This window comes from Dapis purpurea BLCC-M126, assembly GCF_050015975.1.
In the GTDB taxonomy this organism is placed as follows: Bacteria; Cyanobacteriota; Cyanobacteriia; order Cyanobacteriales; family Microcoleaceae; genus Trichodesmium.
Genome location: NZ_JBNHER010000209.1, coordinates 1 through 57,671, shown reverse-complemented (window position 1 = coordinate 57,671; position 57,671 = coordinate 1). Strand labels below are relative to the sequence as shown.

General features: G+C 33.6%; 45 protein-coding genes and 2 pseudogenes (1 of these 47 running past the window's edge). 14 read left to right on the top strand and 33 right to left on the bottom strand.

The genetic code is table 11. The features are described 5' to 3' along the window. From ACP6PL_RS18435 to ACP6PL_RS18385, 11 genes are all read right to left on the bottom strand, one after another. A protein-coding gene (locus ACP6PL_RS18435; protein WP_426546730.1) for a glycosyltransferase family 4 protein crosses the window boundary here: on the bottom strand, positions 1-588 show its 5' portion. It extends 528 nt beyond the left edge of the window; only the first 588 of its 1,116 coding nucleotides appear in the window; it begins with the start codon at positions 586-588; the stop codon falls past the left edge of the window. A gap of 674 nt (positions 589-1,262) precedes the next feature. Then, entirely contained in the window at positions 1,263-2,516 is a 1,254-nt protein-coding gene (locus ACP6PL_RS18430) for a GH39 family glycosyl hydrolase (RefSeq protein ID WP_426546729.1), read from the bottom strand. An 82-nt stretch (positions 2,517-2,598) separates the two neighbouring features. Continuing rightward, on the bottom strand, positions 2,599-3,000 hold the full coding sequence (locus ACP6PL_RS18425; protein WP_426546728.1) for a methyltransferase domain-containing protein: 402 nt from the start codon (positions 2,998-3,000) through the stop codon (positions 2,599-2,601). Between the two features lie 33 nt (positions 3,001-3,033). Then, on the bottom strand, positions 3,034-3,168 hold the full coding sequence (locus ACP6PL_RS18420; RefSeq protein WP_426546727.1) for a hypothetical protein: 135 nt from the start codon (positions 3,166-3,168) through the stop codon (positions 3,034-3,036). 55 nt (positions 3,169-3,223) lie between these two features. After that, positions 3,224-4,351, bottom strand: coding sequence for a glycosyltransferase family 4 protein (locus tag ACP6PL_RS18415; protein WP_426546726.1), 1,128 nt, complete (start codon positions 4,349-4,351; stop codon positions 3,224-3,226). 376 nt (positions 4,352-4,727) lie between these two features. Beyond that, a complete protein-coding gene (locus tag ACP6PL_RS18410) occupies positions 4,728-5,612 on the bottom strand; it encodes a glycosyltransferase family 2 protein (RefSeq protein ID WP_426546725.1) in 885 nt (294 codons plus the stop codon). Between the two features lie 764 nt (positions 5,613-6,376). Next, a complete protein-coding gene (locus ACP6PL_RS18405) occupies positions 6,377-7,102 on the bottom strand; it encodes a sulfotransferase family protein (protein ID WP_426546724.1) in 726 nt (241 codons plus the stop codon). 273 nt (positions 7,103-7,375) lie between these two features. Continuing rightward, positions 7,376-8,623 carry a glycosyltransferase family 4 protein gene (locus ACP6PL_RS18400; RefSeq protein WP_426546723.1) on the bottom strand — a complete coding sequence of 416 codons (1,248 nt, stop codon included), beginning with the start codon at positions 8,621-8,623 and terminating at the stop codon, positions 7,376-7,378. A gap of 124 nt (positions 8,624-8,747) precedes the next feature. Further along, positions 8,748-9,683, bottom strand: a complete 936-nt coding sequence (locus tag ACP6PL_RS18395; RefSeq protein WP_426546722.1) for a glycosyltransferase family 2 protein — start codon at positions 9,681-9,683, stop codon at positions 8,748-8,750. A 114-nt stretch (positions 9,684-9,797) separates the two neighbouring features. Continuing rightward, a complete protein-coding gene (locus tag ACP6PL_RS18390) occupies positions 9,798-11,132 on the bottom strand; it encodes a flippase (RefSeq protein ID WP_426546721.1) in 1,335 nt (444 codons plus the stop codon). A gap of 118 nt (positions 11,133-11,250) precedes the next feature. After that, on the bottom strand, positions 11,251-12,729 hold the full coding sequence (locus ACP6PL_RS18385) for an O-antigen ligase family protein (RefSeq protein ID WP_426546720.1): 1,479 nt from the start codon (positions 12,727-12,729) through the stop codon (positions 11,251-11,253). Positions 12,730-12,963: 234 nt separating this feature from the next. Here ACP6PL_RS18385 and ACP6PL_RS18380 point away from each other — a divergent pair, with 234 nt between their 5' ends. The 4 genes from ACP6PL_RS18380 (at position 12,964) to ACP6PL_RS18365 (ending at position 19,862) form a co-directional block, all read left to right on the top strand. Beyond that, a complete protein-coding gene (locus tag ACP6PL_RS18380; RefSeq protein ID WP_426546719.1) occupies positions 12,964-13,749 on the top strand; it encodes a class I SAM-dependent methyltransferase in 786 nt (261 codons plus the stop codon). A gap of 28 nt (positions 13,750-13,777) precedes the next feature. Further along, the gene (locus tag ACP6PL_RS18375; RefSeq protein ID WP_426546718.1) at positions 13,778-15,229 is read left to right on the top strand and encodes a polysaccharide biosynthesis/export family protein; all 1,452 of its coding nucleotides are present in this window, start codon (positions 13,778-13,780) and stop codon (positions 15,227-15,229) included. A gap of 82 nt (positions 15,230-15,311) precedes the next feature. After that, a complete protein-coding gene (locus ACP6PL_RS18370; protein ID WP_426546717.1) occupies positions 15,312-17,555 on the top strand; it encodes a GumC family protein in 2,244 nt (747 codons plus the stop codon). Positions 17,556-19,034: 1,479 nt separating this feature from the next. Continuing rightward, positions 19,035-19,862, top strand: a complete 828-nt coding sequence (locus tag ACP6PL_RS18365; protein WP_426546716.1) for a PEP-CTERM sorting domain-containing protein — start codon at positions 19,035-19,037, stop codon at positions 19,860-19,862. Positions 19,863-19,935: 73 nt separating this feature from the next. Here the strand turns inward: ACP6PL_RS18365 and thrB are convergent, their stop codons facing one another. The 4 genes from thrB to ACP6PL_RS18345 form a co-directional block, all read right to left on the bottom strand. Continuing rightward, on the bottom strand, positions 19,936-20,853 hold the full coding sequence (gene thrB, locus ACP6PL_RS18360) for a homoserine kinase (RefSeq protein ID WP_426546715.1): 918 nt from the start codon (positions 20,851-20,853) through the stop codon (positions 19,936-19,938). A 339-nt stretch (positions 20,854-21,192) separates the two neighbouring features. Next, on the bottom strand, positions 21,193-25,122 hold the full coding sequence (locus tag ACP6PL_RS18355) for a hydantoinase B/oxoprolinase family protein (RefSeq protein ID WP_426546714.1): 3,930 nt from the start codon (positions 25,120-25,122) through the stop codon (positions 21,193-21,195). 1,010 nt (positions 25,123-26,132) lie between these two features. Further along, positions 26,133-26,807 carry a hypothetical protein gene (locus tag ACP6PL_RS18350; protein ID WP_426546713.1) on the bottom strand — a complete coding sequence of 225 codons (675 nt, stop codon included), beginning with the start codon at positions 26,805-26,807 and terminating at the stop codon, positions 26,133-26,135. A 691-nt stretch (positions 26,808-27,498) separates the two neighbouring features. Continuing rightward, the gene (locus ACP6PL_RS18345) at positions 27,499-28,356 is read right to left on the bottom strand and encodes a sugar kinase (RefSeq protein WP_426546712.1); all 858 of its coding nucleotides are present in this window, start codon (positions 28,354-28,356) and stop codon (positions 27,499-27,501) included. Positions 28,357-28,814: 458 nt separating this feature from the next. Between ACP6PL_RS18345 and ACP6PL_RS18340 the strand changes: the two genes are divergently transcribed. Then, entirely contained in the window at positions 28,815-30,203 is a 1,389-nt protein-coding gene (locus ACP6PL_RS18340; RefSeq protein WP_426546711.1) for a DNA phosphorothioation system restriction enzyme, read from the top strand. Positions 30,204-30,304: 101 nt separating this feature from the next. Here ACP6PL_RS18340 and ACP6PL_RS18335 read toward each other — a convergent pair whose 3' ends face one another. The 4 genes from ACP6PL_RS18335 to ACP6PL_RS18320 form a co-directional block, all read right to left on the bottom strand. Then, positions 30,305-30,811, bottom strand: coding sequence for an NACHT C-terminal alpha/beta 1 domain-containing protein (locus tag ACP6PL_RS18335; RefSeq protein WP_426546710.1), 507 nt, complete (start codon positions 30,809-30,811; stop codon positions 30,305-30,307). Next, positions 30,733-30,975, bottom strand: coding sequence for a hypothetical protein (locus ACP6PL_RS18330; protein WP_426546709.1), 243 nt, complete (start codon positions 30,973-30,975; stop codon positions 30,733-30,735). Before ACP6PL_RS18330 ends, ACP6PL_RS18335 begins: the two co-directional genes overlap by 79 nt. Positions 30,976-31,154: 179 nt before the next feature. Beyond that, a complete protein-coding gene (locus ACP6PL_RS18325) occupies positions 31,155-31,949 on the bottom strand; it encodes a hypothetical protein (RefSeq protein ID WP_426546708.1) in 795 nt (264 codons plus the stop codon). Positions 31,950-32,273: 324 nt separating this feature from the next. Further along, positions 32,274-33,251 (bottom strand): NACHT domain-containing protein, encoded by a 978-nt coding sequence (locus ACP6PL_RS18320; protein WP_426546707.1) that lies wholly within the window; start codon positions 33,249-33,251, stop codon positions 32,274-32,276. 1,165 nt (positions 33,252-34,416) lie between these two features. Here ACP6PL_RS18320 and ACP6PL_RS18315 point away from each other — a divergent pair. From ACP6PL_RS18315 to ACP6PL_RS18305, 3 genes are all read left to right on the top strand, one after another. Beyond that, entirely contained in the window at positions 34,417-34,662 is a 246-nt protein-coding gene (locus tag ACP6PL_RS18315) for a hypothetical protein (RefSeq protein ID WP_426546706.1), read from the top strand. Beyond that, complete coding sequence (locus tag ACP6PL_RS18310) at positions 34,659-36,731, top strand: AAA family ATPase (protein ID WP_426546705.1); 2,073 nt, start codon at positions 34,659-34,661, stop codon at positions 36,729-36,731. The genes ACP6PL_RS18315 and ACP6PL_RS18310 overlap by 4 nt, the downstream gene beginning before the upstream one ends. Positions 36,732-37,445: 714 nt before the next feature. Continuing rightward, positions 37,446-37,910, top strand: coding sequence for a DUF4332 domain-containing protein (locus ACP6PL_RS18305; protein WP_426546704.1), 465 nt, complete (start codon positions 37,446-37,448; stop codon positions 37,908-37,910). Between the two features lie 443 nt (positions 37,911-38,353). Here ACP6PL_RS18305 and ACP6PL_RS18300 read toward each other — a convergent pair whose 3' ends face one another. After that, positions 38,354-39,121 (bottom strand): class I SAM-dependent methyltransferase, encoded by a 768-nt coding sequence (locus ACP6PL_RS18300; RefSeq protein WP_426546733.1) that lies wholly within the window; start codon positions 39,119-39,121, stop codon positions 38,354-38,356. A 793-nt stretch (positions 39,122-39,914) separates the two neighbouring features. Between ACP6PL_RS18300 and ACP6PL_RS18295 the strand changes: the two are divergent. The 3 genes and pseudogenes from ACP6PL_RS18295 to ACP6PL_RS18285 all read left to right on the top strand — a co-directional run. Beyond that, a pseudogene (locus tag ACP6PL_RS18295) lies at positions 39,915-40,370 on the top strand (ISAs1 family transposase); the annotation flags it as partial. Positions 40,371-41,007: 637 nt separating this feature from the next. Further along, positions 41,008-41,343 (top strand): pyrophosphohydrolase domain-containing protein, encoded by a 336-nt coding sequence (locus tag ACP6PL_RS18290; RefSeq protein WP_426546703.1) that lies wholly within the window; start codon positions 41,008-41,010, stop codon positions 41,341-41,343. A gap of 331 nt (positions 41,344-41,674) precedes the next feature. Next, positions 41,675-42,139 carry a DNA phosphorothioation-associated protein 4 gene (locus ACP6PL_RS18285; protein ID WP_426546702.1) on the top strand — a complete coding sequence of 155 codons (465 nt, stop codon included), beginning with the start codon at positions 41,675-41,677 and terminating at the stop codon, positions 42,137-42,139. Positions 42,140-42,525: 386 nt separating this feature from the next. Here ACP6PL_RS18285 and ACP6PL_RS18280 read toward each other — a convergent pair whose 3' ends face one another. After that, on the bottom strand, positions 42,526-42,675 hold the full coding sequence (locus ACP6PL_RS18280) for a hypothetical protein (RefSeq protein WP_426546701.1): 150 nt from the start codon (positions 42,673-42,675) through the stop codon (positions 42,526-42,528). 11 nt (positions 42,676-42,686) lie between these two features. Between ACP6PL_RS18280 and glgA the strand changes: the two genes are divergently transcribed. Further along, the gene (gene glgA / locus ACP6PL_RS18275; RefSeq protein WP_426546700.1) at positions 42,687-44,105 is read left to right on the top strand and encodes a glycogen synthase GlgA; all 1,419 of its coding nucleotides are present in this window, start codon (positions 42,687-42,689) and stop codon (positions 44,103-44,105) included. Between the two features lie 95 nt (positions 44,106-44,200). Here glgA and ACP6PL_RS18270 read toward each other — a convergent pair whose 3' ends face one another. Together ACP6PL_RS18270 and ACP6PL_RS18265 are read right to left on the bottom strand one after the other, a co-directional pair. Beyond that, entirely contained in the window at positions 44,201-44,629 is a 429-nt protein-coding gene (locus ACP6PL_RS18270) for a DUF1824 family protein (RefSeq protein WP_426546699.1), read from the bottom strand. Positions 44,630-45,427: 798 nt separating this feature from the next. Then, on the bottom strand, positions 45,428-45,769 hold the full coding sequence (locus ACP6PL_RS18265) for a hypothetical protein (protein WP_426546698.1): 342 nt from the start codon (positions 45,767-45,769) through the stop codon (positions 45,428-45,430). A gap of 415 nt (positions 45,770-46,184) precedes the next feature. Here ACP6PL_RS18265 and ACP6PL_RS18260 point away from each other — a divergent pair, with 415 nt between their 5' ends. Then, entirely contained in the window at positions 46,185-47,207 is a 1,023-nt protein-coding gene (locus ACP6PL_RS18260) for a polysaccharide deacetylase family protein (protein ID WP_426546697.1), read from the top strand. Positions 47,208-47,453: 246 nt separating this feature from the next. On the opposite strand, the gene ACP6PL_RS18255 is transcribed toward ACP6PL_RS18260, so the two are convergent. The 10 genes and pseudogenes from ACP6PL_RS18255 to ACP6PL_RS18210 form a co-directional block, all read right to left on the bottom strand. After that, positions 47,454-47,852 carry a hypothetical protein gene (locus tag ACP6PL_RS18255; RefSeq protein WP_426546696.1) on the bottom strand — a complete coding sequence of 133 codons (399 nt, stop codon included), beginning with the start codon at positions 47,850-47,852 and terminating at the stop codon, positions 47,454-47,456. 6 nt (positions 47,853-47,858) lie between these two features. Continuing rightward, the gene (locus tag ACP6PL_RS18250; protein WP_426546695.1) at positions 47,859-48,425 is read right to left on the bottom strand and encodes a hypothetical protein; all 567 of its coding nucleotides are present in this window, start codon (positions 48,423-48,425) and stop codon (positions 47,859-47,861) included. A gap of 189 nt (positions 48,426-48,614) precedes the next feature. Further along, positions 48,615-49,193 (bottom strand): annotated as a pseudogene (locus tag ACP6PL_RS18245) (Uma2 family endonuclease). A 210-nt stretch (positions 49,194-49,403) separates the two neighbouring features. After that, positions 49,404-49,964 carry a MerR family transcriptional regulator gene (locus ACP6PL_RS18240; RefSeq protein ID WP_426546694.1) on the bottom strand — a complete coding sequence of 187 codons (561 nt, stop codon included), beginning with the start codon at positions 49,962-49,964 and terminating at the stop codon, positions 49,404-49,406. A gap of 320 nt (positions 49,965-50,284) precedes the next feature. After that, positions 50,285-50,452 (bottom strand): hypothetical protein, encoded by a 168-nt coding sequence (locus ACP6PL_RS18235; RefSeq protein ID WP_426546693.1) that lies wholly within the window; start codon positions 50,450-50,452, stop codon positions 50,285-50,287. Positions 50,453-50,579: 127 nt separating this feature from the next. Further along, positions 50,580-51,998, bottom strand: a complete 1,419-nt coding sequence (locus tag ACP6PL_RS18230) for a reverse transcriptase domain-containing protein (RefSeq protein WP_426546692.1) — start codon at positions 51,996-51,998, stop codon at positions 50,580-50,582. Between the two features lie 437 nt (positions 51,999-52,435). After that, positions 52,436-53,137, bottom strand: coding sequence for a ribonuclease III (gene rnc, locus ACP6PL_RS18225; RefSeq protein ID WP_426546691.1), 702 nt, complete (start codon positions 53,135-53,137; stop codon positions 52,436-52,438). A 29-nt stretch (positions 53,138-53,166) separates the two neighbouring features. Then, positions 53,167-54,381, bottom strand: a complete 1,215-nt coding sequence (locus ACP6PL_RS18220; RefSeq protein ID WP_426546690.1) for a Swt1 family HEPN domain-containing protein — start codon at positions 54,379-54,381, stop codon at positions 53,167-53,169. A gap of 393 nt (positions 54,382-54,774) precedes the next feature. Further along, the gene (locus tag ACP6PL_RS18215; RefSeq protein ID WP_426546689.1) at positions 54,775-55,257 is read right to left on the bottom strand and encodes an NYN domain-containing protein; all 483 of its coding nucleotides are present in this window, start codon (positions 55,255-55,257) and stop codon (positions 54,775-54,777) included. Positions 55,258-55,966: 709 nt separating this feature from the next. Further along, positions 55,967-56,476, bottom strand: a complete 510-nt coding sequence (locus ACP6PL_RS18210; protein WP_426546688.1) for a pyroglutamyl-peptidase I family protein — start codon at positions 56,474-56,476, stop codon at positions 55,967-55,969. 272 nt (positions 56,477-56,748) lie between these two features. On the opposite strand from ACP6PL_RS18210, the gene hisH reads away from it, so the two are divergent. Then, positions 56,749-57,393 (top strand): imidazole glycerol phosphate synthase subunit HisH, encoded by a 645-nt coding sequence (gene hisH / locus ACP6PL_RS18205; RefSeq protein WP_426546687.1) that lies wholly within the window; start codon positions 56,749-56,751, stop codon positions 57,391-57,393. The last annotated feature ends 278 nt before the right edge of the window (positions 57,394-57,671 follow it).

Sequence of the window (57,671 nt, the reverse complement as noted above, 5' to 3'; positions counted from 1 at the left end):
AGTATTTTCTATGATATTTGGTGATTGAGATTGGGTATTTTGAAAATCAATATAGTTATAAATTACTTTAGGTGATTTTTCTTGGTAAATCTTGGGAAAATAATATTTAAACCTAGATAAAGTGACTTGAGATACACAAGTTATACCATCAGCATTTGTGATACAAGTTTTAGTAAATAATTGATTAAATATATAATTAGGAAATCCAAAATTTTCTGGATTATCAAAGGGATAAAAATCGTGGATAGTTGCTACTACAGGGCAGGGAAAGAAAAATTTAAAAAATGGTATGGGAAAAGATAGATGAACCAAGTCAGGTTTGATAATTTTGGTTAATTTAGGTAGTTGAAAAAAAAACCAGATGTTTCTAGAAATGGAGCTATTTTTAATATTTACTGGATAAATTTTGATTTTTGCTGAATCAATTTGAAAATCTTCGAGAAAATATTTTTTTTGCCAACTACCTAACACTAAAGTAATTCTAGAAATTTGCTCAACTTCATCTAAACACTTAGCTAAATTAGCAGCATATCTACAAATACCACTAGGGCGATTAAACCTACTAAGAGCTGAGATTAAAATGTGCATAGAATAATGGATAATGGATAATTGATAATTGATAATGAAAACTATATAGCAATTCTAAATAGTCTGTGACACATCAAAAAGTAGATAAAAAACTTGACATTCTTACCTGTTGCCTATTGCCTTAAAAGCAGTAAGATTTTTGCCACGAATACGCATAGGATTGGTATATCTAATTAGGGTTTGTTCAAAAAGTCTTGTTGTTAAGGTAGGAAGTAGGGAGTAGTTAAGAGTAAGGATAAATAAGAGTTATACCAATTACCAAAAGTAATGCTATACTTGAGCTAGATTTCAATAGTCAAATAGTTACTAAGATTCAAAGTCTTTTTTTGACAATTATTAATTAGTTAGTGATTATTACCACTGCTTTTTTTCTCCCCCCACCTCCCACACTCCCGTAGGGACGTTGCATGCAACGTCCCTACCCAACCCAATCAAATATAGCAATATTTTTGAGAAATGGTATTATAGAAGAGGCGATATAAAAAATAGCAAGAGTGATTTTTCTGTCATAGTTACCCCAAAATACTAACTTTTTGAACCTGAGCTACCTACAAACTTAAAACTTGCACTTTATTTCAAACCGAAAAAGCCTAAAACCTTCATCTGTAAATTATTTTATATTTAATCAGCAAACCCTAATTATAAATTATAAATTATCAGTTATCCATTGAAATTTAACTATCCAATAGCAAAGGTAAAGAACCAATTTCTAATTTTAAACCTGATAATTTATAGCTATCTCCTGCTAAATTACTAACTTGTTTAACACCCCACTCTTGGGGAATTTTAAAATCAAATTTTTCTTCTGGATGCCAAATAATCCAACCTTGATAATTATTATCCCGAGTAAGTTTACAAATCCAGGTTTTCCGCCAATTAGAATTACAACTTTCCATCTGAGCCCCAATTAACCATTTTTGAATTTGCTCGTAAGCAATAGCAGCAGGTTTAAGAGTCTTACTATCTTCACCAATCATTTTTAACTTTAACCCAAAAGGACTATCCCAAGAATACCAATAAAAACGTTCAACTCCCGCTAACCAATTCAGAATATAAGCTCTAGCAACATAAGCCGCTCCTTTCTGTTCATCTTTAAAAGGTTTTTTCCCTAACCAACCTGCCTCCGTATTCCAAAGAGGCATTTTTTCAACTCCATATTTAGCCATTACTTTTTTGACTCGCAGAATTTCCGACAGCATTTTTTCTGGAGGTTCGTTTGGTACATAAAAATGGTAACCAATTACATCAACATAATTTTTCCCACCATCTCCTAAAAATTCTTCTAACCAAACTAAACCCTCATCAACTGTTGTCATAGATGGAGAAACTACTTTAATATTAGGGTCTACTTCCTTGAGAATTTGATAAGCTTCTTTTGATAAATTCAACATTGTCTGGGAAGTTCCAGAAAAGAAACCTTTTAAATTAGGTTCGTTCCAAATTTCGTAATAGAGAATTTTACCTTTGTAGTGGGTGGCAACTGTACGAACATAGTTACGCCAGTCTTCTATATTTTTTGGTTCGGCAGACCAACCAGGTTTATAGGCAGAGCGATCGCTTGGTCTAGCAGAAGCCCAAGGTGGAGACTGACCTAATGTTAGTAGAGGTTCAACATTATGTTTTGCTGCTATATCTATATATTTATCTAAAATTTGAAAGTTCCATTTTCCTGGTTCCGGTTCTAGTGACGGCCATGCAATAGCAGAAACCCACAAACGTAGTTGTGAAAAAGGAACCCTCGGCCAAGGTGTAAGTTGTTTAACATGAGGAGGTTGCCAGACTACATGGTGAACGTGCATCCCAAAAAAACTGGGTGGAATAATAGTAGGGGGTGGTTTGAGGTTTTGGTGATTCAACGCCAAAATACTTCCTACACTAGCAAGTAGAAATAAGGAAACAAGAATTATCCTCTTTAAAATTTTCCTCAATTGACTTATTCCTCCTAACAATTTTAAATTTTGAGTTTTAGCAAATCCTCTATAAAGTTATGGTTTTGAGGTACTAGATAAATTAATTTTTCAGAGCAATTTGAGAATTTAATAGCTTTAACTCTGCTACCATTTTCTGGCAATATTCTTGGTTAGGACGAGTAATCATACCCCAAACTGTAAAATTCCTAACTAGATTTTTTTGTATATTTTTCGGCAGATAATGTATTAATGGTGTAAGGAAATGAGTTTCTACTGGAAATATTTTACTGGGTGTTTGTACAAAATATTTAGGAGCTATTCTTTGAATTTCATTAGCAAATTCTAGTTGAGATTCCCAATTATATAAATGTTCAATTACAGAGTTACTAAAAGCTAGGTCAAAAGCCATATTTTCAAAAGGCAATTTTTTTCCATTCCCTACAACCCAAGTTATATTTTCTGGTAAATATAATTGACTAGAATAAAGATTTACAATAGTCACTTTTGGAGAAGGAAAACCAAGATTTTTGGCTAACTACAAAAAAAATAAATCTCCCCCAACATCTAATAAATTGGTTGATTCATTGATGGAAAATAACTTATAAAGAAATTCCAATCTTTGCCGACGAAAATAGATTAAAAAAGGACGATGTATTTTGTGAATATCCATTTTATTTACTTAAATTGTTGATGAATAATTAATAAAAATCATTTTAACATTTAACCTAAGTAATGTAGCTAATAGCTTCTAAAATATTATCAGCCACAAACTCAGGAGTCAGGTATTGGATGCGATCGCGAGCCATACCCCGCATTTTTGCCAAGTCTTCTTTGGTTGTTCCGAAAGCTTTTTCTAGGGCAGAATAAATTTCTTCTTGATTATCTGGACGAAATACCCAACCTGTCACACTATCTTCAACTAATTCTTCTACAGACTGACTGTAAAGACTGCCCAATACTGGCAACCCTGCTGCCATTGCCTCATTAGTAACTACACCCCACTCATCAGCTAGAGTCGGAAAGATAAAAATGCCAGCTTCAGCATAAACCTCTGGAAGTTTTTGATATTCGATATTGCCAAGAAACTTGACTTTAACATTTTCTGGCAGTGGTTGTGCTGCCAAAGTTTCCTTTAGAGTTCCGCTACCTGCTATCCAAAATTCCAGATATTTTTCGGGATTATTTTTACTCCAGTTACCTAAAGTAGTCATAAATGGTAATAACCCCTTACGTTCTACCAATTGCCCTACAGATAATAAACGATGAACCTGCTCAGATTCTTTAGATAAAGGGACAGCGAGAAAGGGAGAAATATTAGTTGTATAGGGAGCAAAAAATATTTTTTCTTCAGAAATGCCAAAGTTACGAATATAGCGTTTCCCACTATTACCATTAACAAGCACTGCATCTGCTTGGGGTAAAAGTACGCGCCTTAACTGATGTCTTAACCAACCTCTACCTTTTTCACTATATTCGGAAACTGTTGCCCAGATGATAAGTCTAGTTTTGGGATGAAATTTTCGGTAAAGTGCTGCTTGGAGACTTCGCATTCCTAGTTCCCCAGAAATTATGACATCTGGTTGATATTGATGCAGTAACCAAAGGGTATCGTAGGGGATGTGAATATATAGTGGCTCGGAAAACCCTTGGGGATGTCGCCAAGTACGTTGGAGGGTAAGATTTTTTTGAACAGTAACATTTAACCCTTCCCAGTTTGCTTGCCAACTCCGGTTAGCTTCCATTGGGGTAGAAATAAATACTTGAAATTCTGAGACTCGTTGAGCGATCGCCTGATACAAAGGCAACCGATGGGGAGGAATAAAGTTTGTTAATAGGGCAACGCGCCTAACCATAAATATCTTAGAGATTGTTTGTAAAGGAAATATAAAAAAATGAAGATAGAGAACAGGGAACAAGGAATAGGGAATAGGCAAAAAAACAATTATTTGTTATCAAGAAATTAACCGGAATTTCAGGAGTATGAATACTCATCTCTCCTCCCCTATAAATTTGTTTCAATCCCTTGTCTTATTCAAGCTTTAAAATTGAGTTGTGAAACTTTTTTCTTAATACTTATTTGACAAACAGTCTCTTAAATATCTTAACTAAGGAAGAGGGAAGAAGGTTTAAATTTACTATTTTCCATCAATTTTGTCAGCTAGAGGTTTGGGAAGGATGGAAATTTTTTTTAAATAGTTTGAAAAATTTAGTGTTGAGTGTTGAAGGATTTTAATCATTAATCCTATATCCCATTTTACCACCAAAAACACCTGCCAATAGCAACCTTAGATAAGGTAATCCCCAATACAACGGCCATAATAACCCTGCATGACGTTGGGTAAATACTTTCCATTCTTGAACTGGCAAACCTTTTGGCTGTTTAATTTTCTGTAAACGTTGAGAAAAGGTCAAATTTTGATTTTCCCAAATATCTGTTTCTGGAGGATTAACAGTACAAGTTCCTACATAATCAGGAGTTAACCAAACCGAACCGCCTGCTTTTCTCACCCGTAAACCATAGTCAATATCTCCTGTACTATGAACAAAATTAGAATCTAAATTTCCCACAACTTTAGCAGTAGATTTAGGAATAAGTACGCAATTACCATTCATGGTGTGACAAACTTGGGGTACTTCTGTTGGATTAACTAACTTATACTTGAGAGGATGCCACCAAGCACTCCGCACCATACCACCATAAGTTAGATTACCTGTTTCTGGGTCACAAGTGGAACCAACTATTACAGGGTTTGCTGCTCCTGTTTTGAGAACTTGGTCTAAAGTCGATAGCAATTTTTCTATGGCTTCCGGGTAGAGAGTAGTATCATCATTCAGCCACATATAATAGTCTTGGTCATCTTGGAGTGCTGTGGCAAAGGCAAGTCTTGTCCCACCATTCCAGAATAGTCCTCCATCCCCAGGAATAATTTTGACTTGAGGGTATGTTTGACTAATTGCCTCAGAGGTACCGTCGGTACTACCATCATCTACTAAATAAACTTGAAGTTGGATATTTTCTGGGATTTTTTGGTTAAATATTCCTCCCAAACTTGCTAAAGTTTTTTCTTTGCGGTTAAAGCAAGTCATTAATATGGCGATGGTTTTTCGTTCCATTGGTTTGTCAGTAATGGTAATTTTCTCACAGGAAATTTTACTCCTGTAAATTTTGTTGATTTTAGGTATTATACTTTGACCGTTTTTCTCCTCATATTTTATCCAAACATTAGATAATTTTGGTATTTATCTTGTGAGTGTTTTAGCACAGAGAGTTATATCATGTTCAGATAATTAGTTATCATAAATCTTATTCATTCTAAATTTACTCTTTCTCTCCTGACTACTGACTCCTGACTCCTTCCTTCAATCATGATTTATAAGTATTCAACCGAACATGATATTACTACTCAAACTGTCTTATTTTCTAAGCCTTGACTCAAGGGTTTATCAGATTATTTTTTCACCTTAATATAAACGCATTAGTTTGGGTTACTTCCACAAAAAATTATACAAATCTGTTCTGAGTTTAGCTGACAAAGAATATTTTTTATACATATTTAGGAACTAATTCATATTTTAATTTCTTTGTAGCTCCCATATTCTACATTTCGAGGTCTTACTGTATAGCAACTACCAAACTGATATTGGCTTGGTAAATAGTGAACCGTCAGAGATTTTTGAGAATAATTCAAGTCTTGAGTAGGTAAGGCATCATTAATTGTATGGGAGTTCCAAAATAGTACATCTCCTTTTTTCAAAGCAGGAGCATTAATTTTATTGTAATGACTATCTACATAGCTACAGATAAGCTAAACATCTACTCTTAATAAAATTAAGTATCGTTTTTTTACTCACCCACCAGTTAACATTTAATATTTTTCTCAATTGGGTTTAAACTCAAATTTATAACCAAACTTATTGATGTCTTCAGCGTATCTAGCACTTACTATATCGATAGTTTCTGGAGTATAATATTCTGAGTAATGCTTAGAACTTTCTTTGTTTAGATGAGGTAATTCTATAGCTGGTAAATTACTTGCATCACGAACTTTTTTCCAATCTTCTTGTAGAGATTCATAACGACCTATGAAATTGACTACTTCCTCTCCTTTGTTATTAGTAAAAAATATATATTGAGATTTAAAATGAAAATCACTGTCTGGATCGGGTATTTGCGATATAGCTTTGACAAATTCCTCAAAAGACATTCCCGCTCGGAATAAGTTGTATCGAACAAATCGCTTTGATATCCCGTCTTGATAATCAGGATGATTATAATTGGGATCGACTTTAATTTTTGATTTGTAACATGAAAATAAACGTTCCCATGGATTTCTCACAAAACCAAATTTATAGTAATCCTGATATTTATGTAGGTTTTTTCTTTCCACTGAAGGAAAGATAAATTCATGTATGTCTTCTAACTCTAAACTATCTATATTTTCTAATTCTAGTAACTTTGCACTTATATATTTTAATGTTGAAGTAGCAACTTTAGGAATAGGAAAATAAATTACTTTATACTTATCAATCCGAATTATTGGATGTAAGGAATAAACTGCCTGATCTCGTTCTTCTAACTGCTTTTTTTTGATCCAATATATCAATTGACTTATTATTTTATTTTTTTTTAAATTTTGGATCATTAAGCTACTCCTTACTTAGTATTTTTCTTTCCATCTATGTTACTAATTTATCCTAGTTAGTTGCCTTCGTCAAGATCATAGTATTCCCAGAATGAGGGTTGTTGAGTTGGCAGGGATCGCCGGAACTGGAATCATAATTTAATAAATTTAGTTACTGTATAATTTTAATACAAAGCATTATCAAATCTTTCTGTTCGGGTGACATTCGGTAGTAAAACCCACTATAGAATGACACTATTTTTGTAAAATTTCTTGAAAAAGAGAGGAATAGCGTTGTGCTTGTAGTTCTTGGGAAAATTCTTTTCGAGCTTTTTCGCGAGCTTGATGAGATAATTTTTTATGTCTTTCTGGGTTTTCCAATACCCAAGCTATTCCTTGAGCTAGGTCTTCTGTCTCAAAAGGTTTGGCTAAATACCCATTTAATTGAGAATCTATCATATCGGGAATACCGCCAATATTAAATCCTACACAAGGAGTCCCACAGGCGATCGCTTCCATAATTGTATTTGGCAAGTTATCTTGAACCGAAGGAGCTACAAAGACATCTGCAGCAGTATAAACTAAAGCCAGAGAAATATCATCATCAAATCGTCCTAGATAACGACATTTAAAACCTAACTCTGGTGTTTCTTGTGGTTGAGAAGAACCAAATATTACTAACTGAATTTTATCTTGCCACCCTGCTTGACTTAAACTTTGTAAAGCTGGTTGTAACAGATGAAATCCTTTGCGACGATCGCTGGTTGGACTTAAAGACCCAAATAATATCAGTTGCTTGTCTTGGGGTAAGTTGAGAATTTGCCTAGCTATTTTCCGATCTATGGGTTTAAATCTTTCAAGATCCAAACCATTAGGAATCACCCTAACTGCTAAGTCTTTAAATAGGGAACTAGAACTTACACATTTAGCTAACCAGGAACTGGGTGTAACTATTGTTAAGTTTAGATTTTTCCAGGCTTTTGCTTTACGTTTCCAAACCCAATTAGATAAATCCCTTTTTTGATGGCTATGGAGAATAGGACAAGTCCCACAAGATTCTTGGTAGCGATCGCATTTGCGGGAGTAATGACACCCCCCGGTAAAAGGCCACATATCGTGGCAAGTCCAGACTAAAGGTTTTTTGAATTTAGGTAACGTTTCTATTTTAACAAATCCTTGACATATCCAATGTAAATTAATAATACTTGGATTAATCTGTTTGACTTGATTTACCAGTCGGTCTGGAAACCATTGGGGAGAGAATAATAACTTTTCTCGTTGCCGATATATTGGTAGAGGCCAAGTTGTCAGATTAGGAATAGACTGAGCTATTTTACGATTTAATTTTGCCTGTTGTAAAGTTACTGTTGAGTTATCAGTGCGTTTAGTTTGCACTAACATCTGGGAATCCAAGCCAATTTTTTGAAATCCCTGATGTAATTGATAAGCAGCACGAGCAGCACCTCCACTACTATCATTGCTATTAATAAGTAAAACAGTCATAAATCAGATATAAATGTTAATTTTCCATATTACTTGTTTCTCATCCTTCAGCTACACCAATTAACATCAGAATTTCAAATAAGACATAATTTGATTAAATTCACTTTCATTTTCATTGAATTTTTTATATAGATTTTTTTGCCAATATTTCTTTCAATTTCTTTTGAATTTTTTGGGGTAAACTTCTGGGCATAAATTTTTGATTATGTTTTTCTGAAAACTCTCGGTCTACTCCCACCCCATAAGGTTCTTTTAGAGGAAAAGACATAGGTTTAAAATTCAGATTAGATATTCCTGCTACTGGAGTTTGAGTATGAGTTGCTTCTGCATCAAAACCAATATTAGAGATTAAATTAACTGCAGGAGTAATTGTTAAACCTGATTGAGAAAAACGGCTAAAAGCAAATTGATAATCCCAAGTATCATAACCATCATAAATCCTATCTAATCCTTTTTTGATTCGGTTATATTGTTTGTCATTTCCTAAAACATCCCTGACTAGAGTTTTCATTTCTGGCATTGCCCATAACTTCATTTCCACATCATAATACTGCCATGCTCTCCGCCAAGAAGCCCATCCCCAAATCATGCCAAAATAGGAGAAATGATAACTTTGAATGTTTGATTTCCATTCTCCTAAAGTGTTTGTTCCACTAATCATCATTACTCGTTTATCTTCACGATATTTAGCAAGCAATTCGTCACAAAAACGGAAAAATGTTGGATGTGGTAAACAGTCATCTTCTAAAATTATTGCCGTTTCTACTGTCTCAAAAACCCAATTTAAACCACTAGAAACTCGTAACTTGCACCCTAAATTTATATCAGAATAATTTTTATATACTTGGCATTCCCAATCTACTTTTTCAATTATGGAACGTACTGCTTGGCATTTTTCAATTTCATCTGGTCTTTCTTTACGAGGTCCATCAGCAACTACTAATAGTTGAGGTGGTTTTGCCTTTCGGATTTCTGCAAATACTTTCTCTGTGACATCAGGTCTATTAAATACTAAAAAAGCTACAGGAGTTTGCATTTGCCAATCAACCAAATCAACCATTTTATTTCTGTTTTATTATATTAATTCCTTATCTCTTGAATCAACAAAAGTAATATTTTTTAACAATTTAATTTAATTCTGCATTGTATTGATAATTACTTTAAAAAGAATTAATTATTTTTTAGAAATCGAATTGATTAATAAATTAATTGGTACTAAAGCTTTAGTTTGCTGCATAAAAATAATTCTAGTTTTAGAGACAAATAGATGGCAGACATAGGAGGCAAATATCTGAGAAATAACAGTAGCAATCGCTGCTCCTATAATGCCATATTTAGCAATTAAAAAATAGTTTAAAACCACATTTATTACTGCTCCAGTAGCAGTAGATGCTGCCGAAAATTTAGTCAATCCTTCTGTAATTAACCAAGGGCCTCTTGCTACTCCTAATGATACAAATAATCCTGACCAAATATGTATAGAAAATACTGGTCCTGCTGCCGCATAATGATCTCCATAAATTAGAGTCATAATTTGTGTAGAAAAAAAAGTTATGGGAATAGCAAAACTATAACTTAAAGCTGCAACACTATAAAACAATTGTTGTAGTCTTTCATAGTATATTTTTTCGCTAATTTCTCTAGCTTGAACAACTTTTGGAAAGACCGACTGAACTAAAGTATTGGGAATTAAATACCACATTTCTGATATTCTGACCGTTGCAGAATAAATACCTACTGCTGAACCACCAATCATTTCTCCTAACATAATTTGATCGGTACGCATATAAATCATAATTACAATCCCAGAAATAATTAGAGGCCAACTTTCTGTAAGTAAAAATTTAGCACGTCTAAAGCTCCAAGACCATGCTTTGAGTAGATACCCTTGCCATTGATAAACTATAGCTAATCCCACAGCACCTAAAATAATTTCTGCCGACCAAATACCTGCAAATACACTGATAGGAGCTTGGACATAAATAGCCATAATTTTAACTATATTAAGTAACAAATATCCTGATGTTTTAGCAAAAATTATATATTTTGATTTAACTTGAGCCTGAAACCAAAATTCAATTACATCAAAGGCGCGAAAAATCATGCCTGTACTAATAATTGCTACTAAAAATAGAGTTTGGCGATCGTCAGGTTTAAACAGATAAATTAAACTAACTGTCAATATAGATATCAATAAACCACCAATTAGTTTTAAAACAAAAGCAGTACCCATGACTTCATCTTTTTCATGGGGCTTACGAACAACATCACGGATGATAATATTGTTCAATCCCAGAGTGGCAAATGTAGTAAATAGAGCAACCAAAGCAATAGCATAGTTTAATAGACCAAATCTTTCAGGACCTAAATAACGAGCTACCCATACCCCAACTAGAAGACCTAACCCCATCCGTAGAAATTTATCACCTAAAAGCCATGCAGTATTACCAACAATCTGTTGGAAATTTGGGCTAAACTTTTGCTTTAATCCTGCTAACTTTTTCAACATAATGATTTGATTATTTAATTGTTTCCCTGTTGTTGAAGTAGAAAAAAAATAATTTTGAGGTAGAGATTTTTAATCCAAGATATTGGTGAATGAGTATGTAATCAATCCAGATATCTAGTCATGTTTTTATATTTCCTTTTTTTCTGGCTTCAGCAATCAATAAATTTTGATGATAAGGAAGTTTTTTTAACCCAGGTTCTACACGAAAATTTTTCCTTGAAGTTTTAAGGGAAATCCCAACGGCTACAAATATATAATAGTACCAATTATGATTATTCTCCACTAAAGGTATTTCTGTCAGGTTGGGGAAAACTATAAAAATTAATAATAAAATAGGCAAAACTGATTCCAGATTAGACTCTCCTTTTTGAGGAGAAGTTAAATATTGTATTGCCTGAACTAAAGCCGTACAAAAAGACAAAGCAAAAGCAATAAATCCGATTAAACCTAAATCAATAATAATTTCTACAAAACCATTATGAGAATGAGGAGGAATCCAGTATCCGCCACCAGAAGGCATCCTTAATTCACCACTAATATGATTTGCTGCTGGATTATCAGCACCACGCCAAGGCTGCCAAAAACCATGAAATCCATAGCCTAACCAAGGACGTTTAGGAATTTTTTCTGCAAATAAATAAGCCCATAAAGGTGTTCTTCCTGTTAAAGTAATATCCTTGCCCAAACCATCAACAATTATAGCTTCTAAATTATTTGTAATAACAATAAATCCACTAATAGATAGGATAAGAAAAAGTACAACAAAAAATAAACTCCATTGAAAAGGTAATTTTTTGAGAAATCTTACTGATAAAACAGTGATTGTACCAATTAAAAATTGTACCTGTGCGCCTCCTGATTCTGCCATTTTCAGGACAAAAAGTGAGTACAAAACTGCCCCTATAGATAACCAACGGTTTTTAGGATTTTCAATTGCTTCTAATCCCCACAAAATAGCGCTTAAAGCCATCAAAGCTGCTAATTTATTAGGGTGGTCAATAATACCTTGCCAGCTATTTTTGGCTCTATTAATACCAATTGCGGGCTTAAATTTACTATAAAATGTACTGAGAAATGCTGTTATGACAAAACCCCATCTGAGTAAACTAGATAGCTCTAGATAAGAATATTGTTTAATAATGTAGATAGAAAAAAATGTAGTTCCTAGCAAAACCAAACTATATTTTAAAGTATAAATTGGAGTGTCAGACCAGCCAAATGACAGCAGTATTAGAAATAAATATAAACATAAACCTGGATTTTTTTGTAATAAAAGAGCTACTAAATCAAGAGAATATTTGAGAGTATATTTTAATCGTGGTGAGAGAATAAAAAGCAATGCCCCATATAACCCTAATTGAACTATCATAGATGGCAAACTTTTTGCAGGGTGAGCTAGAGCAATAGGATGAAATGTAGAAAAAGGAGCAATACCTAATCCTGGCATCATAAATAAATATAATCCAACTACCAGTTTTTCTGCTAAAGCACCCAACTTTTGATTACGACTAACTGCCAAAAAAGCTAGAAGTAGATATATTACCCCACATCCTAAAATCGGCAGTAAAATTATTGGATTTGTCAGTAGCTCTTTCATAATTAGCTACAATTTAACTCTCAAAAAAAATCATTATTTATTTTACCCTAAATTATCCTAGTTAGTAATTTTTTTATGCCGTTGAAAATCCTTAAAGTTTCCTATACCAAAACTTCTAAATTGAATCTATAAAATCATCATATTCTTAGTTTTATATACTAAAATTAAATTAGGCTCTAGTTATTATGAGGCCAGTAAATTAGATTTACTAATATTAACAAGGAAAATTCACACATGAATACAGGAGTAGAAAAACAAAAAGAGACGTTTGAGGATATTTACTCAAAGTCTAATAATTGGTCTTATTGGGATGATACCAATCCCCTAACCAGATATCTACTTGACAGAAGACTTCAGATAGGAGTCAAACATCTAATGAAAATGACTAATTCATCACCTCAAGACTGGGATGTATTAGTAATATGTGGTGGGGTAGGTGGAGAAGGTAGCGTTTTAGCTAACATGGGCTTTCGCTCAGTTACAGTTTCAGACATATCTGAAAATGCGATAGAGGGATGTCAAGTCAGAGACTCACGCCTCAAAACAAAAGTTATGAATGCAGAAAATCTGGAAATACCAGATGAATCCTACGATTTAGTCTTAGTACAAGATGGACTACATCATCTGCCTCGTCCATTTCTGGGTTTAACAGAGATGATTCGGGTGGCTAAGAAAGCAGTAATTATGATTGAACCCCATGCTGGAATAGTAGCAAACTCACTAGGAATGGAATGGGAAGATCATGGCGGTGCAGTTAACTATGTATTTCGGTGGAATAAGTTAATGTTTGAACAAGCAGTTAAGAGCTATGTTTTGCAATTGCCCTGCCAGATCGAAGTAATTCGTTTATGGAATCATAATTTAGTTATGGATAAGGTAGGAAAAATTTTTGGTGGTGGCCAAAGGGGGAAGGTCGTGGTACAACTTTGCTATTCTTTATTAGATTTATTTGCTGGATGGTTAGGAAATATGACCATTGGATTATTCGTCAAAAATTCCCCAGTTGAGAATCATAAGTAATAATTAATTTACAAAGGGACTAATGTAGATGCGAGTTTCCCTGATTGCTAGATTATTATTAGGTTTAAGCTACTTTAATTTATTTAGCCTAATAAAATTAAACTATATCCTAGCACAGCCAGTTAATCAAAACAATAATTCGGTCTTAGAATTAGTAGAAATAGATTCTAATCTAACTAAGAGTGCATATAGGTTAGGTGGAGGAGATATAATTAATATTGATATACTGGGTGTACCTGACTATAGCGGGGACTATCAAATTCCAGTAGATGGAGTGATAGATTTGCCTTTGGTGGGTAGTTTGTATCTTAAGGGATTAACAATTACTGAAGCTGGCGATGCTATTTCTGCTAAATATGCAAATATCCTCAAACGCTCGATTGTAGCAGTTAAACTTAAAGCTTCTCGGCCGTTCAATATCTGGATTTCTGGGGAAGTAAATCAAGCAGGATCTTATGCAGTGGCCTTAAAATCTGGGGTAGGCCAAAGTCCTGGAACTCAATATCCTACTTTGCTTCAGGCAATAGAACAAGCAAAGGGAATCACCCTAGCTGCCGACATAGGACAAATTAAAATTCGTCGCCCCCAAAGAGGAAATAAAGAGATAATTATTAATATTAATCTTTGGGAAATGCTGACAAGTGGCAATCTCCCTCAAGATATTACCTTGCGAGATGGAGACTCAATTTTTATACCGAGTACCCAAAGTATCGATCTCGAAGAAACAAGACAAATAGCTACAACTGTTTTTGCTATCCCTATAGATCAACCCCGAAATGTGACAGTAGTCGGAGAAGTAGAACGTCCTGGTGCTTATGTTGTCCGTGGAGGAGATACAGGAGCAGACTTTAACGTTAGTGGGCAACCTACTTTAACAAGAGCAATTCAGTTAGCCGGAGGAATTAAACCACTAGCTGATATTCGTCATATCCAACTGCGACGACAGACGAGAGCGGGAGCTATCCAAACAGTAAATATAGATTTATGGGAACTACTACAGAGTGGAGATATTAATCAAGATGCAATTTTGCAGCAAGGAGATATGATTGTAATTCCCACTGCCTCAGATATCGATCCAGCAGAATCACCTGAATTAGCAGCAGCTAGCTTTGCTCCCGATGAAATAGAAGTTTCAGTAGTAGGGGAAGTCAGACGACCAGGACAAGTTAAAGTTCCGCCAAATACTCCCTTGAATCAAGCTATATTAAAAGCAGGAGGATTTAATAGAAGTAGGGCAAAGAGGAATTCTGTAGAGCTAATTCGCCTGAACTTCAACGGTACTGTTTCTCGACAAACTATAGTTGTTGATTTTGCTTCTGGAGTTAATGAAAAAACCAATCCCATGCTGCGCCAGAATGATGTTGTTGTTATTAGTAGGAATGGGATAGCTGCTCTATCAGATACATTAAATACTACATTTGAATTTGGAGTGAGTACCTTATCAGTGCTGAGATTTTTTGAAGTATTTGGTGTTTTTTAGCAGGTAATATTTAAGATGGAACTAATAAAATAAGACTAAGGGCTATTTTGAGGCTAAAAATAATAAATAAATATTTAATCAAGTGGCATTGGATATGGATTATGAAACTAATTATGAACAAATTACACATAAGAATAACGGTCAGCAACTATCTCCTTCATTTACTCAAGCTCCCCAAACCAATCTAGGAGATAATGAGGATGAAAATTTTGACTTAGGTTGGATTTTTGCTGTTGTTCGCCGTCGTCTATTGATTATGGCAGGTATAGGATTAACACTAAGTGTACTTGCTGGAGGATTAATTGTTAAAAGTGCCCGTCAAGTAGTTCCAGTATATCAAGGTTCTTTTAGATTATTAGTAGAGCCAATTACTGCGGAAGGGAGATTAGCTAGACTATTTTTAATGGCTCAAAATGTTGGTGCTAGTGCTGATATTCAAAGGATTAAAATAGAAGACAATAGTCTGATAGATTATGAAACTTTAATTAGAGTATTAAAGAGTCCGACTATACTTGAACCTATAGTAGATAGATTGAATACTGAGTATCCAAATATAAATTATAACCTACTAAACTCTGGTATTGAAATTAGTCGGATTAGTGTACAAATAGGTTCTCAAGAACAAGGTACAAAAATTTTAGTAGTTAGGTATAAAAATCAAGACACAAAACAAGTTAAAGTTGTATTAGAATCTTTAGAACAAGCTTATTTAGAGTACAGTTTAGAAGAACGTCTGACTAATCTACGTCAAGGAATTAACTTTATTAAAGAGAAACTGCCTAACTTAAGAGAGCGTGTTGATATATTGCAAGGACAAGTACAAACACTACGACAAAATTATAATGTATTTGATCCAATAAAAGCTGATAAATTATTGTTGGAGGAGTCATTGATTGTTCAGAGACAACAAGTAAAAGTTCAAGGGGAATTAGCAGAAACTCGCTCGCTCTATAATCACCTACAACAACAGTTAGAAAACGGAGATATTATTGCAGTATTATCAGTAGAAAATAAAGCTTATGACTTCTTAATTACAGAGATTCAGAAGTTAGAAAGTCAAGTTGCGGCTCAGTCAACCTTATTTTTAGATGATAGCGAACCAATGCAAATGCTACGAGAAAAGCAAAAAAATTTGAATGCTTTAGGGTATAAAGAGGCTGAAAGTATATTAGATAAAATATCTGGTAAAATTGAAGAACAAGAAGCTAAGGAAAAAGCTTTCGGTGAAAGTATCACAAAACTGAATGAACAACTTAGACAACTACCAATAGTAGCACGTCAATATGGAGATTTAGAAAGAGAATTAGAAGTTGCTACGAATACTCTCAAAGAGTTTCTATCTAAACTAGAAGCATTAGAAGTTGATGCTGCTAGACAAGAAGTCCCTTGGCAAGTGATTCAGGCAACACAACTGTTAAAAGATACAAATGGCAATCTTATACCTACTGAATTTACCAAAACGAAAAGTCAATTAGCTATAGTGGTAATTGTCTGTACATTGCTGGGTGTGGGTGCAGGTTTTTTGATAGAGGTTTTAATTACAGTCTTCCATACTCCAGAAGAAGTAAAAGCAGCTACTAAACTTCCTGTCTTAGGAATGATTCCTGTAGCTAAGGAACTCAAGAAACCACTCAAGGGTAAGAGAAAAAAAGTTTCTGTATTGACGGCTACGGATAGAAATGGTAACCATTTTGTTGAGCGCGATCCTCTAGAGCTAATTTACAGTAATACGAACTTGTTGGAGGCTTTTCGGTCTTTTTATACTAATATTCGTTTGCTTACTTATGACAAGTCACTTCAATCTTTAGTCATAACTTCCTCTACATCTGGAGATGGTAAGTCTACTGTTGCTGTTAACTTAGCTCAGATAGCTGCTGCTATAGGTCAGAAAGTTCTGTTGGTAGATGCTGACCTGCGAAACCCACAAATTCATTTGCGTTTGGGTTTACCTAATTTACAGGGGTTTACCGATGCTCTTGCTACAGATCTTAGTTTGAATGATGCGATCCAGCGATCGCCTGTAAATGATAACCTATTTGTTTTGACTGCAGGTCAAGTGCCACCAGATCCGATTAAGTTGCTTTCATCTAAAAAGAAACAATATTTGATGGAACAATTTCAAGCTTTTTTTGATTTAGTCATCTATGATACGCCTCCACTGATTAATTTAGCAGACGCAAATTTAATAGCTGCTCATGCAGATGGAACTATTGTCGTGGTAGCCATTGAAAAGACAGATCGTTCTATGTTAACGAAAGGTTTAGAGGGATTTAAAATTTCTGGTGGTTCACCATTAGGAACAGTTACCAATTTTATTAAACGGTGAGGTATTTCCAGAAGGAGTCAGGAGTCAGAATAGTTTTAAATTTACTTGTTGTAATTATTTTAAATTTAATTTTGCCTATCTACTATAGTGACATACCTATAATGTTGTAATAGTAGGGGCGCGTTCCGCATTAAATTAATGGTGTTACAAATTATATCAAATCCGGTTGAATACTTATGATATGGTTGGGGGGATAGGGAGATGGGGGGATGGGGAGATGAAGACAAACCCGTAAACACTCTCCGGTGGCGAATTTAGCGAGATATCTATTAAAGTAATTGAAAAAATTATCAACACATATCCTATGACCAGATTCTATGTGCAATTAACCGGATTTGATATTATTTAGATAAACCCGCCCCCGCTTCCATAATCAATACACTAGTGCAGAATGGCGGAAATAACTGACCAGTTATATCAAATCCGCTTAATTCGGTATAAAAAAAATTTTCATCTTCATTCAAGAGCAAATGTTTCTAAATTCCCTTTCCTCCTGACTCCTGACTCCTGACTCCTAGATTAACTATCTAATTACACCGATACTACCGGATTTGATATTACATGCATCCGAAAAGTCTTACTAATCAATACTTCTGACTTTCCCTCCTGCTCCCCTCCTCTTCCCCTCCCAGGAGGGGTTAGGGATGGGTTGGGTTAGGGGTGGGTTGACTTCTGACTTCTGACTTCGGCGTAGCGGCACTAGCTTAATACGATCGCTTGCTTCTTAGAGATAAGCTTTTATTGACAGCCGCGGGTTTCTTTGGAAAAAAAATTAAATCTTTTTTCTATTTTTTTTATACTTACAATCAACTGTTAAGTAGGTGAGCATAAAATTTACGCAACATTAGAGGCAGGTTTTGAAAACAAGATGGTCTTGAAGTAAAGACTTTTGGTTAAACTAGCCCCTACAATTTTTTTTTACGTTTAATAAACCTACCAACTTAATGGCCACTAAACACAATCTGAATAGGTGGCCTATTTTCTCTGTCCAATTTCATCTAGCTGTGTCCTATTTGCTAAGTCATTAAATATTCAAGTGTCAGTGGTATCAACTATCTAAATTTGCGTATTTTCACTAGAAAAAAAATGCTGAACTCCCAAAGATAAGTATATTTATTGAATTAAAGTAATTCCTCTTAATTATTATTTTTTTTGTTGGAAAAATACTAAGTATATTCTCGGTTATTCCTCGAAAAATATGAGTACATATCAGTGTAATTATTGATGCAAAAAAAGTTTTTTAAAGGTTTAGAAAAGAATTATTTTGGTGAGCAAAATCACTTGATTTTGAGATTTAAAGCAGTTATATTAAGTTTAAAGCAAATAAATAAAGGTTCTACAAACAAGTAAACTTTAATGATTTGTTATATCTGTTTATCTAAAAAAACACTGTTGATAATTTTTTAACTTCTGGGTTGTAAAAAAAATTATTAGACCAAGACAAACCATACATTAAATAATTTGACCGGAGGACGAACAATGAAATCTAAATTATCTATCTTCTTAACAGCGATCGCTGGTGGTTTAATCTCTGCTATGCCTGCTCAAGCTGCTAGTTTTAATAACAGTGGTATCTTCTTTGAAGAAGAAACTGAAGTAGATTTTCAGTTTCTAGGGGCTTATAACTATTGGCAATCAAAACTAGGTATACTCAACGTGGATACAGGAGTAAAAACAATCCTGTTTGAGGAAACTCAAAATACAGATGGATCGGGTGGCCCTGACAACCAAAATCTCTCTGCAATTTCTACTCCACAAACTTCTTACACATTTGCTGCTGATACTGAATACTCACTTTTCTTAAGAAGTCTCACCCCAGATGGTGAAAATCCTTTTGCGGGATCAGCCATTGAGAATGTAAACACTATCTTCTCTACAGATACTTTAAACCCTGGTTGGTTTAACGTAGTTACTGGTGGAACAGGCCGTAACCCAGATGGTACATATACAATTGGAGTTGGTCCAGATCAACCTGACAATCTGAATCAGTATGATAGTACTGAAAATAGTAATAGCACTCTTTCTCTCAATGGTCGTGACGATCTTCTTCCTAATGGTCAGCGGAGGTCTATTTTCATAAATGATTTATTGGCTGGAGATGTAGTAAATATACTCTTTGAAGACAGTACTCCTAATGGTTCTGATAACGACTTTGATGATTTTGTATTCACAGCACAATTATCTGGCGCTACCGGCGGGGGTGTTCTATCTGAGGTAGCCTCAACTCCAGAACCTGCAACCTTAGCTGGTTTAGGCATGGTAGCTGGTGCAATGTTCCTATCTCGCTCCCGCAAGAAGCAACACTAATTACCCTGATTGATATACGGAACTCAGGGAGTGACATCTACCTTAATTGTTTGGGTGCTAAAAAATAATTATCCTAGCTACAAACTGCACCTCTAGTATCAATTTCCAAAGCTTGTACTTCTGTAACTACTCCCTGATTTTTCCAAGCTTCAGTCATTGCCGTTACTACTGTTGAACTTGTGAATGAGTTTGTCAGTGCTAATAAAGTCGGACCTGCACCACTAATTACCATTTCATAAGCACCAGCATTTAAGGCAGCAGAACGAACAGATTCATATCCTTTAATTAGAGATTGTCGGTAGGGTTGGTGAATTTTATCTTGCATTCCAGCTTGTAACCACTCTCCGCGACCAGTTTCTAAACCTCTTAACAAAATTCCCAAATGGGCAGAATTAAATATAGCATCAGCGCGACTGTATTCTGTTGGCAGAACTTGTCGCGCTTCTGCTGTTGAAAGTTCAAAGTTGGGTATTGCTACTACTGGGACAATATCAGAATGCCAGGGAATATCGCATATTTCCCAACCTGTGGGAGTAGAAGCGGTTAAACGACAACCACCCAGTAAGGCAGGTACAACATTATCTGGATGTCCTTCAATGGCGATCGCTAAATTCATCACTTCAGTTTGGCTTAAAGGAGCACCTGCTAGTTGATTTGCCCCCACTAAACCTCCGACTATTGCGGTGGCCGAACTTCCTAGTCCTCTGGCTAAGGGTACGCCTAAGTCGATTTCTAATAGCACAGATGGGGGAGTTTGGTTGATATTTTCATATAATTTTATAAATGCTTGATAGGCAAGATTGCTTTTATCTGTACTGACTCGTGGAGCTTCTTTGCCTGTGACGGTTATTTTTACTTCTGTTGCGCTATCCGCAATAGAGAATTTGAAGCGGTTATATAAGGAGAGGGCAGCACCGAGGCAGTCGAAACCAGGGCCTATATTTGCGGTAGTTGCGGGGACAGTAACTGTGATAGAGGAAGGAGTTGTCATTTCAGTTTTTTTTACGGTGTAGGATACCACGGGATTTATCCCGTGGCTCATCTTTCATCCAGGGGTTAAAACCGCCTGGCTCTCATCTTCTTAGCTAACTTTTATAGGAGCGGGTTCCGCGTTAAATTGATTGGCATTAAAATTAAGTTAGATAAACCCGCCCCCAAATATATCATGTGCTACTAAAGCTGCGTGCGGGTAAAGATTTTCGGTTAAACCTGCCCCTACAATTTTTTTAACGTTTAATCCAAATACTACAGCAGTTGTTAGGAAACTGAGGATATTCTAACACCTCTCAAATATAGCCACAGCAAGAATTTAACTTTTGACTTTTGACTTTTAACTTTTGACTTGAAAACCCCCACCACCTGGAGTTTCAATCACAAATACATCTCCTACATTCATCTCCACAGTAGCAATACCCCCCAACTCTTCAACTTTTCCATCATTCCGTTCCACATAATTTTTCCCTACTAAACCATCACCCCCACCATTCAAACCAGGTGTAGAAACAACCCGATGACCTGATAATATTCCGGCAGTCATCTGCTCCAAAAAACGTATTCGCCGAATTACTCCATTACCACCTTTATATAAACCTTCACCCCCACTACCAGAACGTATGGTAAAACTTTCCAGTAATATTGGAAAGCGCCATTCTAAAACTTCCGGATCGGTTAACCGGGAGTTAGTCATGTGCGTATGTACCGCATCGGTGCCATGAAAGTTCATACCTGCACCGGAACCTCCACATATAGTTTCATAATATTGATATTTACTATTGCCAAAAGTAAAATTATTCATGGTTCCTTGAGATGATGCCATTATTCCTAAAGCATTGTATAAAGTATCAGCGATTGCTTGGGAAGTTTCTACATTGCCTGCTACTACTGCTGCTGGATATTTTGGGTCTAACATACTACCTTGAGGAATGATAATTTCTAATGGTTTGAGACAACCTGCATTGAGAGGAATATCATCATCAACTAGGGTACGAAAGACGTATAATACTGCTGCTCTACAAACTGCGGTTGGTGCGTTGAAGTTGTTAGGAAGTTGGGGAGATGTGTCTGTGAAGTCTATTTTTGCACTGAGATTTTTTTTGTCGATACTGACAGAAATTGAAATTTTCTTATTGTCGTCTAGGATAGAGGTAGCAGTTTTATTGGTGAGTGATGAAGATAATTTTTTGATTGCTTGGCGTACTGAGTTTTCGGCGTTATTTTGAACAAATTTCATGTAAGCTTGTACGATTTCTAAACCATAATTTTCTGTCATTTTTTGCAGTTCTTGTACGCCTTTTTCATTGGCAGCTACTTGTGCTTGTAAGTCGGCGATATTTTGGCTGGTGTTTCTGGCAGGATATTTGCCGGAGGTGAGAATTTTTAAGAGTTCTGTTTCTTGGAATTTTCCGTTTTTTACGAGTTGAAAATTATCGATTAATATTCCTTCTTCTTCAACTGTTTTACTGTGGGGAGGCATGGAACCGGGAGTAATTCCGCCAATATCTGCATGATGTCCGCGAGAGGCGACATAAAATATGGGAGTTTCTATTTTTTCTATCTTTTCAGAGGAGGTTAGAGAAATATTTGTCTCATTCTCTGAAGAAAAATATTTTGGTTTTTGTAGAGTTGGAAATACAGGAGTAATAACTGTTATATCTGGCAGATGAGTTCCGCCATTGTAGGGATTATTTAAAACATAAACATCTCCTGGTTTGAGGAAGTCACCTTTGTCATAAATCAAGGCATTAACACTTTCACTCATGGAACCTAAATGTATAGGAATGTGAGGAGCATTAGCAACTAATTGACCATCCTGGTCAAAAATAGCACAGGAAAAATCTAGTCTTTCTTTGATGTTTACTGAAGAACTGGTATTTTGTAATGTAATTCCCATTTGTTCGGCGATCGCTCGAAATAGGTTATTAAATATTTCTAGCATTACTGGGTCTGCTGAAGTTTGAATTTTGTCTTGAGACTTGCGAGTTAATTCTGTTTGAGTTTCTGAAGTTTTGCTGTGGGTTAAAATGAGGTGATTTTTGGCAGTTAGTTCTGCTTGCCATCCAGGTTCGATAATATTAGTTCCGGTTTTTTCAATTATTAAGGCAGGGCTATTAATTTTGTCTCCTGGTTGTAAATTTTCTCGTAAATAAATAGGAGTATCATGCCATTTTCCAGCGGTGTAAATTTGTGTTGTTGTAACTGGAGTTGTAGGAGATTTTTTACTGGGAGATTTTTCTGTTTCTTCTGGGGTTTCCATTTGCTGAATAAGTTCTAGGGAAACTGCTTCAACTATTAAGGATTTTTCTGCCATGATAAATCCATATCTTTGTTGATGAGCTGTTTCAAATTCGGCTTTCATTGTGGAGATATTTTCTGCAAAGTCTATGATTAATGTTGAGTCACTGCCTTGATATTTGAGGTGAACTTTGGATAATACAGAATGACAAGAAATAGATTCTAACTCTGAATATGTAGAGGAGAAACTTTCTGTTATTAACTCTTGTTTGGTTTCGGTTTCTAGCTTGGTAAAAATTTCCTTTAACTCTGGTAATAATTCGGGAGTTAGTATTTTTTCAACTGCCTTTTCCTTCATCACTCGAATATCTGCTAATCCCATACCATAAGCTGATAAAACTCCGGCGTAAGGATGAATAAATATTTTTTTCATGCCTAAAGCATCAGCAATTAAACAAGCGTGTTGACCTCCAGCTCCGCCAAAACAACAAAGTGTATATTCGGAAATATCATAACCTTTTTGCAGAGAGATTTTTTTAATCGCATTTGCCATTTTTTCCACGGCAATAGCTAAATATCCACTTGCCACTTCTTCTGTTTTTTTACTATTACCTATTTCTGCTGCTAACTGAGCAAACTTCTCTCTAACAATCTCCAAATTTAAAGGTAAATTTCTATCCTTACCAAAGACTTTAGGAAAAAATTCTGGCTGTATTTTTCCCACCATTAAATTACAATCTGTGACAGTTAAAGGTCCGCCTTTTCCATAAGCAGCAGGTCCGGGATTTGCTCCTGCAGATTCAGGTCCAACACGATAACGGGCACCATCAAAAAATAAAATTGAACCTCCACCGGCAGCGACAGTATGTATCGACATCATTGGAGTTCGTAACCTGACTCCAGCAATTTCTGTTTCAAATTCTCGTTCATATTCTATTGTTTTATTTGCTGCTCCAGCGTAATGAGCAACGTCGGTAGAAGTACCACCCATATCGAAGCTAATTATTTTATGAAAACCTGCATTTTTGCTTGTTTGAACTGCTCCAACAATTCCACCAGCAGGACCAGATAAAATACTGTCTTTACCTTGAAATTTTTGTGCATCTGTCAAACCACCGTTCGACTGCATAAACATTAGTTTTACTCGATCTATTTTTGAGGTATCCTTATTATTGAAATTCTGTTTTACCAAATTCCAAGTTAAATCTTGTTTCTTGTGTGTTTTTTCTCCTACCCCAAGCTCCATTTCTTCCTTTTCCAAAGAGGAATTTTCTCCGAAAATTATATTATCTGTTCCAGACTTTTCAAAAAAATCTAAATAACTCCTAACTTGATTAACATATCGTCGTAAAATTGGTGATAAATAAGCATCAACTACTGTAGTATCTCCCCGACTAACTAATTTCATTAAAGGGCTAACTTCGTGGGAAACAGATACTTGAGTAAATCCAATTTCTTGAGCAATTTCTTTGATTTTTTGTTCGTGTTTCGGGTAGCGATAACCGTGCATTAAAACAATAGCACAACTTCTAATTCCTTCTTTATATATTGTTTGCAATTGAGGAACTAATTCTATTGTTTGAAGTGGAATTAGTTCTTCACCTTTAGCTGTATAACGTGACTCAACCTCAATGACTTTTTCATAGAGCATTTCAGGCAAAATAATTTGCCTGGCAAAAATATTGGGGCGGTTTTGATAACCAATTCTTAGAGCATCTTTAAAACCTTTATTAATAACTAAAACTGTTCGATCCCCTTTCCTTTCCAATAAAGCATTTGTGGCAACAGTTGTACCCATTTTAATGACTTCTATTTCTTTTGAAGGTATAGGTTGATTTTGAGAAATTCCTAATATTTCTCTAATTCCTTGAACTGGTGCATCGGGATAGCATTCTGGATTTTCTGATAGTAGTTTATGAATAATAATTTTACCGTCTGGAGCTTTAGCAACTATGTCTGTGAATGTACCTCCACGGTCAATCCAAAATTGCCAACGGTTGTTAGTAATTGATGTGTTAGTTATATTCATATTGATTTTAGGGATAATAATTGTAATTTGTTTAATTAAATGTGGTAGTAGTTATAGCGATACTAAATTGTAAAACATAATTTCATATATTTTTTTATAATTATTCATACATACCAAGTGCAGTTTGTCAAAAGAGGCCGATATAGCTGAAGTCAGAATTGATAACATTTATCCGTGAAGTTCCACTTAATAAAAAGATAACAGTTGTCACTAAAATTCAGGTCTGGGTAAGAATTATTAAGTGCATTGTTCCCGATAAATGACCTAACTTTATTTTTATTGATGATTAATTCAACTATTGCGCAACAGTTTTTAGATTTTAGATACAATGAGTAGGGATAGTGTTACGCACTGCTACCTGTTTCATGTCGCAGCGAAACGCCCTATTGCAGGTTGATAATTAATTAAACTATGACGTTACAGTTTTTAGATTTTATGTAAACTAGCTAGTGCAGAATGGCGGAAATAACTGACCAGTTACATGCATCCTAAAAGTATTACTAATCAATACTTCTGACTTCCCCTCCTGGGAGGGGTTAGGGGTGGGTTGACTTCTGACTTCTGACTTCCGCGTAGCGGCACTAGGGTAGCGATCGTCTCATAGCATTTTTCAATAAAGTTATACTCGATCAAAGATAATAGCTGTTAGTAAAATTCAGGTTTCGGTAAGAATTATTAAGCCAATTTCACACTTCAAATGTACCAGTAAAAGTATTATATGATTCTATATAGCTGTCACTAGGTTCTACCAACGCGATTAATTAAGTATTAATATTTAACACATTAATGGCCATTATATAATACTTGATGGTAGAGGTTTTTTTGTGGTTGAAAGGAAATAGCATTTGTGAAAATTTTTACCTTTAAAGTTGTCATAATAATAATAGGTAAACCATAAATCTTGTGAGAAAATTTCGGAGTATAACTTGAGAATATTTTCCTAAAGATAGGATAGATTGTTCTCTGAGGTAAAGGAGAATAATTTCCATACCCTGAAACTAACTCAGGAGTTAAATAAGTAACATCAAGATATCGCCATTTTTTATTAGTACGACAAGTTCAACAATTGAGAATTGAGAATTGAGAATTACCTCTCCTTGAAACAGATAGGATTGACGAAAAGGAAAATTGTTATTTATTATCCCCTTAAAAGGAGAGGCTTTAAACCACAATATTTCGGTAAAAAACAAAATCAAGAAGGTGACAAAATTCATAATTCTAGAAATTTCATCTCTTTCTCCTTTATATGTTTTTGGAATAAGTTCAACTTTGCTACTATCTTGATTTGAAACAAATAATTTTGGTTCTTCATTTTCCTGAGTTCGTCTTCCTGACAAAAATTGAAACCCTACTTGATGTTTCGGTAAAATTTCTCTAATTAAATACCTTTTTTTTACTTCAGCTTGCTTAATATTCTCTATCTCAATTTCCTCTATACCCATTAAATTATCATTCAAAGGTGGCTCGAAAAATTGTTCTAAAATTCCCACGTTTGTAGAAAGAAACTCAAAGGTAATTTCTTGATTTTTAATGACTTTTCTATCAGTATTTTCAATGTCGCAAGAGATGAGATACAAATCTGCAAGCTCATAGTCTTCACCATAAAGGATACTAATATTTTTCTGACCTATATCTTTTTTAAACTCTAAAATACTCAATATATTTGTTGTATAGGAAAGCTCCATTGCTTGGTCTTGACGTTGCTTTTTTGATGAGAAATAATTAAATAGCGCTACAAAAAACCAGAGATAATAGCAATAGCAACCTTTTGCCAAAAATCACTATTGTCTAATAGTGTTTGAATTGCTGTCAGATATTCGTTTAAGGTATTCATCGAATAATATCCTTATTTTTTGAAATAAAAATGATTAATTTGATATGGCAATCGTAAATAATTTGATTTGTCAAAAAAACTCTAGGGGTTTGGTTTCCAAACCGATTGTGAAAATGGGATTTGGAGACCAAACCCCTACGATAAAATATTACAACATCAGCATGGATTGCTATACCAATTTTTTAAAGAGATGGAAGAGTTTAATTCCCCCAAACTCCCCTTTGAAAGGCTTGCTCAAGAATTCAGGTTTATGTCATAATTTTATTAAAATGGTATGAGTTTCCAAATTTGTGATATTAAGTTATCCTATTTTAATTAAATCTGCAGTGGGGGCGTCTTAGCCGCTATTAGTATACCTGAGTGAGATGAAATTTGCTATAAATGTTATAGCAATACTAAATTGGTTGTGATAATTTTTATAACAGTTAATTTGAACTGAAAACCTTTAAAATTCTGACTCCTGACTCCTGACTCCTGACTCCTGACTCCTAATTGCCACCAAAATATTACAACTTAAATAGGATTGCTATAACTAATAACTATTAACTGATTATCCACTGCCTAGTACCGAAATATTGACAAGAATGAGCAGCAATATTAGCAGCATTTGCCAAAGCTTCTGTAAATTCCCTATCAAAAACATAGTGACAAAATGCTCCATGAAAAATATCACCCGCACCTAAAGTATCAACAGGATTAATTTTCGGAACTTCTACATTACCAAACTTACCTTCACTCAAATATTGGATAGGTTTTTCTCCTTGGGTTATAGCAATATGTGGAATATTTTGATTTGCTAAATAGGCAAATACTTCCTCTTTAATTTGACAGTTAGGAGGATAAAAATTAGCCGAACAAATAGCATAATCGACAAAAGGTAAAATTTCCTCAAATCCAGATTTCCAACTACCTCCATCTATAACAATAGGAATATTTTTTGACTTGGCAAGTTGAGTAATTTCTAGACTTGCTGCCATTTGATGGCCGTCAATTAAAACAATATCAATGTTATGAATAATTTCCGGCGAAATAAGTTCTTTAGAGATTTGAGACTTAGTAGCATTGATAGAAATAACTGCGCGATCGCCTGTATCTTGAGTAGTAATAATTGATGAAACTGGTGGTGGTTCGGAACGATTTTTATCTAGGTCTTGTATTGTGACATTATGCTTTTCTAAATCTGCTTTAATTAGATGATTTATGGGATGATTGCCTAATCCACAGAGAAGAGTTGTTTGATTATCAAAGTAGCTAAATGTTACAGCTGCATTTGTGGCTGGACCTCCAGCAGTAACAGAATAATTAGCAGCAACAACTTTTTGATTTTTATCAGGATAAGTTGCTGTGAGATAAACTAAATCTAAGGTAATTAATCCGACAAATAGTCCCGTTCTAGTCATGTTTTTTTTGTTTATCAATTTTAAGTAAAGATATTTATAGTAGACAGTGAGAGAATCTTTTTTAACAAAATATTAATGTTTAAATATTCCTATAAATGCAGGTTAATGGCTAATAGCAAAAGTAAGAATTAGGTGTATTTGAGTCAAGATTTCAGGACTATTTTCTGGGGGACAATAGTTGTGTATTCTTAGCTACTTCCTACTCGCTAATCCCTATTCCCTAAAATATCAAACTTCTGTACCTTATCTATTTAAGAAATAGTATATATAATAGAATATAATAGAAGCAAATTTTAAGAATAGTTAACTATGGATAAACAAAGAGCAGTTGATGAATGTTATAATTCTGTGCAGCTTCACATAAAAATGGTATGAAACTAAAAGCAAGAGCTGATAGCTGACGGCTGAATACTTACGATTTCATTTGTCAAAAAATTGTGCATCTGAAAGTAGGAGAAATGAATATATTAGTAGAAAATTTAGGAATTCCTAGAATCCCATCTCATTTAAAACTACGACCCTATCAGCAACAAGCTGTTAATAATTGGTTTGCTAATCGAGGCAGGGGAATTTTAAAGATGGCAACTGGTACTGGTAAAACAATTACTGCCTTAGCGATCGCTACTGAACTTTATCAAAAAATTGGCTTACAAGTATTAATTGTTGTTTGTCCTTATCGTCATTTAGTAACTCAATGGGGAAGAGAATGTGAAAAATTCTATCTCCAACCAATTCTGGCTTTTGAGAATGTACATACTTGGCAAAATCAACTTTCTACTACACTTTATAATATTCATTCCGGTCATCAAAAATTTATTTCTGTTATTACTACTAACTCTACTTTTATCTCAGATAGTTTTCAATCTCAGCTTAAATATTTTCCTGAAAAAACTCTGATTATTGGAGATGAAACACATCATTTAGGTTCGCCCAAGTTAGAGAAGAGTTTACCAAAAAACATTGGTTTAAGACTTGCCCTATCTGCCACGCCAGAAAGATATTTTGATGACCAAGGAACTACAGCAATTTTAGATTATTTTGGTGAAGTATTACAGCCTGAACTAACTTTAGCTAATGCTATTAGACAAGGTGCTTTAGCTCGTTATCTTTATTATCCAGTTTTAGTAGAATTGACTGAAGCAGAAAGTCGGGCGTATGCAAAATTAACCTCGAAAATTGGTTGGGCATTATTATTATCAGAAAAAGAAAATGTAGAAATAGAAAAAGAAGACTTAACTGCTTTATTAATTCAGCGTTCCCGTTTAATCGCTTCAGCAAAAAATAAATTAACAGCATTAAAAGCATTAATGTCAAACCGTTTACAAACCAGTCATACTTTATTTTATTGTGGGGATAGTTCGGTAGAAACTGAAGATATTTCAAATTTAAGGCAAATGGAAGCGGTGGTAAGAATATTAGGTTATGAATTAGGTTATCGAGTTAATACTTATACTGCTGAAACTCCAATTAAAAAAAGGGAAAAATTAAGGCAACAATTTGAAAGTGGAGAATTGCAAGGTTTAGTAGCAATTAGATGTTTAGATGAAGGGGTAGATATTCCAGCAATTAAAAATGCAGTTATTTTGGCAAGTAGTCAAAATCCACGACAATTTATTCAGAGAAGAGGCAGAATTTTACGACCTCATCCGAGTAAGGAAAGGGCAACTTTATTTGATATGATTGTTCTGCCTCCAGATATGGGTAGAAGTACATTGGAAGTAGAACGAAATTTACTCAGAAAGGAGTTAAAACGCTTCTTAGAATTTGCTGATTTAGCAGACAATGCTGGAGAAGCTAGGGTGAAATTATTAAACATTCAAAAAAGATATGGATTATTGGATATTTAAAGAAGGAAGAAGGAAGAGGGAAGAAGGAAGAAGTAAAAAGTAAGAAGTAAAAAGTAAGAAGAAGTATTTCTGTGTTTTTAATTTCTACAAAAGAATAATTTCTAAGTTTCTAAAATTTCTCGTCTTAACCATTTAATAATAGTATCTATTAAATTTGGATAGTGGGGTGAAATAGATTCTATATTGTCAAATTTTTGGTCTGAGATAAGACAGATGGAACTGCCAAGGGTGCTTAAGGTTGTGAGAAATGTTTTGCTGAATAAGCGATCGCTTTTGGATGTGTAAAATATGAGTGCTATTTGTTTGTCTAATTTTTTCAGGTTGAGTCGCCAGTAGGTTTTGAGGGATGACATTGTAGTAGGGGTTGGTGTTATTTCTGGGCAACCTTTTTCTATCATTTCAATATAGATATCTGGGGCGGGGTTATCTGGGTTAGTAAAGTTTGCTCCGTCGATGCAAATAGGAATAATGGTTTGGTTGAGGTTGGGGTTATTGGTGAGATATTGGTGGAGAGTAGTAGGAAGTTGGGTTAAGTTAAGGTGTTGAATTGTGGTGGAGTTAATGACAGGAATATTATCGGTTGTTTCTGGGTAGGTGCAGAATGCCAAGCGTTGTAGAAGTCTCGGTAGCTCATGTGTTGGGCGCAGTGCCAAACAATTTCATTTCCAGCTATATATCGTGTTAAGTCATAATTATAAACTTCATTTTGTACAGAGTTTTGTTCTTGCATATCAAAATTTTGTTGTACATATTCTTTGAGATTAGTAACCATAAATTTTAATTTTTTTAGTTCAGTAATTTCCTTAACAATCATAGCAATTATATGGGGAATTGCCTGATTTTTACTAACTACAAAAAAATCAATAATTTTTTCAAATATTTGGGGGATTGAAAAAGCTCCTGCTTCTCTTAAAGAATATAGGCAAGTTAGATGAAATCCTGAATCTTGGCTCAGTCAGTAATAATTTCTGTATTTATACTCTTATTTTTTAAAAGAATATCAACAATCTTAATACATTTCATTTTGTCTTGACTATTAAAAAATAATTCAATTAGTTTACTTGTAGCTTTGGCATGAAATTTATCATATTTCAGTATAATTTCACTAACTTCTAATACAATAGGATCATTAGAATGTAAAAATTCAACTAATTTTTCTAGTACAGCTTCTTTGTTTGGAGATATTTCAAACAAGATTTTAATTATTTTAAAGCGATTGTCCTTGTATTTTTCAGAATTAAGATAACAGTTTAGTATATTTGAAGATAGACTAGGTAAAACTTTCAAAGTGTTTAAAAATAAATCATCAAAACAAAACGGTACGAATTTATTAAATTCACCATCCCAGTAATTTCTATCTATTAAACAACTGACACTATTTTCTATAATTTTTTTATATTGATAATGATGACCTAATCTATATAGTGATGCTACTAAAAAAGGTAAAAGTTGAAAACCGTAAAAATTTAAGCACTCATCTGACTGGAAATAATCCAAAATATGGATTATTCTTTCTCCATCTACTGCTGAAAAATGATTACTTTCCATCCACATCAAAGCTACTTCTTGCCAATATGAATCAAAAATTCGGTAGGTTGAGTTTGATACATCTCCAGGAATATGATTAAACAAAAACTCCCAGTTAGGAATGACAAGACTAGCAAAATATTCTTGAAAAGTTGGATGTAAAAACGTATAAACTTTATCTGTCTTAACTTCTCCATCTACTAAAACTAACCAATCCAAATCTAAAGCAAACTTTAACAGACTATCATCCTGAATTTATTTGTGAATTAAACTCTCAGACAACCGAAACTTTTCCGAACTATCTAAACCTGCTAAAGCCACCCTACCTAAAGCTTGATGAAGTTGATTTTTTAAATTAAGCTGAATATTCAAATCAATACCTATTTTTTCCGGCTTTCACTCATAAAAATACCGGATAAACCGTTGATAAAGTCCTGCTTTTGTTTCTGGGAACTCTGCATTTTCATCAAAATAAAAAATCTGACACAACAACGATAACCTCAGAGGATTTATCACCAAATCATAAATCCTTTCATGGCGCGACTATTTTAACTTTTGCTCCAACTTTTTACCCAGTTTTTCATTCTCAGCTTTAACAAACCACTGATGAACAAAATCATCAACTTGTTCAAATTTAAACTCCAAAGTTTTGAAACTTACAAAACCACTAAGAGGATTATTAAAATTAACATCCCAAACATTTGTGCGACAAGTTAAAAAAACTTGCGCTGCACTTAAGAAACCAGTAAGTTGTTGTTGAATATTTCTTAGAGTTTTTGCTGCGGAAGTTTCTCCTATTTCATCAACACCATCAAGCAACAACCACACCTCATCCTTTTGTAATAGTTTTGTTAATGGTTTCTCCACAGTTTCCGAGTCAATATCTAAATCTATGAACGACATCGCATTTAGCAACCACTTTTTCAGAATGTACTCTTCCAGTGTTTTTCCCTGCAAATCTCCCAATGGAATACATATATATAGATCGTTTGTGTTTTTCAGGTAAGTAGCAATTTTATCTAACCAAGTCGTCTTACCCGAACCTGCTTCTCCAACAATAGCAGTAAATTTATTTTTCTTTCTTTGAATAACATCCAACAAAAATTCATCATATTCGTAAGTGCGGGTAATAACCTCTTTCTCCCTGAATTTTTCTATCCCGTTATTCTGACTGTGAGGTTCTTGTAATTTGCGTTCAACTAACCCCAGTTCCACAAATACTTCAACTTCACATCCTATTTGAGTTGCTTTGCGTCTGAGTTGTTGAGTTGTTTGCTGCTTCTCCAACATTTTTGCACATACTTCACGCCAATCAATTTTTATTTCAGTGGAGCTGGAAGGTAAGTTTTCTGGTTTTTTTCTATATTCTTTTTCCAGGAGTTTATGAAAGTCTAATTTTTCTCCATTAGCATCTTCTCCTAACTCAAATTTCTTCCGAATAGCTAAAGAGATTTCTTTTAATCCTTGTCTGATAGAACCTTCAGCATATCCTGATTTTTTGGCAGCTTGAGTGTGAGTCAAACCACTTAACTTTCCTAAAAGTGCAACTTTTGAACTAGGTGCTAAATCTTTCTTTTTTTTATGTTATTTTTCTACAAGAATTTCTGCTAAGTCTCTGAATAGTTCGTCAATCTTCCAATTTTCGTAAGCTTCTGAAAATTCTTCTTCAAATGTCATTTAGTTAAACTATTTTGATAAATCTACAAATCTAATTTTATCAATATTTATCATAACACTCACAAAATACTCACAGTTTTACTCACACTTAGTCACAGACTGTGAATATATTTTATCTAATCTTCTAGATAAGCTGTAAATAGTTAACAAAAAGGAGAAAAAATTATAAATGCTTATCAACTCAGCCTTTTCCCTAACACTGAATACCTATCCAGTAAATCTAATAATCTAAATGACTTATCTTCTGATTATCGTAATTTTAAAAGTGGCGAAATTATCAACGAATTAGAAATGAAAGTCATAGATATTTTGGAAATAGTTTTAGGTGATAATTTCCGTTATTGCCCCCAAATCACTCTCAAGAGTATTTGTCCTAACGCTGGCTGGATAGCAAAAAATATTTAGGAAATCTGGATTAATTCCAAAGTAGATATTGCCATAATAGAACGAGGTTTAAAAACAAATCGCCAAGCAAAATTAGTAATAGAATGTCAGTCTCTTTGGCATAAATCCCCAGAAGTAAAAGAAAGCAATTACCACAAAGCTAAAATTTTCTCTGCTGTCAATATTCCGTTAATTTATGTAGATCAAGTTCCAGAAGATGAGCGTTTTTATCGGTTTTATACACCCAATGAAACAACCGAAATATTTTATAACTTAATTAGCCAAGATAATAGACAGCAACTCAAAACTTTTCTAGAACAATATATTGTTCAAAAATAACCAAATTAAAGGCAGTTTTAAAGTTATAAAGTTACTGAAAATGTAGGTTTGGTTGAGGAACGAAAACCCAATACAATCTTGGTAAGTTGGGTTAAGCGACAGCGCAACCCAACCTACTAACTAAACAATGTTAGAATAAAATATGTTGAGCTAACATTGGGTTTTGTGGCACAATCTATCTAAAATTAATTAAACGTCTTAGTGAGGATAAACCAATTAACCAAACCAATAAATAAACTCAAGGATGTTTAATAGTTTGTCAAATTTATTCCTTCCTTAAATCAAAATGACTTCAAAATATTCAGATAAAGTAATCACAGAAATATCAACTATTTTTTCAGAAAAGCAATCAAAATATAATCCTAAAAGTCAAAGTAAACTCAATAATATTCAAGAACCAATTACTACTGCTTCCCCAGAAGTAAAACAGATTATTGGGCGAGTATTACAACTAGAAAAAGATCGACTTTATAAAAAAACTCCTCGAATTAACGATGATATTCTCAAAATTATTAAAGAAGCAGTGCAATGAAATTAATTTCAATTATATTGTGTAATTTCCGTCAGTTTTACGGTAAAACTCCAGAAATAATTTTGGCGTCAGGAAAGCAGAATACAACAATTATTCATGGCAATAATGGTGCAGGTAAAACCACCATAATGAATGCTTTTACCTGGGTACTTTATGAAAAATTTAGTGCTGCTTTTGCTGCAGAAACTCAATTGGTAAATAAACGGGCAATTACAGAAGTAAAACTGGGTCAAGCTATAGCTTGTTGGGTAGAAATTATATTTGAACATGATAATAAACGTTATCAAGCAAAACGTTTATGTCGAGCTTATAGAAACGAAAAAAATAAAATTGAAAATGGCAAAAGTGAGCTATATATGCAGATAGCTGGAGATGACGGACGTTGGTCTCCACCACCCGAACATCCTGATGATATTATTGGTAGAATTTTGCCAGAAAGTTTACACAAATATTTCTTTTTTGACGGTGAAAGAATTGAATACATTGTTCGAGATAATCAGAAAAGTGAAATTGCAGAAGCTACTAAGGAATTATTGGGAATTGAAGTCTTAAATCGTTCTGTTAGACATTTAGGAGAAGCTAAAAAATCTCTAGAAACTGATTTAAGATTGATTGGTAATCCCGAGACGAAAAAGCTATTGAAAGAAAAAAATAAAATTGACCAGGAAATTCAGAAATCATCAAAACGCCAAAAAGAAATAGAGCAAGAATTACAACATTATAAAGAGTTTCAAAAACAAATTAGTAGTCGTTTATTAGATTTTAAAGGTGCAGAAGGGTTGCCTCAACAAAGAGATCAATTAAAAGTTCAGATTGAAGCTATAAAAGAACAAATAGTGCAAGCAAGTCATGGATTAAAAAGAGCTATATCAACTCGTGGTTATATGGTATTTTTATCAGAAACAATAGCAGAATTCCGAGAAATATTTAGTCATTTAAAGGAAAAAGGAGAGTTACTTACAGGAATTAATCGACAGTTTGTTCAACAGTTATTAGAAGAACAGCGTTGTATTTGTGGAGCTGAATTAACTACGGATTCGAGTGGCAGGAAATTAGTAGAAAAATGGATGGAAAAAGTAGAAGTTGCTGATGTTGAAGAAACTGCAATTAGAATGGTTGTACAAATGGATGAAGTTGATAAGCAAGTGGTAGATTTTTGGGAAGAAGTTGATAGACAACAAGGAAATATAGAACAATTACGTTATCAACTTTCACGGGTTGAAAATGAATTGGAGGTAGTTCACAAAAAATTACGTAGTTATCCGGATGAGGATATTCAGCAGTTACAAAGAAGATTAGATGAAATTGAAATTAAGGTGGGAGATTTAAATAGGGAAACTGGTTCAAATACTCTACAGTTAGAAACTTTGCAGAAAGAAATTAAGGTATTAGATAAACAAGTCGATAGGCAAACAATGAATGAGTTAAGACAAGTTTTATGTCAAAGACGAATTGCTGCTACTCAGGATGCTATTGAGAGACTAAACGAAGTACGATTACGTCTAGAAAAACAATTTAGAGTTTCTTTGGAAAAGCGGGTACAAGAGTTATTTTATGAAATTTCTTTTACTCCTTATATTCCTCAGCTCAATGAAAATTATGAGTTAACTTTAGTAGAAAATACTGGTGGTAAAAATTCTTTAGTTGCAGCTTCTACTGGAGAGAATCAAATCCTCAGTTTGGCATTTATTGGTAGTATTATCGATCAGGTTAGAGAATGGAGTCAAAAGAATACTTTAATGGGTCCTGATAGTAGCACTTTTCCTATTGTAATGGATTCTCCTTTTGGGAGTTTAGATGAGATTTATCGGCGACAAATTGCCAAGATAATTCCTCAATTAGCAAATCAGTTAGTTGTATTGGTAACTAAGACTCAATGGCGGGGTGAAGTTGCTGAAGAAATGGCTGATTATATTGGCAGGGAATATGTTCTTTCCTATAATTCCCCAAAACCAGATTGTGAGGAAGATTCTATTGAGTTAGGTGGTGAATCTTATCCTTTGGTAAAACGTAGCCCAAATGAGTTTGAATATACAGAATTACTTGAGGTAGATTATGATAATTTTTAATTAGTTATATTAAATAATTAGCTCTTAGCAATTAGCTCTTAGATTTTTTATTTGTTTCATCTAGATACTTAAGCTATTTAATGCAATATTACGACATTAAGAAACAAGAAATAACGATTAATATTCAGGATTGAGGATTAAATAAAATACAGAATTTAAAAAAGTAAAGTTTAAATAGTTTATCTACATGGGGAACAGGCAACAGGCAAGAAAGAATACTCTAAGTCAATTAATATAACAATCACTATAGAATTTATAAATCATTTATTCTTTAGCATAAAATACTTGATGATGAATGTATTTTCTAACCATTCATAACTTTAAAGATTATCGATTAATATTGACCATGCTAAAATTTTTTACAACCAATGTTCCAATTACTATATATAGCAATCAGGAATGATTTATGAGATATTTAAGAACAATCAAGTAAATCAAAACCCTTTTATATTCTGACTACTAACTCCTAATTACAACTAAAATCTCACAACTCACATAAGATTCCTATCATACCAAATCCGGTTATGAAAATGTCCTCTTTTCATTAATTGATAATGGATAATGAACTCTTGCCTTACCCCAGTAATAAAGCTTATTTCTAAACTGGATTTAGTATAACCTAAGTTCGAGCAATCACAGTAATATAGAATAATATTGCTCCCTAAACTTTAGGAGTTTAATATTACCAAGCTAAACCCCATATAGGAGATAACAATGATACATAATATTCAAGATATTGAAGATATTAATTCTGTCTATTCTGAAAAGTTAGTAGGGGTAGGTATTACAAATATTGAAGAGCTATTAGAAAAATGTTCGTCTCTGGCAGGAATAGAAAAATTAGAAAAAACTACTGGTATAGAAAAAGACCTGATTATTAAGTGGGTTAATCTTGCTGGTTTATTACAAATTAAAGGTATAAAGAGAGAATATTTTTCTCTATTATCAGCCCTGGGAATAAATACAATTTCAGAATTAAAAGATCGGTTTCCTGAAACACTTCATTCCCAGATGATGAAAGTTAATCATCAACAAAAATTAGTGCAAAGTTTACCTAGTCTAAGTATGGTGAGAAGTTGGGTTGCTCAATCAATAAATATTCAAAGAAAAACTGCCCATAACAATATCCCAACGACTAAGTTACCTCAAAAAAAATGGTCTTTAGATTGGTCAGATTAGGAAAAATTTAGACATAATAAAACAAACTTACATTATACTATCTTTCAATTGAGTTTGATGTAAAAAATTACCATTGCATAATAAGGAAAGATAAAAATTTTTGCCAAAAATTATACCAAATTCAAATAATATAGTTACACTAAATATCCAACCAAAACTGTTAGTAAATTTGCTCCCAACTTCGGGAGTACAAATCAAATTAAACCTTAGTCAAAAACTATTTATTATGGTTATTAGACTATTTTAAGTCAAAAACAGAATATTTTTACTGAGAGTAAAAATAAATACTAAAATTATTACCTCCTGAATTATGACTCCTGACTCCTGACTCCTCAAAACAAGCACACTGTAGCAATATTTTATGAAATTGGTATTAGCTTATGGCATTAGAAAAACTACTCTACTTATATGTTGATATCTATCATTATTTACCTAATGTAGTTTCACGAAGAAATGTCAGGCTTTTCAAACACTAAAAAATGCTGTTGTGGTAAAAAATCTCTAGTATCTTGCCAAACCAAACCTACAGCTTTCATTTCTTTTTTCACCTGCTTTTGACTCATCTTATGTAAACCCTTAATCATAATCATTGGATTTTCGCTCCGATATTCCAATAAAACTACTCGCCCACCAGGTTTCAATGCTTCGACTATTCCTAACATCATTTCTCGTGGATATTCAAATTCGTGATAAGTATCAACTAACAAAGCAATATCAACACTAGATGGCAGTAGATTTGGATTATCTACATCACCTAAAATTGTCTTAACATTAGTAATATTTTCCTGATGATTAACAAAATTAATTAAGTCTAACATTTCTGGCTGTATATCTACTGCTAGTACCTTTCCCTCTAGAACTAAAGGACTAATTCTAAAAGTAAAATAGCCAGTACCAGCACCAATATCTGCCACAACATCTGTAGATTTTAATTCAAGATTATTAATAGCATTTTCAGGTTTTTCTTGATTGCTTCTACTAGGTCTTTCTAGCCATCCAGCACCTTTATGCCCCATTACTTTAGCAATTTCTCGACCCATATAAAATTTTCCAATACCTTCAGGATTATGGATAGTTCTATATTGATAAATTGTATCTGAATTTGCAACTATATCAGTGTTAATCGTGCAAGAATTTAGGGTAAAAATTAGCATGAATAAAGATAAAATTATTCCTGCATTTTGTAGAGATTTTAGAAGATTTCTACTCATAGTAAGTACATGGTAATTCCAGTTATCAGTATAGTAATTCCCAAAACCCTGAGATACCTGCATTCGTTTGTTTTGGGGAGTAGGGAGTATAGTATTTTTTAGTAAGCGTGAGGTACACTGCTGAAGCTCACCCCTAACCCACCTTTTTCAAGGGGGGCATTTTCATTATCGGGGATCACAAAAAAAAATCAAAGGACTCTTTTTGTTGTTCAACAATTGAGAATTGAGAATTACCTCTCCTTGAAAAGAAGAGGATTGACGAACAGGAAAATTGTTATTTATTATCCCCTTAAAAGGAGAGGCTTTAAACCACAATATTTCGGTAAAATAAAAATAATTCTTTGATTTTTACTGTAAATATATTATAATTAATAGTCTAGTTGAAAAGTTAAAAAAAGTCAAATATTTTCGCAAAAATTGGGGTAAAATACATGAAATTTAGGTAGTATTAAGTATAATATTCTTAAGTATTTTAACAAAATATAATAGTTATAAACAGATATAAATATTTAGTAAAATAAATCAAAATAAACCAATAAATATTTGAGAAATACCCTTAAAAAAGTCACCTTGATATAGTAAGATCGGAAGAGTAATGATGGGAGTAAAAGAGTAAGAGATAGAATTTATTTTCGATGAAATAATATTGGCTAATTATTCAGCTAATGAAAAATATTAGATTTGATGGGAAAAGTAAAAAAAACTTTAACTAATTGTGAACAGAATGGATAAAATATGTTAATAATAGTATCAGGATTTAGTCAGGAAATAAAACTAATTATTAAATCAAAAATATTTGAGAGAAAAAAAATTAGAAATCAAGCAAGTGCAAGAGCTGATAAGAGATGGTGGTTTACAGAATAAAATATTTACCATAGATGCACTTCACTGTAATCAACAAATAACTCAGACAATAATTGACAGTAAAAATGATTATTTAATTATGCTAAAAGCTAATAAAATCAAGTTATTTAAGCACTTAAAAGATTTGCTAAAAGTAGAAAAGCTAATTAGTATATATCAAGAAATAGCTCAAAGTCATGGACGCCAAATTAGTATAATAATTACTGTATTTGAAGGAAAAAAAATTAAACATAAAAATCATCTTGGTATTCAAAGCTTTATTAAGATAGATAGAAAAGGAAGAAAAGGCAATAAAGAGTCTGAAGAAACTTTGTCTTATATTAGTAGTAAACTATTACAATCAGAAAGATTGGCGGAAAAAATTATAGGACATTGGTTCATATAAAACCAAGTATATTAGGTTAAAGATGTTATTTTAAATTAAGATAAATCAAAAGTAAAATAGCTACAAGTAGCGCTAAATATTTCACTTTTATACACAATAATTATGAATATTTATCGAAATTTGTATTTTAGATAAATCTAAAAAAAGAATATATTAGTTAGGAAATAATTGGGATAAAATTTGAGTTATCTCTACTTAAATAGACAATAAAAATATATTTTTAGTAAAAATAAATAGGAGAAAAAATGATAATAAAACGATAAACTATTCTTTTAAAAGCAGCATCCTAAGTTTGTATAGTCAAAAAATAGAGAAAGTTATTTTTCCAGAAAAATTAAAATTAATTAAATTAAAATTGATCAATATTAAGGAAAAAAATACCATTTTTTTTTCGTTAATTGACTACTAATTTTGAAGAATGAAAAGGCGCTGCTTTTTCAAGGGGGAACCAGAAGCCCCCTTCTTAACGAGGATTTAATTGATTTTAAGAAACCTAAAAAATGGTTATACTGGCAAATAAATCATAAAAAAATATTTGAGAGTTAGTATATTTGTAGTAGTTAGTATATATTTTATATATGTTGGCTAATATGAGTTAAATCAATAGACAAAAATTAGTTAATTAGGCAATACAATTATGCGTAAAGAATATAATAAATTAGTCCGCGATCGCATCCCAGAAATTATCCGTAAAAGTGGTCTAGAATGTCAAGCTGTGACTCTCTCAGAAATAGAATATCGGCAAGCATTACGACAGAAAATCATTGAAGAAGCCCAAGAGGTAGCTACAGCAAATAACACTGATTTGGTCATAGAAATAGCAGACTTGTTAGAAGTAGTAGATGCTTTACTCAAAAGTTACGGTATTTCTCATAATCAAGTGGGATTAGAACAAGATAAAAAGCGGGCAAGTAAAGGAGATTTTGAAAATCAAACTATGTTGTTATGGATAGAAGAAAATAATACTAAATAGGAAATATTAAAAATATAGTCTGGCAGAAACATAGTAACTAATATACCTAGAAAAAAAGTTTTAGTTTATTGTCCTGTTGTTTGTGTAGGTGATTTTTAACAATTAACAATTTTTACCTTGGCGACAGCCGTTTATATATAATGAAAAACAGAAACAAATTAATAATTACAGTCTGAATATCAGAATTATCCATTGCCTGTATCCTTTTTTTCAGAATATTTTGCTTACCAATTTCATCCTTGGCATTTAAGCTTTTATTTTGTCAAATATATTTTCTTTATACTCAAAATATGACTGCTATATTTGGGTATAAACATTTATTTTTTTAGTTATGAACAGAATTAGAATTGCTAAAGATAAAGCAGATTTAGTCACAGCTTTAACCGAATCAGAAGGAAAAACAGGTCCCTTTAAAACCTATGCAGATGTAATAGTATTTGCTGCATCTTTAGGTATTAAGAAAAAAAAACGAGTTCCACTGACAGAAATTTCTCCAAGAGAACCAGGTCCAATTAATATTGAGGTGTTTTGGTCTAGGGGATATGACAGTATTATTAAATTAATCGCGATCGCCGACACAAGAGATACAAAAATTCTCTGCCAAACCAATGAAGAAATAGAAGAAAATCGGATTAAAATATTTGAAGAATATGCCAATGGAGGATTGGAAATATTACGAGATGAACTGCGGGGTGCGGTCAATTATTCAGAACGGCTTTTATTAGTTTTAATTTCCGAAAGATATCAAAAATCTCAGCCAGAAACAGAATTTGATTTAACTAAATTTTTGGGATAAAAGACTTTAGGTTGTCAAAAGGAATAAAAATTATAAGTAAGCATTCAGCATTCAGCCGTCAGCTATCAGCTATAAATTATTCACTCATAATCTTGAAAAGATAAATTAGTCCCCAAGGAGAATTAAAAGTTATCAAGAACAACAAAAAGGTCATCAGCTAACCTTAGTAAGTTATTACATTCATGCATCTTAATGCGGAATATTAGTAGCTGAATGCTTACAATCATAAAGTAATTTCCTACTTAATCAAGTAGATAATACGGAATTAGGGTTATAGAGAATAAGCAAAAATTTTTTTTTAATTTTAAATTTTTAAGATTCACTTTTGACTTCTGAAGGGCAATTAATAAATTCTCACGCCTCTCAAATTTAGCCACAGCAAAAATTTAACTTCTTTCTTCCTTCTTCCTTCTTCCTTCTTCCTTCCAACTTCTTCCTTCTTCTGTTCTGACTTCTAACTTCTGACTTCTCAATTGAGCTATAGGTGCGCCCATACAGGTATGATGACGATATTGAGAATCAAAAAGGGAACGCAAATTAAAAAATTATGCGAATTTTATTTGTGGCTGCTGAAGTAACTCCTTTAGCGAAAGTTGGTGGGATGGCAGATGTGGTCGGCGCCTTACCCAAAGTGCTACGAGCAATGGGTCACGATGTCCGTATATTCATGCCTTATTATGGCTTCTTAGGCGACAAGATGGAAGTTCCTGAAGAACCCATCTGGGAAGGAACTGCCATGTATCAAAACTTCAAGATTTATGAGACGCTACTACCAAAAAGTGACGTCCCATTGTACCTATTCGGTCATCCTACTTTTTGGCCACGTCGTATCTACTTTGGAGATGATGAGGACTGGAGGTTCACTCTATTTGCCAATGGGGCGGCTGAGTTTTGCTGGAATGGCTGGAAACCAGACATCATTCATTGCAACGACTGGCACACTGGTATGATTCCAGTTTGGATGCACGAAACTCCAGATATTAAAACTGTATTTACTATTCATAACTTAGCTTATCAAGGACCTTGGCGCTGGTACTTGGAAAGAATTACTTGGTGTCCCTGGTACATGGAAGGGCATAATACAATGGCAGCAGCAGTTCAGTTTGCTGATCGGGTAACTACTGTTTCTCCTACTTATGCTAGTCAGATCCAAACACCTGCCTACGGTGAACGCCTAGATGGTTTAATGTCTTTTGTTAGTGGGAGACTACAGGGCATCCTCAATGGTATCGATATGAACTTTTATAATCCAGCTAATGACAGATATATTGCTCAAACTTATAATGTCGATACCTTGGAAAAACGGGTTGCCAATAAAGTTGCTCTTCAAGAAGAGGTAGGTTTTGAAGTTAACAAAAACACCTTCTTAGTAGGAATGGTTTCCCGACTAGTGGAGCAAAAAGGACTTGATTTAATGCTGCAAGTCTTGGATCGGTTTATGGCTTATACTGATAGTCAGTTTATTTTGTTGGGCACTGGCGATCGCTTCTACGAAACCCAAATGTGGCAGATAGCGACCCGTTACCCTGGTCGCATGAGCGTCCAACTTTTACACAATGATGCCCTGTCCCGACGAATATATGCAGGTACTGATGCTTTCTTAATGCCCAGTCGTTTTGAACCTTGTGGTATTAGTCAGTTATTGGCAATGCGTTATGGTAGTGTACCTATTGTGCGTCGTACAGGTGGTTTAGTTGATACTGTCTCTTTCTATGACCCTATTAATAATGCTGGTACTGGGTATTGTTTTGATCGGTATGAACCACTAGACTTACTTACTGCAATGGTTCGAGCGTGTGAAGCTTTCCGGTTCAAAGATAAATGGTACGAGTTGCAAAAACGTGGTATGACAGAGAACTTTAGCTGGGATAAATCAGCTCATGAGTATATCAAAATGTATAAATCAATACTCGGATTACCTGAAGAAGACACTGCAGTAGAGAAAGAGCCTGAATTAGCACAATAATAACTAATCTGAAAAAGGAATTGAGGTAAAATCCCCTAATTCCTTTTTCTTTTTATACTAATTATAAATTATAGTTTGCTGATTAAATCTCAAATTTAAGTAAACAAATCTAGTGGTAAATGACCATAAGTTCCATTAATTCCTGTCTCTTCAGCAGATTGACAAGAGACTAATACGCCCCGATATTTTCCAGTATAGGATTCCATAATATATGACTCTTTCATACCATTAAATTTCAGATAAACAGACCCTTCAACCGAGTTAAAATTAGACTCATTAATCAGAGTGGTATTATATCCTAAAGCTTCTAAATAGTTTCCTAAGGTAGATAAAGCTTCAGTAGTTGAATTGGCACAAATTCCTAACATTTGATAATCAGACAAATTTGCCAATAACAAGATTGCAGCACGGGCTATAGCTTTTTCTTCTTGTGATTCCACTGATTTCATATCTTGACAAGTAAATTCATGGAGAATTTTTTCAGCTTGAGCAACAGTGAGATTATGAATATTTTGAGTAGACATCAGTACCTGTAGAAAATTAATTTAATTTATTCTGGAGGTAGGGAAAAGTTGAACAGATAACAGGAAAGAGAAAATAAGAAAAACAAGTGTATTTTACTAACTTGATAAATCTTATATAACATCATGTCCGGTTAAACAATCATCAATCATTAGGAAGCAGTCAGGAGTCAGGAGCAGGAAAAAGAGAAATAAAAAAAGAGTAAAGATGAGAGAGTTTTTTTACTGAGCTATTAAGCCAAAATTATATAAGTCTTACAACAGTTTTTAAGTTGATGAGGTACAAAATTCTGGGACAGTAGGTAGTAAAGAATCAGGAAAAGATATTAATATTAAAACTTTACCTCACTATCCTAAAAAGTTCTGTAATTACAAACAAACTAACTGCTGATAGCTGAGTAATAATCACTATGATAATTATATCAAGTTTAGATAATTAGATAATTAGTTAATCAGTAGGTAGGTCTAATTAAATGTTAAAAAATTTGTAGGGGCGTGTTTAGGCGAAAGCCTTGAAAAATTAGTGATGTAGTCCTAAAAACACACCCCGTCCTACTTAGACAAAAAAGATTAGTCCTGACTTCTGACTTGCGCGTAGCCCTATCCCACCGAGAATAAATACAACCAGATGTATTTCAATTTCTGCCCTACTCTCCTAAATAATAAGTGTCAAACTGAAAATAATATTACCCCTCAGAGATTGTTTATCATTGCTGAGGGGTAAAAGGTTTTATTGGAAAAATTAAAGTGGATTGTTACGAAACCATTAAATCAGTTATTCTAGATACCTGCATAAAATAGTTAAACTGTCAATTGTTGTCGCCTAAGTAAGTTATCTAAGAATGAATTTTGGTAGCCCCACTTTACAGCATAAGATTCTTCTTCTGAGTCTGGAACTTGATTAACAGACACCAATATCGAGTCAGTCGAACGTACTACCATTTCTCCATTCACCAAAGCTTTTCGCCATTGTCTTCCTGTCTTCCAGGCCGAATATTTTACCCCACTCCAACGAGGATTAACTGGATATCCTGCAAACCCAGAACGCAGTGCAGGAATATAAGTACTTTTGAGTTGAGTATGGACTAAGATTCCTTCTGTTAGTTTAACAACCTTGAGGTTGTGATTTTGTTGCTTAAACATGGGACTCACCTCCTACTTTACATCTGCTTAACTATTCTTAACCTATCATAATACAGATATTACACAAATCTATATCTTATATAGTTAAATTCCAGCTAATATTAAACCAATTCAGCAAAGTAATCTAATCTTTTCAGTTATCAGTTATCACTACCTCTAGCTGAGAGCTATTTGCTTGAAGGAAGTAGTAAAGTTGATTTTTTTCATCCCCTTAAAAGGGGTAGAGAGACTTGAGACCTTATTTTTTAGTCAAATTATAGCTTTAAGTAGAAACTTATCATCACTAAAAATCAACGGCACAAAATCATTAGACTAAAAATTATCTAATTTTTTAGATTCGTCAGGAAAAAATAGTGATATTATCGTCTCTACCTGTCCATAATTTATAGGTTTTGGATTGAATATAGGAAGAGATATGATTAATCAAAAATGGATTGAAAATTTGATTTGGGTACCCAGTACAAAGGCGACTCAAAGGCTCTTCTCTATTATAGAGAAGTTAAAACTAATTATTCTACCATTGTACAAAGATTTTTTTTTGATTAAGTTTCTAGATCGGTGGGTAGGTAAATTTGTATACCTTTCATTAATATTTATCATAACTTTAGGTTTGACTGCTGCAACTGTCAAATATCCTACTGTGAAAATTCCAATTTTTGGTTTCCATGACATTATTGATTTACAGAATAAAGCTGATTTACCTCCATACCGCCGTTTGTCTGATATGGATTATACTAAACAAGATTTAGAGAAGTTTATAGACTATTTAGTACAGAAAAATTACTGGTTTTTATCCTCTCAGGATTTGTTTATCTATTTTATTAATAAATCTCAACCCATACCGACTGAACATATAGGTCAAAAACCTGTAATGTTGACTTTTGATGATGGCTATAAGGGTGTGCATAAAAATGGAATCTCAATATTGGAACGGATGGAGGAAAAATATGGTGAAAAGGTAAAGTTTGTTCTGTTTGTTAATCCTAAAAGTTTGGGATTTGATAATGGGAAAGATTTACCACATCTGAGTTGTCAAGATTTAAGAGAAGGATATCAAAAAGATTTTTATGATATTCAGTCTCACGGATTTACTCATAAAAAATTGACTAAACTTAGCTCAAAAGAATTAGATGTAGAACTGTATTTTGCTAAGTTGGCATTGAGGAAATGTACTGATGATTTAGATAGGAATAAAATTGTCGCTGCTCATATTGCTTATCCCTTCGGTGCAATCAATAAAAAAGTCGAGAGAAAGTTACCTAAATATCATTTGACTGGGTTTATTTATGATGATAATTTCCTGAGAGTGAATTATCTGAAAAATCAGTTCCGCATTTCTCGAATTACTGTTGGTAGTCACACATCTCCTTATAAATTAATTAGGTTAGCGAGTCAAGCTTCTACCCTAAAGAAAATTAGTAAATCGAAAAAGATTTAGGGTTGTTATTTTGTAAGCATTCAGCTATTAGCAGTCAGCTTTCAGCTTTTTACACCGAATTTTATTTGAGGTTGCACAGAATTATGAAATTAAACCCTCTTAAGAAACTCAACTTCCTGATTTATTCTCAGCTTTATCTTTATCTTTATTTCTTGCATCCTTAGTATATCTTTCAATAAGAGTATTGAATACACTATCAGCAAAGCGATCGCTAAAGCCTACTAGAAAAGATAAAATAAGGATTACTTATGTGGTTATTTTATCTGATGTTAATAGGGATAAACCAGAAACAAGAATTAGATAAAAAGCAGAACCAAGTACAATTCCCTGTACTAATCGAGTAATAGTCCATTTAAGAACATTACCAAATTCATAAATGGGTTGACGGTTGAAGCGATACATCATTGCTGCAAAGCTACCTATAAAACTCCGTAAAACAACAGGCCAAGGAATATTTAATAATGGAAGTTTTAGGTCATCTAGAGGTTTTTCTCCAACTGTTACTAAAGGTCCATAAAGAAAGCCTCCAATAATCATTAAAGAAATAATAAACATAATGGTTATAGTAACTACTCGTTTAGTTACTGTAGCCTTTTCTAGATCTGAGCGTACTAATTGTTCAACTAAATCACGCCTTTTTGTCAATGTCTATTAATCTATTGATATTGAACGAGGTTGACGAATTTTATCTAACTCATCCATACTTTCTTTCACTGTTAAAAATTGAGTAGTTTTTCCTTTTATTTGTTCTATTTGAGTTAGGATACGTTCTGTGTATTCTTGGAAGTCTATTCCATATTCAACAGAAACATTTCCAGAAATTATATTTGAACTAATATAGGCTTGCTGACTAATATTTTTATTTCCTGAAAGAATACCTCTATCTTGACCTAAGTAATCACCTCTATCAACATTTATTTTTATTTCCTTTTTGACATCATCTATGTCTTTCTGTAGGTACTCTATTTTATTAGCTAGTCTCTTTACTTGTATTAAATACTCTTGAATATCCGGTGAAGAATTAGATTGAAGTTCTTTTTCAAATATCTTTTGACTTTCCTCAGCTTCTCTGGCAAAATCAGGGTTTGTTTTAATTTTTTCTTCTAAAGTATCAGCAATTATCTCTAAAGTTTGATTGGATGGCTCTTCATTATTACTTACTTCTAACTGATTCAATACTGACCGAGTTCTGGTGTCTTCCTCAAGTTCTTTTTTCATTTTTTGCCATAAAGAACTTGCTTTTTGTAATGTTATTTTACCCGATTCTGAACCGGCTTTTTCAAGATATTTACTAACTATAAATGACGTTAATAAAGCTGCAATACTACTAACGGAATCCAGAACTTAAGTAGCTGAGTTTATGATTTGTTTCAAAATAATAATTTATCCCACAAAATCAGTACATTCTCAATTTTTATAATCTGGAAAAAAACGACTAATAGAACAACAAAAATTTGGTAACAAAGGAGAAGTGATTTCATCTCCATCTAACAGAGTCGCCACTAGAATTAATCTGGCATTTTCTCGCCGATAAACTTCTACTTCTTTAGTCAAACGATTAACTATCCAATACTCTTGTACTCCCTCCACCGAATATAATTTTAATTTTGCTTCCTTGTCTCGACGCTCATTATTTTTGCCAGGAGATAATACCTCTATTACTAACTCAGGTTAATCTGTAAGATGACCTGCTTCATCTTCAATTTGAGATAGTTTTTCTTTGCTCACCTAAACCACATCTGGGCAAACATTATCTGACTCAGAAAAAATAATACCAGGAGCAATAATAGTTTCACCTAAATTATTAGATTTTAACGAAATATTAAGTTGCTGAAAAATATTCCCAGAAATTTTTTGGTGTCGGTGGTGAGGTGCTTTGGTCACGAATAATTCTCCATCAATAATTTCATATATATTTAATTCATTTTGAGGTAATACATCTAAATCGTAAATATTCCAACGTATTTTTTCTACTGTTTGATTCATATAATTTGGAATTTGCTCTAATTTAACTATGTTCAAGATTGAGTGCTTATGCAAAATTAATTACATATTCTGTGCCTAAATTATCAAGCACTTTTTTGAGATATTGAAGTAAGCTATTCCAGTTTTCGGGTATCCCCTTATTACTTATTGGGACTTAAACATTTGGAAAGCCAAAAAATAAGCTCAAATTTAGATGAGCAGAGATTTTTACTACTTCCTTTTTCCTTTAATTTTTGACTTTTTTTTCTGAGTTTTTGATTTTTTCTTTTGATTTTTTGCTCGCTGCTGAACTACTTCCGGTGGCGGACCATAGTCTCCATCACTAAAGTATACTCGCTCCACTATATTTCCCGACTCTACTTCAATCCACAGACGAGCACCTCCAGCTTGACTATTATTAGGTTGATGAGGTTGATAAACGATTTGGCAAGGTCCATGAATTTTCAGGGCGTGGCAATAATCCTTTTTATCTCCTACCTTCACAGCAACTGCTGGATGAGAAGTTCCATTATCTCGGTTGTAATCTATAGTCTTTCGTAAAACATGAACAAAAGTATTGGCTGTACGCCTATTTTTATTCCAAGAGCCTTCAGGACCACGGCGACCTGGTGTAATTTCTGGCATTCCTCGCTTGTTTAATGGAATCATCCAACGTCTCCCATCTTTGTAAGCGTCTCGAACACGGCCTTCATTAAGTAGTGTTCGTAATCTACCTGTGGAAATATTGAGTAGAAATGCTGCTTGCGTTGTAGTAGCTTTTTGTATAGTCATAACTATAACGTCTGAGTTTTTAGATTTTAGAATATTAACTTTGGTAGTATTAATATATAGTCTTTCTTTGCTTACCTAGGGTTTGCTGAAAAAGTCTTTTTGGTAGGGGTAGGAGTCAGGAATCAGGAGTTAGGAGTCAGGACAAATGGGAAATGAGTGAGGAGGCAGTCGGAAGAATTATCCCTTAATTTTTCTGCCATAGCCAGCCCAAAATTCTTACTTTTTGAGTTTTTTATCGCGAAAACCTTGCACTTTTTTTAACCTAAAAAGGCACTTACCTTTATCTGTCAACGCTTTTGTATTTAATCAGCAAGCCCTACCTAAACTACATCTGGGCAAACATTATCTGACTCAGAAAAAATAATGCTAGGACTAATAATACTTTCACCTAAATTATTAGATTCTGACCAAATATCAAGTTGCTGAAAATTTTCCCAGAAATTTATTAGTCTCGACAGTGGGGGGCTTTGGTTACGAGAATTCTCCATCAATAATTTCAGATATATTTAATTCATTTTGAGGTAGTACCTCTAAATCGTAAATATTTAAACATATTTTTTCTACTATTTAATTCATAATAATTAAGGGAAAAAATTATCTATTATTAATTATTAATTATCCCCTACTTCTCCGACGATATTTTTGTTTAATTTCTTTCACCCGCGCCACTAACTCCCCGCCTTTTTCCGGGTTTACCATCCCCACGAAATTAGCAAAACCCTCTATCGCAGCTATAACATCATCACTATTACCCCACCTCTTCCCTTGAGGTCCATCTTTTTCTATCTGATACAAAGTTGCCCGAAACTTCTTCAACTCTTTCCGAGAAATAGTTGGAAATTGATTCACCACAACACCAGTAACCTCAAGTTGACTAGACTTGCGCCGAATAATTCTTGTCTTTTCCTCATTCACGGTAAACCCTTCATGGCTGACAATAGACTCAGTACGTCGGAAAATATTACAAATGTGTCGGAGACTATCTCCCGAACCAGAAAAAGTTAAGTCATCAGCATAACGAGTATAGACAAAACCAAGTTCCCCTGCCATTTCACTCAGACGTTTATCCAAGCGACGACACATTATATTAGTAATTGCCGGACTAGCAGGAGAACCTTGAGGTAATTGGCGTTCGCTCTGAGCTACATAATAAGTTTGTCCATCTAACTCGACTTCTGCCATATCGGCTTCGGTACAGAGGAGGGCAAAAATAGTAGAAGCAGCTTCAGAATAACCGAATGAAAAAAATAACCCTTTGATCCGCTTGTAAGAAATAGAAGGGAAAAAATTTTTCAGGTCAAAATTGATAATTACATCTGCAGCGACATGAGGTTCCGCATTAGTCAGGATAGAATATCCGGCGCGAAAACCATGTGCTGCTTCATGGAGGGGAATATTACAGAGAATATTGTCAAGTATCCAAGTTTGAACATTTTTCAGACGTGGCATTGGAGCAGATATTTGTCTTTCTCCCCCTGTTTTTTTAGGAATTTTAAAACGGATGTAGTGGGAAACTGTAGAAGTAGGGCGGGAAAATGCCAGAAACCGAAGCTCTCCCACAGTAATATCCATAGCAGTAGCTATATCTTGGGCAGTATTAAGGATAGGGAGGTTGTTATTTTCGAGACGGGAAATATTCCCATCAATATTATTAAGTCCTCCAGATACTCCTTCCCCTAGATAAATAATTTCATTTTCTTTTTGTTCTTGCCAGGCTTCGGCGCGTTCTTGTCTTTCTAGCTCCCGACGTTTTTTAGTTTCTTGTTGTTTACGACGCGACTCAGCTAATCTTTGTTTGTAGACTTCTTGACGCAGTTTCTTTTGACTGAAAAGGCGGGCATTTTCTTGGCGAAGTTTTCGGAGTTGTTGTTCTAGTTCCCCACGACGCTCAATTTCATTGGTGGGGTCTTGTGGCATTTCTTCACCTTCGGGCCAAAACCCATAGCGAACCATTTCTTCTAGGATAAATTCTTCGCGGCCTATTTCGCGAATACGAGCATATAGTTCTTTGCGGGAGCGTGGGCGATCAGTCATGTTTAAGTCAAAAGTTAAAAATTATTTCTAGCCATTAGTATTTAGCTACCAGCTTTTTTTTTTACATCAAAATTTATTTACTATAAAGCCTCGGAGAGTAGAAAAAAAGCTATATGTATAATTTTGACATTTTTACTAGTTTAATACGCCCAGTTAAATATTTTATTTACTAAAATTATATTAGCCTTGTCTAAAGATGAACTAAAATTTATAAGTCGAAAAATTGAGAGACTAACAAGAATGAATCCTGGCAGTTTCCTAAATTACTTCTTTCTTACTGCTTATGAAAAATTCAGATATTAATAGGAATGAATGATAATGCTTGTTCAATTTTACTTCTTCGTTCTAGGTTATTTAATTTACCAATCTAAAAATTGATATATTAAAAATCATAAATGATAATACTTGCTGAACTAAACTTCTTCCTTATTAATTCTTCAAATTAATCCTACTTTTTTAAGAGCTTTTTCTGCTGCCCGTTTTTCAGCTTCTTGTTTACGATGTCCTTTACCAACACCATATAACTTTCCCCTAACTCTAACTTCAGCAGTAAATGTTTTAGCATGGTCTGGACCATCTCCATCATTAGATTCATACTTAGGATTTTCTCCAAATTTTGCTAATGCCCACTGTTGAAATTTACCTTTAGTATCTACTAAATCATGTGGTTGTGAATTCTCCTCAGAATCAGGAAAAATTATATCATCTGCAACAGGTTGAAAAAGTCTCTTTACAAAAGGTCTAACTTTCGTTAAGTTTGAATCAAGAAAATAAGCTCCAATTATGGCTTCAAAAGTATCACTAAGCAAAGCTGGATTTTCCCGACCACCATCTTTTTGTGCACCTCTACCCAAGCGCATTTTTTCACCAATTCCTAATTGAACCGCGAATTTTGCTAATTGTTTTTCATCTACTAAAAGTGAACGGAGACGAGTAAGTTCTTTAGGTTTTAAATCGTGTTCTTCTTTATATCTTCTATATAGAAATTCTCCTACTAAGAAACCTAGTACGGCATCGCCAAGAAATTCGAGACTTTCGTTGTCTTCTTCATCCCCAGAATTTTCGTTTAAATAGGAGCGGTGAGTTAAAGCTTGTTTGAGAAGTTCTTGATTTTTGAATTCCGGTATTTTATCTATCATCTGCCAATCTTAAATTTATTGATATTTATCTATATTAATCCTTCTTGTTTCAATTTAGCTAGTGCATTTTCAGCAGCACGTTTTTTTGCATCTTTTTTACTACCCCCTTCACCTTGACCATACTTTATATCAGCCACAAATACTTCAGACAAAAAAATAGGTTTATCGTCTGAACCACCAGATTGTTGAGTTTGATATTTTGGTATATATGCAGGTTTTCCTTTTTTCTGCACCCACTCTTGAAAATAATTTTTAGGATTAGAATTTTCTATTTTAAAATTATAGTTTTCTATTTTAATTTCCTGATTTTCCACCTCTACATCAATAGGATTTTCCAGATAATTAATAAATATTGGTGCTAGAAAATTACGAACTGCTTCAACACCAGAATCAATATAATAAGCTCCAATGACGGATGTAAAAATTTGACTAAGTAATAAATTATTTTCATATCCTTGTTTTGCCTCTTCTACCTTGCCAAGTAATATATATTTTCCGATGTTTAAATCTCTGGCATATCTCGCTAAATGTCTATCTTTTCTCAAAATCAAATGTAAGCTTTCTACTTGAGATTTACTTTTGTTTTGATAATGATGGTAAAGATACTCTGTACTTAAAAAATATAGCAATTTATGACCAATAAATTCTAGACGATCAGAATATTCATTTACTTCTTTTGCTTTGTTCAAATTTTCTTGGAGATATGTAGAATGAGTTAGAGCATCTTGTAAAAGAGAAGCATCTCGAAATGGTATTTTTTCTAGTATTGTTGCTAATCTCTCTCTAATACTTTTCTCTTTTTCTGGGAAAATATTCTGGCGAACTTCATAGCCGAATTGTTCTTGATAGAGAAGTCTAGAAACTACTTGTTTTTTCTTTGCTAATTCCTCTGCTTCTTGTGCATTAATAGCTTTAAGAAATTTACCAATTAAGTAAAGTGCTTCATAAGTATCATCTGTAGAAAATGAAGATTGATGAGTACAGTTATTACGGATTTCTATTAGTTCTTCTACTATGGCAATTTGGGCTTTACTTAACTTATTTTGGAATACTTGATCCCACTGTTTTATGATTAGCTTAAGTTGCAGAGAAACATCTTGAGGGAAAATTTTTGGGAAGTTACGTTTTCTTGCTGCTTGTTGGTCTTGCAAACTAGATTTAGCTTTTTGTAGCCAATTATCAGGATAAATTTCCTTCATTTCTTGTTCAATATAACGATATAAACCCTGAGCAAAAAGGTTCAAACATTTGTTAATTCTTTCTTGGTTATTATTAATAGTAATATCAAGTATATTCTTACATTTTTTCTAAAATTATATCAACTAAATTTTGAACTTTCTCCACTAACCTTGACTTAATATTGCTGAATAAATTGAAATTATAAACATCACAATCTCCTAAATTTTGTGGGAAACCCAGTTTGTTTCTTTCTGTAAAATTAGCAGACAAACTGGGTTTCTATCCCTAGACTTTATCTAAAAACATTTTCCCTTTTCTCAACCGGGGGGGATAAAGACTATTATCACAACTATTGTTCTACTGAAAAGAACCAAATCCTATATTTTCTGGAATCATAATCCCTTTGAAGTTGATTTACAAATTTCCCAAAATTAAAAGGTAAATACTAATTATGCTAGTTACATGATTTTGGTTTGTACTTCAAATAATTCTGGTAATTTTTGGTCTACAAAATAACATTCGTTAGCAAGATCAAGTAATTTTTGATTGGCATTCTTTGAGTTGGCAAAAATGAATACTTGTTTACCTTGATCTTTCCATTTACGAACAAGATTTTTAGAGTCTCCATCTCCACTAATTAAAATTAGAATGTCAGCAGATACAGTCGAAGAAAGTTCTCTTTCGCAGTCAGCTATTAACTTTTTATCGACACTCTGTTTTTCTGTTGTAGGAATGTCAATACAGTCAAAACCTAGTTTGTATAAACATTGTTCACAACTTTGATTTTCCTTTCGCCAATAGCTATATACTCTTTGGTTCAATAAACTACTATGCAAGTTGGCAAAAGTTTGACAATATTGAGCAAAATAAGGATTGAAACAATTAATACGAACGTTTTGATAATCCCAATATAATGAGATAGAGAGAGGTTGATTTTTCATTTTTTTTGTTCTGATTAATTGACACAACAGCATCAGAACATCAGATATCTTTCACCAATAGTGCTAATAGTCTATGACTCAAAAAACTCCCATCTCTTGATAGAAACTCCCTCAAAAATAGGAGTCTATAGTGACAACTAATGTCACTCCTGACTCACTAATAATATTGGGATATTTTTCTAAAGAAAATTTCATCAAATCAGAATCACTCAAACTAGGTAAACACTATATTAAGTGGCACTACTAGATTGAGCTGATGTCTCATGGGTGGTAATATGTATCTCCACTTGTGTATCTGGGTCTGTAGCTACTGTTTAGTAAAGCTACATAATTGCTAATTATTTAGTCTTCTTAACTACTTACTTAGCAAATACATATCTTTGCTAAAGAGTAATTACAAACCCAGATATACAACTGGAGATATACATTACCACCTCTGAGACAGCAGCCCACAGAAGGCAATAGATACTAATATTCTATAATACCTTGATACGATAGCAAAAACATAAAACTTTTGTCAATGGTTCTCAGATTGATTTTTTTTGGACTAACTTCATCTTTGCCTAAAATTAACTGACTAATAATTTGACTCAGTAAGTGACAAGCGATCGCTCATCAACATCTAAATAATCAATAATCAAATTAACTAGCTATCGACACTCAAAAATCAGATACTTACTAATACTTAATCACTGAATACTGAAAACTTTTACCAAGATATTTTTGACAAAATTTTCAGAAAATCTCTCACAATTACATCCCTATTAACTGCCGTTAATATAGGTACATGAACAAAAATGCACTTACTTTTTAAGCAACCTTCATCAAGATACTTTAAAACCGAATAATATAAATCTTCACAGACAAACTTTCCAGCATCATTACTAATCTCACTTCCATCTAAACTAATCACTAACTTTGACAAATTAACAGAAGTTTTCATCACCCTTTCTCCACTATTTGCTTGAGATTCAATTGTCAGAATTTCCCGTTTTTCTGCCATCCCGCAACAAATAATTACATCAGGTCGAAATTCTTCTATTTGAGAAATCACAATTTCTGGAGCAACTGCTGAATCAACAGGTAACTTTCTGATAAAACTTAGAGAATAATCCGTTAATTCTTGAGCAGATATCAAACCTAGTAAATCATCAGAAGAATTAGATTTATGTTCGGGTTTCCAAATATCAAACGATGTGAGTAAAACTTTGGTTTTCATTCTTCAATCTCAGACAAAATAAAAAAAAATGTCAATCCTGGAAATAATGATAAATTATTGATTATAATATTAAAGTTACCGTAAGCATTAAGCTATTAGCTTTTGAATGTAATAACTTACAAAAGTTAGCCAATCGCCTTTTTCTTTATAACTCATAACTTTTAATTCTCCTTGGAGACTAATTACTCCTTCCAAAATAATGAGTTAATAAGCTGATACCTAATAACTGAATGCTGACAATCTAAGAAACACAAAACAAGGAAAATAAATTAATGCCAACCATTGCAGTCATAGATTACGATATGGGTAACTTGCACTCCGTTTGTAAAGGCTTAGAAAAAGCAGGAGCAACCCCAAAAATTACAGATTCGACCATAGAAATAGAAAAAGCTGATGCAGTTATCTTACCAGGAGTAGGGTCTTTTGATCCAGCAATGCAACATTTAAGAACACGCAACTTAGAAACACCTATTAAACAAATTATTGCTTCCGGTAAACCATTTTTAGGTATATGTTTAGGCTTACAAATATTATTTGAAAGTAGCGAAGAAGGTCAAGAAGCAGGTTTAGGAATACTTACTGGAAAAGTACGTCGGTTTAACTCTGAACCTAATCTGACAATTCCACAAATGGGTTGGAATCAATTACAATTTACTCAGCCAAAACATCTTTTATGGAGTGAAATAGGTTTTCAACCCTGGGTATATTTTGTTCATTCTTATTATGTTGACCCTACAGACTCTCAAGTTACAGCAGCAACGGTCACCCACGGTCATCAAACTGTTACTGCAGCAGTAGGAAAAGATAATTTAATGGCAGTGCAATTTCACCCAGAAAAATCTTCCACTATTGGGCTACAAATTTTGTCAAATTTTGTTAGTAAAGTGATTCCTGAAAATGTGGCTTTAGCTGGCTAAAGAACTATTAACTTATCAACTAACACCCATTTAGATTTTATGTTTTTTTGCTTTTTCTTTGTTTTATTTTGCAAGTCTCTCCTTCTTCTGTTGTAGTATTAAATTTACCGAATAATTATTAATTATTAATTATTAATTAAATAATTCAGGTTTAAAGCCTCCTCTTTCAAGAGGAAAAAGCGGTCGTTTGCGGAGCATTCCGAAGGATGGGATGGCGAGGTTTCCTCGCCATATCCAATCGACCAAGAGAAAAGAAATAATATTTCCTTATATTCAAT

What these genes read in the sequence shown, in the direction of transcription:
- ACP6PL_RS18250 (WP_426546695.1), bottom strand. Translation starts at nt 48,425, where the DNA reads ATGAAAAAAGAACTTGAGGAAGACACCAGAACTCGGTCAGTATTGAAT.
- thrB (WP_426546715.1), bottom strand. Translation starts at nt 20,853, where the DNA reads ATGACAACTCCTTCCTCTATCACAGTTACTGTCCCCGCAACTACCGCA.
- hisH (WP_426546687.1), top strand. Translation starts at nt 56,749, where the DNA reads ATGCCAACCATTGCAGTCATAGATTACGATATGGGTAACTTGCACTCC.
- ACP6PL_RS18385 (WP_426546720.1), bottom strand. Translation starts at nt 12,729, where the DNA reads ATGAAAGAGCTACTGACAAATCCAATAATTTTACTGCCGATTTTAGGA.
- rnc (WP_426546691.1), bottom strand. Translation starts at nt 53,137, where the DNA reads ATGATAGATAAAATACCGGAATTCAAAAATCAAGAACTTCTCAAACAA.
- ACP6PL_RS18315 (WP_426546706.1), top strand. Translation starts at nt 34,417, where the DNA reads ATGACTTCAAAATATTCAGATAAAGTAATCACAGAAATATCAACTATT.
- ACP6PL_RS18400 (WP_426546723.1), bottom strand. Translation starts at nt 8,623, where the DNA reads ATGACTGTTTTACTTATTAATAGCAATGATAGTAGTGGAGGTGCTGCT.
- ACP6PL_RS18410 (WP_426546725.1), bottom strand. Translation starts at nt 5,612, where the DNA reads ATGGAACGAAAAACCATCGCCATATTAATGACTTGCTTTAACCGCAAA.
- ACP6PL_RS18270 (WP_426546699.1), bottom strand. Translation starts at nt 44,629, where the DNA reads ATGTCTACTCAAAATATTCATAATCTCACTGTTGCTCAAGCTGAAAAA.
- ACP6PL_RS18300 (WP_426546733.1), bottom strand. Translation starts at nt 39,121, where the DNA reads ATGAGTAGAAATCTTCTAAAATCTCTACAAAATGCAGGAATAATTTTA.
- ACP6PL_RS18265 (WP_426546698.1), bottom strand. Translation starts at nt 45,769, where the DNA reads ATGTTTAAGCAACAAAATCACAACCTCAAGGTTGTTAAACTAACAGAA.
- ACP6PL_RS18305 (WP_426546704.1), top strand. Translation starts at nt 37,446, where the DNA reads ATGATACATAATATTCAAGATATTGAAGATATTAATTCTGTCTATTCT.
- ACP6PL_RS18375 (WP_426546718.1), top strand. Translation starts at nt 13,778, where the DNA reads ATGCGAGTTTCCCTGATTGCTAGATTATTATTAGGTTTAAGCTACTTT.
- ACP6PL_RS18310 (WP_426546705.1), top strand. Translation starts at nt 34,659, where the DNA reads ATGAAATTAATTTCAATTATATTGTGTAATTTCCGTCAGTTTTACGGT.
- ACP6PL_RS18285 (WP_426546702.1), top strand. Translation starts at nt 41,675, where the DNA reads ATGAACAGAATTAGAATTGCTAAAGATAAAGCAGATTTAGTCACAGCT.
- ACP6PL_RS18390 (WP_426546721.1), bottom strand. Translation starts at nt 11,132, where the DNA reads ATGTTGAAAAAGTTAGCAGGATTAAAGCAAAAGTTTAGCCCAAATTTC.
- ACP6PL_RS18395 (WP_426546722.1), bottom strand. Translation starts at nt 9,683, where the DNA reads ATGGTTGATTTGGTTGATTGGCAAATGCAAACTCCTGTAGCTTTTTTA.
- ACP6PL_RS18345 (WP_426546712.1), bottom strand. Translation starts at nt 28,356, where the DNA reads ATGACTAGAACGGGACTATTTGTCGGATTAATTACCTTAGATTTAGTT.
- ACP6PL_RS18260 (WP_426546697.1), top strand. Translation starts at nt 46,185, where the DNA reads ATGATTAATCAAAAATGGATTGAAAATTTGATTTGGGTACCCAGTACA.
- glgA (WP_426546700.1), top strand. Translation starts at nt 42,687, where the DNA reads ATGCGAATTTTATTTGTGGCTGCTGAAGTAACTCCTTTAGCGAAAGTT.
- ACP6PL_RS18365 (WP_426546716.1), top strand. Translation starts at nt 19,035, where the DNA reads ATGAAATCTAAATTATCTATCTTCTTAACAGCGATCGCTGGTGGTTTA.
- ACP6PL_RS18230 (WP_426546692.1), bottom strand. Translation starts at nt 51,998, where the DNA reads ATGACTGATCGCCCACGCTCCCGCAAAGAACTATATGCTCGTATTCGC.
- ACP6PL_RS18240 (WP_426546694.1), bottom strand. Translation starts at nt 49,964, where the DNA reads ATGACTATACAAAAAGCTACTACAACGCAAGCAGCATTTCTACTCAAT.
- ACP6PL_RS18420 (WP_426546727.1), bottom strand. Translation starts at nt 3,168, where the DNA reads ATGGATATTCACAAAATACATCGTCCTTTTTTAATCTATTTTCGTCGG.
- ACP6PL_RS18215 (WP_426546689.1), bottom strand. Translation starts at nt 55,257, where the DNA reads ATGAAAAATCAACCTCTCTCTATCTCATTATATTGGGATTATCAAAAC.
- ACP6PL_RS18235 (WP_426546693.1), bottom strand. Translation starts at nt 50,452, where the DNA reads ATGGAGAATTCTCGTAACCAAAGCCCCCCACTGTCGAGACTAATAAAT.
- ACP6PL_RS18330 (WP_426546709.1), bottom strand. Translation starts at nt 30,975, where the DNA reads ATGGTTACTAATCTCAAAGAATATGTACAACAAAATTTTGATATGCAA.
- ACP6PL_RS18210 (WP_426546688.1), bottom strand. Translation starts at nt 56,476, where the DNA reads ATGAAAACCAAAGTTTTACTCACATCGTTTGATATTTGGAAACCCGAA.
- ACP6PL_RS18290 (WP_426546703.1), top strand. Translation starts at nt 41,008, where the DNA reads ATGCGTAAAGAATATAATAAATTAGTCCGCGATCGCATCCCAGAAATT.
- ACP6PL_RS18355 (WP_426546714.1), bottom strand. Translation starts at nt 25,122, where the DNA reads ATGAATATAACTAACACATCAATTACTAACAACCGTTGGCAATTTTGG.
- ACP6PL_RS18340 (WP_426546711.1), top strand. Translation starts at nt 28,815, where the DNA reads ATGAATATATTAGTAGAAAATTTAGGAATTCCTAGAATCCCATCTCAT.
- ACP6PL_RS18415 (WP_426546726.1), bottom strand. Translation starts at nt 4,351, where the DNA reads ATGGTTAGGCGCGTTGCCCTATTAACAAACTTTATTCCTCCCCATCGG.
- ACP6PL_RS18380 (WP_426546719.1), top strand. Translation starts at nt 12,964, where the DNA reads ATGAATACAGGAGTAGAAAAACAAAAAGAGACGTTTGAGGATATTTAC.
- ACP6PL_RS18350 (WP_426546713.1), bottom strand. Translation starts at nt 26,807, where the DNA reads ATGGAGCTTTCCTATACAACAAATATATTGAGTATTTTAGAGTTTAAA.